The 53,190-nt window shown below is 70.9% G+C and carries 59 protein-coding genes and 2 pseudogenes (2 of these 61 cut by a window edge); 21 read left to right on the top strand and 40 right to left on the bottom strand.

Translation table 11 applies throughout. From position 1 onward, the window contains the following. Positions 1–167 carry the final stretch of a helix-turn-helix domain-containing protein gene (locus BM066_RS04455; protein ID WP_255367470.1) on the top strand. The gene continues 184 nt to the left of window position 1, outside the view, so only the last 167 of its 351 coding nucleotides appear in the window; its start codon lies beyond the left edge, outside the window; the stop codon is at positions 165–167. A gap of 144 nt (positions 168–311) precedes the next feature. On the opposite strand, the gene BM066_RS04450 is transcribed toward BM066_RS04455, so the two are convergent. Both BM066_RS04450 and BM066_RS04445 read right to left on the bottom strand, forming a co-directional pair. Further along, on the bottom strand, positions 312–1,073 hold the full coding sequence (locus tag BM066_RS04450; protein ID WP_089924555.1) for a competence/damage-inducible protein A: 762 nt from the start codon (positions 1,071–1,073) through the stop codon (positions 312–314). Positions 1,074–1,138: 65 nt separating this feature from the next. Next, positions 1,139–1,525, bottom strand: coding sequence for a hypothetical protein (locus BM066_RS04445; protein WP_089924552.1), 387 nt, complete (start codon positions 1,523–1,525; stop codon positions 1,139–1,141). A gap of 253 nt (positions 1,526–1,778) precedes the next feature. On the opposite strand from BM066_RS04445, the pseudogene BM066_RS04440 reads away from it, so the two are divergent. Then, positions 1,779–2,057, top strand: a pseudogene (locus tag BM066_RS04440) (DNA/RNA nuclease SfsA); the annotation flags it as partial. A gap of 33 nt (positions 2,058–2,090) precedes the next feature. Here BM066_RS04440 and BM066_RS04435 read toward each other — a convergent pair. Next, complete coding sequence (locus BM066_RS04435; RefSeq protein ID WP_143093647.1) at positions 2,091–2,711, bottom strand: DUF3885 domain-containing protein; 621 nt, start codon at positions 2,709–2,711, stop codon at positions 2,091–2,093. Between the two features lie 104 nt (positions 2,712–2,815). Between BM066_RS04435 and sfsA the strand changes: the two genes are divergently transcribed. The 7 genes from sfsA (at position 2,816) to BM066_RS04400 (ending at position 8,744) form a co-directional block, all read left to right on the top strand. Beyond that, on the top strand, positions 2,816–3,532 hold the full coding sequence (sfsA, locus tag BM066_RS04430) for a DNA/RNA nuclease SfsA (protein WP_089924639.1): 717 nt from the start codon (positions 2,816–2,818) through the stop codon (positions 3,530–3,532). 109 nt (positions 3,533–3,641) lie between these two features. Further along, positions 3,642–4,472, top strand: coding sequence for a type I methionyl aminopeptidase (gene map, locus BM066_RS04425; protein WP_089924546.1), 831 nt, complete (start codon positions 3,642–3,644; stop codon positions 4,470–4,472). Positions 4,473–4,528: 56 nt separating this feature from the next. Beyond that, the gene (radC, locus tag BM066_RS04420; RefSeq protein WP_089924544.1) at positions 4,529–5,293 is read left to right on the top strand and encodes a RadC family protein; all 765 of its coding nucleotides are present in this window, start codon (positions 4,529–4,531) and stop codon (positions 5,291–5,293) included. Positions 5,294–5,373: 80 nt separating this feature from the next. Beyond that, positions 5,374–5,898 (top strand): RcnB family protein, encoded by a 525-nt coding sequence (locus BM066_RS04415; protein ID WP_089924541.1) that lies wholly within the window; start codon positions 5,374–5,376, stop codon positions 5,896–5,898. Between the two features lie 208 nt (positions 5,899–6,106). Beyond that, positions 6,107–7,354: a dipeptidase gene (locus tag BM066_RS04410; RefSeq protein ID WP_089924538.1), complete on the top strand. Its 1,248-nt coding sequence runs from the start codon at positions 6,107–6,109 to the stop codon at positions 7,352–7,354. 49 nt (positions 7,355–7,403) lie between these two features. Next, positions 7,404–8,057: a lysozyme inhibitor LprI family protein gene (locus BM066_RS04405; RefSeq protein ID WP_089924536.1), complete on the top strand. Its 654-nt coding sequence runs from the start codon at positions 7,404–7,406 to the stop codon at positions 8,055–8,057. Between the two features lie 3 nt (positions 8,058–8,060). Next, positions 8,061–8,744 carry a lysozyme inhibitor LprI family protein gene (locus BM066_RS04400; RefSeq protein ID WP_089924534.1) on the top strand — a complete coding sequence of 228 codons (684 nt, stop codon included), beginning with the start codon at positions 8,061–8,063 and terminating at the stop codon, positions 8,742–8,744. 131 nt (positions 8,745–8,875) lie between these two features. Here BM066_RS04400 and msrQ read toward each other — a convergent pair whose 3' ends face one another. Both msrQ and msrP read right to left on the bottom strand, forming a co-directional pair. Then, on the bottom strand, positions 8,876–9,607 hold the full coding sequence (gene msrQ / locus BM066_RS04395; protein WP_089924531.1) for a protein-methionine-sulfoxide reductase heme-binding subunit MsrQ: 732 nt from the start codon (positions 9,605–9,607) through the stop codon (positions 8,876–8,878). After that, complete coding sequence (gene msrP, locus BM066_RS04390) at positions 9,607–10,527, bottom strand: protein-methionine-sulfoxide reductase catalytic subunit MsrP (protein ID WP_089924529.1); 921 nt, start codon at positions 10,525–10,527, stop codon at positions 9,607–9,609. Before msrP ends, msrQ begins: the two co-directional genes overlap by 1 nt. A gap of 252 nt (positions 10,528–10,779) precedes the next feature. Here msrP and BM066_RS04385 point away from each other — a divergent pair, with 252 nt between their 5' ends. After that, positions 10,780–11,151: a hypothetical protein gene (locus BM066_RS04385; protein WP_089924525.1), complete on the top strand. Its 372-nt coding sequence runs from the start codon at positions 10,780–10,782 to the stop codon at positions 11,149–11,151. A 51-nt stretch (positions 11,152–11,202) separates the two neighbouring features. Here BM066_RS04385 and BM066_RS04380 read toward each other — a convergent pair whose 3' ends face one another. Together BM066_RS04380 and BM066_RS04375 are read right to left on the bottom strand one after the other, a co-directional pair. Next, positions 11,203–14,079, bottom strand: coding sequence for a bifunctional [glutamine synthetase] adenylyltransferase/[glutamine synthetase]-adenylyl-L-tyrosine phosphorylase (locus tag BM066_RS04380; protein WP_177218374.1), 2,877 nt, complete (start codon positions 14,077–14,079; stop codon positions 11,203–11,205). Positions 14,080–14,238: 159 nt separating this feature from the next. After that, entirely contained in the window at positions 14,239–15,378 is a 1,140-nt protein-coding gene (locus tag BM066_RS04375; protein WP_089924520.1) for a threonine aldolase family protein, read from the bottom strand. A gap of 133 nt (positions 15,379–15,511) precedes the next feature. Between BM066_RS04375 and BM066_RS04370 the strand changes: the two genes are divergently transcribed. The 3 genes from BM066_RS04370 to BM066_RS04360 all read left to right on the top strand — a co-directional run bounded on the left by BM066_RS04370 (position 15,512) and on the right by BM066_RS04360 (position 17,422). After that, the gene (locus tag BM066_RS04370; protein WP_089924516.1) at positions 15,512–15,880 is read left to right on the top strand and encodes a BlaI/MecI/CopY family transcriptional regulator; all 369 of its coding nucleotides are present in this window, start codon (positions 15,512–15,514) and stop codon (positions 15,878–15,880) included. Further along, positions 15,870–16,769 carry a M56 family metallopeptidase gene (locus BM066_RS04365; RefSeq protein ID WP_089924514.1) on the top strand — a complete coding sequence of 300 codons (900 nt, stop codon included), beginning with the start codon at positions 15,870–15,872 and terminating at the stop codon, positions 16,767–16,769. The genes BM066_RS04370 and BM066_RS04365 overlap by 11 nt, the downstream gene beginning before the upstream one ends. Positions 16,770–16,957: 188 nt before the next feature. Next, entirely contained in the window at positions 16,958–17,422 is a 465-nt protein-coding gene (locus BM066_RS04360; protein WP_255367468.1) for a hypothetical protein, read from the top strand. 20 nt (positions 17,423–17,442) lie between these two features. Here BM066_RS04360 and BM066_RS04355 read toward each other — a convergent pair whose 3' ends face one another. From BM066_RS04355 to BM066_RS04305, 12 genes and pseudogenes are all read right to left on the bottom strand, one after another. After that, entirely contained in the window at positions 17,443–18,849 is a 1,407-nt protein-coding gene (locus BM066_RS04355; RefSeq protein ID WP_089924508.1) for a sensor histidine kinase, read from the bottom strand. 103 nt (positions 18,850–18,952) lie between these two features. Continuing rightward, on the bottom strand, positions 18,953–19,624 hold the full coding sequence (locus tag BM066_RS04350) for a response regulator transcription factor (protein ID WP_089924506.1): 672 nt from the start codon (positions 19,622–19,624) through the stop codon (positions 18,953–18,955). Between the two features lie 152 nt (positions 19,625–19,776). Next, complete coding sequence (locus BM066_RS04345) at positions 19,777–21,342, bottom strand: trypsin-like peptidase domain-containing protein (RefSeq protein WP_089924504.1); 1,566 nt, start codon at positions 21,340–21,342, stop codon at positions 19,777–19,779. Between the two features lie 145 nt (positions 21,343–21,487). Beyond that, a complete protein-coding gene (locus BM066_RS04340; protein WP_089924501.1) occupies positions 21,488–21,943 on the bottom strand; it encodes a cytochrome c-type biogenesis protein in 456 nt (151 codons plus the stop codon). A 146-nt stretch (positions 21,944–22,089) separates the two neighbouring features. Continuing rightward, positions 22,090–24,066 carry a heme lyase CcmF/NrfE family subunit gene (locus tag BM066_RS04335; RefSeq protein ID WP_089924499.1) on the bottom strand — a complete coding sequence of 659 codons (1,977 nt, stop codon included), beginning with the start codon at positions 24,064–24,066 and terminating at the stop codon, positions 22,090–22,092. A 10-nt stretch (positions 24,067–24,076) separates the two neighbouring features. Next, positions 24,077–24,187, bottom strand: a pseudogene (locus BM066_RS27315) (hypothetical protein); the annotation flags it as partial. Between the two features lie 27 nt (positions 24,188–24,214). Further along, a complete protein-coding gene (ccmE, locus tag BM066_RS04330) occupies positions 24,215–24,715 on the bottom strand; it encodes a cytochrome c maturation protein CcmE (RefSeq protein ID WP_018061859.1) in 501 nt (166 codons plus the stop codon). Then, on the bottom strand, positions 24,712–25,845 hold the full coding sequence (ccmI, locus tag BM066_RS04325) for a c-type cytochrome biogenesis protein CcmI (protein ID WP_018061860.1): 1,134 nt from the start codon (positions 25,843–25,845) through the stop codon (positions 24,712–24,714). The genes ccmE and ccmI overlap by 4 nt, the downstream gene beginning before the upstream one ends. Before the next feature lie 67 nt (positions 25,846–25,912). Beyond that, positions 25,913–27,253 carry a hypothetical protein gene (locus BM066_RS04320; protein WP_018061861.1) on the bottom strand — a complete coding sequence of 447 codons (1,341 nt, stop codon included), beginning with the start codon at positions 27,251–27,253 and terminating at the stop codon, positions 25,913–25,915. 355 nt (positions 27,254–27,608) lie between these two features. Then, the gene (locus BM066_RS04315; RefSeq protein WP_018061862.1) at positions 27,609–28,991 is read right to left on the bottom strand and encodes an ATP-binding protein; all 1,383 of its coding nucleotides are present in this window, start codon (positions 28,989–28,991) and stop codon (positions 27,609–27,611) included. A 22-nt stretch (positions 28,992–29,013) separates the two neighbouring features. Then, on the bottom strand, positions 29,014–29,691 hold the full coding sequence (locus BM066_RS04310) for a response regulator transcription factor (protein ID WP_018061863.1): 678 nt from the start codon (positions 29,689–29,691) through the stop codon (positions 29,014–29,016). Between the two features lie 38 nt (positions 29,692–29,729). After that, positions 29,730–30,047, bottom strand: a complete 318-nt coding sequence (locus tag BM066_RS04305; protein WP_018061864.1) for a PepSY domain-containing protein — start codon at positions 30,045–30,047, stop codon at positions 29,730–29,732. A gap of 274 nt (positions 30,048–30,321) precedes the next feature. Between BM066_RS04305 and BM066_RS04300 the strand changes: the two genes are divergently transcribed. Next, complete coding sequence (locus BM066_RS04300; protein WP_018061865.1) at positions 30,322–31,299, top strand: hypothetical protein; 978 nt, start codon at positions 30,322–30,324, stop codon at positions 31,297–31,299. Positions 31,300–31,344: 45 nt separating this feature from the next. Here BM066_RS04300 and BM066_RS04295 read toward each other — a convergent pair whose 3' ends face one another. From BM066_RS04295 to BM066_RS04270, 6 genes are all read right to left on the bottom strand, one after another. Then, positions 31,345–31,587 (bottom strand): AbrB/MazE/SpoVT family DNA-binding domain-containing protein, encoded by a 243-nt coding sequence (locus BM066_RS04295; RefSeq protein ID WP_018061866.1) that lies wholly within the window; start codon positions 31,585–31,587, stop codon positions 31,345–31,347. A gap of 236 nt (positions 31,588–31,823) precedes the next feature. Further along, positions 31,824–32,759, bottom strand: coding sequence for a DnaJ C-terminal domain-containing protein (locus BM066_RS04290; protein ID WP_018061867.1), 936 nt, complete (start codon positions 32,757–32,759; stop codon positions 31,824–31,826). 84 nt (positions 32,760–32,843) lie between these two features. After that, complete coding sequence (locus BM066_RS04285; protein WP_018061868.1) at positions 32,844–36,656, bottom strand: baseplate multidomain protein megatron; 3,813 nt, start codon at positions 36,654–36,656, stop codon at positions 32,844–32,846. 10 nt (positions 36,657–36,666) lie between these two features. Then, a complete protein-coding gene (locus tag BM066_RS04280) occupies positions 36,667–37,110 on the bottom strand; it encodes an NlpC/P60 family protein (protein ID WP_018061869.1) in 444 nt (147 codons plus the stop codon). A 110-nt stretch (positions 37,111–37,220) separates the two neighbouring features. Further along, positions 37,221–37,871 carry a baseplate hub domain-containing protein gene (locus BM066_RS04275; protein ID WP_018061870.1) on the bottom strand — a complete coding sequence of 217 codons (651 nt, stop codon included), beginning with the start codon at positions 37,869–37,871 and terminating at the stop codon, positions 37,221–37,223. Then, the gene (locus BM066_RS04270) at positions 37,871–38,503 is read right to left on the bottom strand and encodes a DUF2460 domain-containing protein (protein ID WP_018061871.1); all 633 of its coding nucleotides are present in this window, start codon (positions 38,501–38,503) and stop codon (positions 37,871–37,873) included. Before BM066_RS04270 ends, BM066_RS04275 begins: the two co-directional genes overlap by 1 nt. Before the next feature lie 66 nt (positions 38,504–38,569). Between BM066_RS04270 and BM066_RS04265 the strand changes: the two genes are divergently transcribed. From BM066_RS04265 to BM066_RS04255, 3 genes are all read left to right on the top strand, one after another. Continuing rightward, positions 38,570–39,133: a hypothetical protein gene (locus BM066_RS04265; protein ID WP_018061872.1), complete on the top strand. Its 564-nt coding sequence runs from the start codon at positions 38,570–38,572 to the stop codon at positions 39,131–39,133. 65 nt (positions 39,134–39,198) lie between these two features. Next, entirely contained in the window at positions 39,199–39,657 is a 459-nt protein-coding gene (locus BM066_RS04260) for a DUF805 domain-containing protein (protein WP_018061873.1), read from the top strand. A gap of 58 nt (positions 39,658–39,715) precedes the next feature. After that, positions 39,716–40,009, top strand: coding sequence for a GIY-YIG nuclease family protein (locus tag BM066_RS04255; protein WP_018061874.1), 294 nt, complete (start codon positions 39,716–39,718; stop codon positions 40,007–40,009). A gap of 143 nt (positions 40,010–40,152) precedes the next feature. Here the strand turns inward: BM066_RS04255 and BM066_RS04250 are convergent, their stop codons facing one another. The 7 genes from BM066_RS04250 to BM066_RS04220 all read right to left on the bottom strand — a co-directional run bounded on the left by BM066_RS04250 (position 40,153) and on the right by BM066_RS04220 (position 44,030). Further along, a complete protein-coding gene (locus BM066_RS04250) occupies positions 40,153–40,692 on the bottom strand; it encodes a hypothetical protein (RefSeq protein ID WP_018061875.1) in 540 nt (179 codons plus the stop codon). Between the two features lie 10 nt (positions 40,693–40,702). Further along, positions 40,703–40,888: a phage tail assembly chaperone gene (locus tag BM066_RS04245; RefSeq protein WP_018061876.1), complete on the bottom strand. Its 186-nt coding sequence runs from the start codon at positions 40,886–40,888 to the stop codon at positions 40,703–40,705. A gap of 10 nt (positions 40,889–40,898) precedes the next feature. Next, positions 40,899–41,195: a GTA-gp10 family protein gene (locus BM066_RS04240; RefSeq protein WP_018061877.1), complete on the bottom strand. Its 297-nt coding sequence runs from the start codon at positions 41,193–41,195 to the stop codon at positions 40,899–40,901. A gap of 167 nt (positions 41,196–41,362) precedes the next feature. Continuing rightward, positions 41,363–41,779 carry a phage major tail protein, TP901-1 family gene (locus BM066_RS04235; protein WP_018061878.1) on the bottom strand — a complete coding sequence of 139 codons (417 nt, stop codon included), beginning with the start codon at positions 41,777–41,779 and terminating at the stop codon, positions 41,363–41,365. A gap of 156 nt (positions 41,780–41,935) precedes the next feature. Then, positions 41,936–42,352, bottom strand: a complete 417-nt coding sequence (locus BM066_RS04230; protein ID WP_018061880.1) for a DUF3168 domain-containing protein — start codon at positions 42,350–42,352, stop codon at positions 41,936–41,938. Beyond that, positions 42,349–42,618: a head-tail connector protein gene (locus tag BM066_RS04225; RefSeq protein WP_018061881.1), complete on the bottom strand. Its 270-nt coding sequence runs from the start codon at positions 42,616–42,618 to the stop codon at positions 42,349–42,351. The genes BM066_RS04230 and BM066_RS04225 overlap by 4 nt, the downstream gene beginning before the upstream one ends. Positions 42,619–42,803: 185 nt before the next feature. Continuing rightward, entirely contained in the window at positions 42,804–44,030 is a 1,227-nt protein-coding gene (locus tag BM066_RS04220; RefSeq protein WP_018061882.1) for a phage major capsid protein, read from the bottom strand. 224 nt (positions 44,031–44,254) lie between these two features. Between BM066_RS04220 and BM066_RS04215 the strand changes: the two genes are divergently transcribed. Next, positions 44,255–44,497, top strand: coding sequence for a hypothetical protein (locus tag BM066_RS04215; protein ID WP_018061883.1), 243 nt, complete (start codon positions 44,255–44,257; stop codon positions 44,495–44,497). Between the two features lie 8 nt (positions 44,498–44,505). Here the strand turns inward: BM066_RS04215 and BM066_RS04210 are convergent, their stop codons facing one another. From BM066_RS04210 to BM066_RS04200, 3 genes are all read right to left on the bottom strand, one after another. Continuing rightward, positions 44,506–44,925: an HK97 family phage prohead protease gene (locus BM066_RS04210; protein ID WP_018061884.1), complete on the bottom strand. Its 420-nt coding sequence runs from the start codon at positions 44,923–44,925 to the stop codon at positions 44,506–44,508. 143 nt (positions 44,926–45,068) lie between these two features. Continuing rightward, a complete protein-coding gene (locus BM066_RS04205; RefSeq protein ID WP_018061885.1) occupies positions 45,069–45,311 on the bottom strand; it encodes a hypothetical protein in 243 nt (80 codons plus the stop codon). Between the two features lie 72 nt (positions 45,312–45,383). Continuing rightward, positions 45,384–46,574 carry a phage portal protein gene (locus tag BM066_RS04200; RefSeq protein ID WP_255367466.1) on the bottom strand — a complete coding sequence of 397 codons (1,191 nt, stop codon included), beginning with the start codon at positions 46,572–46,574 and terminating at the stop codon, positions 45,384–45,386. 150 nt (positions 46,575–46,724) lie between these two features. Here BM066_RS04200 and BM066_RS04195 point away from each other — a divergent pair, with 150 nt between their 5' ends. Then, positions 46,725–47,075 (top strand): endonuclease domain-containing protein, encoded by a 351-nt coding sequence (locus BM066_RS04195; RefSeq protein WP_026176524.1) that lies wholly within the window; start codon positions 46,725–46,727, stop codon positions 47,073–47,075. Between the two features lie 108 nt (positions 47,076–47,183). On the opposite strand, the gene BM066_RS04190 is transcribed toward BM066_RS04195, so the two are convergent. The 3 genes from BM066_RS04190 to BM066_RS04180 form a co-directional block, all read right to left on the bottom strand. Next, positions 47,184–48,437 carry a DNA-packaging protein gene (locus BM066_RS04190; protein WP_177218373.1) on the bottom strand — a complete coding sequence of 418 codons (1,254 nt, stop codon included), beginning with the start codon at positions 48,435–48,437 and terminating at the stop codon, positions 47,184–47,186. Further along, positions 48,319–48,774, bottom strand: coding sequence for a hypothetical protein (locus BM066_RS26850; RefSeq protein ID WP_177218372.1), 456 nt, complete (start codon positions 48,772–48,774; stop codon positions 48,319–48,321). Before BM066_RS26850 ends, BM066_RS04190 begins: the two co-directional genes overlap by 119 nt. Positions 48,775–49,094: 320 nt before the next feature. Further along, a complete protein-coding gene (locus tag BM066_RS04180) occupies positions 49,095–49,652 on the bottom strand; it encodes a sugar O-acetyltransferase (protein WP_018061678.1) in 558 nt (185 codons plus the stop codon). A gap of 366 nt (positions 49,653–50,018) precedes the next feature. Here BM066_RS04180 and BM066_RS04175 point away from each other — a divergent pair, with 366 nt between their 5' ends. Then, positions 50,019–50,246, top strand: coding sequence for a DUF4287 domain-containing protein (locus BM066_RS04175; protein WP_018061677.1), 228 nt, complete (start codon positions 50,019–50,021; stop codon positions 50,244–50,246). A gap of 156 nt (positions 50,247–50,402) precedes the next feature. Here BM066_RS04175 and BM066_RS04170 read toward each other — a convergent pair whose 3' ends face one another. Next, positions 50,403–50,741 (bottom strand): hypothetical protein, encoded by a 339-nt coding sequence (locus BM066_RS04170; RefSeq protein ID WP_018061676.1) that lies wholly within the window; start codon positions 50,739–50,741, stop codon positions 50,403–50,405. A 122-nt stretch (positions 50,742–50,863) separates the two neighbouring features. After that, the gene (locus BM066_RS04165; protein ID WP_018061675.1) at positions 50,864–51,349 is read right to left on the bottom strand and encodes a YcgN family cysteine cluster protein; all 486 of its coding nucleotides are present in this window, start codon (positions 51,347–51,349) and stop codon (positions 50,864–50,866) included. Between the two features lie 68 nt (positions 51,350–51,417). Between BM066_RS04165 and BM066_RS04160 the strand changes: the two genes are divergently transcribed. Then, a protein-coding gene (locus BM066_RS04160) for a multimodular transpeptidase-transglycosylase PbpC (RefSeq protein WP_018061674.1) crosses the window boundary here: on the top strand, positions 51,418–53,190 show its 5' portion. It continues 384 nt past the right edge of the window; only the first 1,773 of its 2,157 coding nucleotides appear in the window; the start codon lies at positions 51,418–51,420; its stop codon lies off the right edge, out of view.

Genomic DNA, 53,190 nt, shown 5'->3' with positions numbered 1-53,190 from the left:
AGGACGTGGTGGCCGAGCAGGACGTGGCCATGCTGACAGCGCTTTCGACGCCGGGCGCCATCGACCTGCTGCGCGCTTACGGCCAGGCCACGCCCAAAGGGCGCAAGGCGATCCTCAACGTCGCCAAGACCCTGGTCGAGCCGGACGACACGGCCGACGTGGCTTAGGCCCCGACCTTGTCATCCCGGAAGCCTCGCAGAGGCTGTCCGGGATCCAGGGGACTGGGCGAAGGCGGTGCGGCTGTCCGGGATCCCGGACAAGCGCTGCGCGCTTTCCGGGATGACAACGGAGGAGGACCGGGAGGTTTCTCCCTAAGCCGCCCCCGCCTCCATCTGCTCGATCCCCGTCACCCCGACCTCGGTCAGCGCCGCCACCAGCGCCTCCACCGCCGCGTCGACCTCGGCGGCGTCGCGGCCGCGGATCACCAGGCTGGCGCCGTAGACGTCGGGCGGGGCGAAGAACGGATAGCTGCCGATCGACAGGTCCGGATGGGCCTTGGCCACCGCTTCCAACGGCGCGGCGATCGTGCCCTCGCCGGTGCCGGTGACCCGGACGGTCTTGCTGATCACCACCGCCCCGGTGCGCAGGCGCGGGCCGACGTCGTCGAGCATGCCGCGCATGATCGCCGGCACCCCGGCCAGCACGAAGACGTTGCCGATCTGGAAGCCGGGCGGCCCCTGGACCGGGTTCTTCACCAGGGTCCCGCCCTCGGGAACATGGGCCATGCGCCGGCGGGCGGCGTTGGGCTCGCCCCAGCGCTCGCGCAGCATGGCCATGATCTCGGGATGCTCGGGCGCGGTCACCCCGAACGCCTTGGCCACCGAATCGGCGGTGATATCGTCGTGGGTGGGGCCGATGCCTCCGGTGGTGACCACGTAGTCGTACCGGGTCCGCAGGGCGTTGACCGCATCGACGATCTCCTGCTCGACGTCGGGCACCACCCGCGCCTCGCAGAGGTCGACGCCGTAGGTGGCCAGGTACTTGGCGATGGCGTTGAGGTTCACGTCCTGGGTGCGGCCCGACAGGATCTCGTCGCCGATGATCAGGACGGCGGCGGTGACACGATCGACCATGCGGTGACTCCTGGCGTTCGCTCCGACTTAAGCCGCCCTTGCGTCGCCCGCAACCGACAGCGCCACTACTGCTCATCCTCGGGACGCAGCGGCTTTCGAAGCCAGTCGAACGCCGAAAGGATCGCCTCGGCCTCTGGATCGAACTCCGGGCGGTAGTAGTGCATGTGCCCGTCCAGCGGCGGCAGGCCGCCCTCCTGAAAGCCGAGCGCCCTCAGCGTCGCCGCGAATTGGTCGATCGGACCGTAGGCGTGCAGGAAATTGTGCCGGTCCCAGGCGAGCAGCGCCCCCGTTTCCGGTGAGATGACCCAGAGATCGAACCGACCATCGCCCGTCAGGTAGGCCGCGTATCGATCGAGAAAGGCGCGCAACGCCGCGTGGTCGATCTGTTCGCTTTCGTACCGGCCGGGCTCGCCCTCGCCACGCGGGGTGTGCAGCACGTAGAGGACCAGCAAGGGCGCGGCGAGTTGCTAGGCCAAGGCGGCCAGCACGGCCGGATCGCCTCCCGGCACGCCGATCGTCAATCGGCTTCGTCCCGGTTCGCCCGGGGCCACGGTTTGTCGAATGAAGCGCGCGGGGTGGGAGTGCTCCACCACTTCCCCATCGACTTCGTGACCAAGCTTGTACATCACGCCCCCGAATAGTCGCGGCAGCGCTATCGCGGCGGAGAAACCGTGCATAGCTCAAAACGTGAGATGGACCCGCCTGATGCTTCTTCCCCAGCCCCTGACGCGCGGCGTGATCGTCCAGCGCTACAAGCGCTTCTTCGTCGACCTGGTGCTGGACGACGGGCGCGAGATCACCGCCCACTACCCCAACTCCGGCGCCATGCTGGGGGTGAACCTGCCGGGTCAGGGGGCGTGGGTGTCGTTCTCCGACGATCTCAAGCGCAAGCTGGCCTGGACGCTGCACCTGGTCGAGGCCGCGGGACCGGACGGCCAAATCTCGAAGGGAGGGGGCCTGGTCGGCGTCAACACCATGCTGCCACCTGTTACGCGCATTGGGTAACGCGTTGCATCCTCACTGGTCAGAGGCGGGTAGCCAGTCAGCCCATCGAGCCCGGGCCTGAACAACCTCAGCAGCGGTAGGTAGGAAGAGATCGGCGCCGCCGTCATAGGGTGCAAAGATCGCGCCCGTGCGATTGGACATCCAAAGCCAACTACTCTGAGCCGCATCCATGGCGATCTCTCTCAGTAGCGGGACAAACCGAAGATCGCCCCAACGAACAGGCGCGGCGTAGATCGCGAATACGCCATCATCCCCTTCCTCGCGGAAAGACATACCAGTAGGTCGCATGGCGTAGCGTTGGAGGCGCCTTTTCTGTCTGCGCTCTTGGCTCCGAAGCCAGCATTCGATGTCTGGCCCCGGCGGTTCAAAAATGCAGTCGTCGTCATCCTCGAAAACCGACGTTACCAGCCACGCGTCCTCCCGCCCCAAGGTGGCGTAGGCCATCATGTTGGCGCGTGTGATGACCCTACTCATCTCCGCTTTTGATTCTGGGTACCGCTTAGACTTGGGTAGCGAATGGAAGCGTTGCCAGTGCTCAAGCGCGGCATGGCGCATGAGGTGGGACACGGGCGCGTGACCACTGTGGAAATGATTCCAAGCCGCCTCGAAAGTACAAAAGCTCTGACTCTCCATTCCAGCGTTCCTAGCAGCAAAGCTGCGCCATGGTCATCAAAGGCTTCCATCTCGGCTTTCATCGCTCGATCGGGGCCGCCAAACCAGCGAGTGTCGCGCCCAAAATGAACTTCGCCTCCCCTCTCATCTCGGGCCGCCTAGTCCAACGCTACAAGCGGTTTCTGGCCGACATCGAACTTGATGACGGTTCGATCATCACCGCCCACTGCCCGAACTCCGGAGCCATGCTCGGGGTCAACATGCCGGGTTTGAAAGTGTGGCTGTCGAAGTCGCCGAACCCCAACCGAAAGCTCGCTTACACTTGGGAGCTTGTCGAAGTCCCCGACGGATCGGGCAGCTTCACGAAGGTCGGCATTGACACCCACCTGCCCAACAAGCTGGTGGCCGAGGCGCTGGTCGGCGGGAGGATCCCGGAACTGACCGGCTACGCCTCGATCCGGCCCGAGGTGAAGTACGCCGCCGCCAGCCGCGTCGACTTCCTGCTGACCGACCCCGACCGCCCGCCGTGTTGGCTGGAGGTCAAGAACGTCCACCTGTCGCGCACCCCGCCGCTGGCCGAGTTCCCCGACTGCAAGGCCGCTCGCTCGACCCGCCACCTGGAGGACCTGGCCGCCCAGGTGCGCGAGGGCCACCGGGCCGTGGCGCTGTTCGTGGTCCAGCGCGAGGACTGCGACCGTTTCCGCGCCTGCGCCGACCTCGACCCGGCCTTCGCCGCCGGCCTGGAGCGCGCGGCGGACGCGGGCGTGGAGGTGCTGGTCTATGCGTGCGCGATGAGCACCGGGGCCATACGAATCAGCCGACGCATCGCTTGGGATCGCTAGGCTCGCGCCAGCATTGAACTTCCGTGCTATCGTTGCGACATACGCCTCGAAGACACTTGTACGCCCGGCCGTCCGCCAAGATGCGCCGCCTGCTTGAGATAGAACCGCCATGACCCTCGAAGACACCGTCGAGATCGAAGCCGAGACCCGCACCGGCGCGATCAAGATCCACAAGCCCGCCGACTTCGAGGGCATGCGCAAGGCCGGCAAGTTGGCGGCCGAGTGCCTGGACATGCTGATCCCGCACGTGAAGCCCGGCGTGTCGTCCGACCACCTGGACACCCTGGCCCGCGAGTTCATCCTCGACCACGGCGCCCTGCCCGCCTGCCTGTTCTATCGCGGCTATCCCAAGACGGTCTGCATCTCGCGCAACCACGTGGTCTGCCACGGCATTCCCGGCGAGTGGAGCCTACGCGAAGGCGACATCGTCAATATCGACGTGACGGCTATCGTCGACGGCTGGCACGGCGACACCTCGCGGATGTACGGCGTCGGCGAGGTGGGCCCGCGCGCCCGCCGCCTGGTCGAGATCACCTACGAGGGCATGAAGCGTGGCCTGGACGCGGTGAAGCCGGGCGCGACCCTGGGCGACATCGGCCACGCCATCCAGTCCTATGTCGAGGCCCAGCGCTGCAGCGTGGTGCGCGACTTCTGCGGCCACGGCCTGGGCAAGGTGTTCCACGACGCGCCCAACATCCTGCACTTCGGCCGCCCCGGCCAGGGCGCGGTGCTGAAGCCGGGCATGTTCTTCACCGTCGAGCCGATGGTGAACCTGGGCAAGCCGGCGGTGAAGGTGCTGGGCGACGGCTGGACGGCCGTGACCCGCGACAAGTCGCTGTCGGCCCAGTGCGAGCACTCGATCGGCGTGACCGAGGACGGCTACGAGGTGTTCACCGCCTCGCCGGAGGGCCTGTTCCAGCCGGCGATCCAGGGCGGCTGAGACTCGACAACCCCCAATTGATCTGACCTAATTCGCTCTCGCAAGGCGGGGGCGCGATGGTCAGCGGCAGATCACTGAAGGCGACCCCGCCGGGCGTGGCCGACGCCGCCCCGGCCAATGGACCGGCCAGTGGGCCGGCCAAGGGTCCGGCCGCCCACCAGCTGGGCCATCGCGAGCGCCTGCGCGAGCGGGCCAAGGCCGGCGGCCTCGTCGCCCTGCCCGACTACGAACTGCTGGAGCTGTACCTGTTCCGCACCTTCGCGCGCGGCGACGTCAAGCCGATGGCCAAGGCGCTGCTGGCCCGGTTCGGCTCGTTCGGGGCGACGATCTCGGCCTCGATCGAGGAGCTGAAGACCGTGCCCGGGGTCGGCGAGAGCGCCGCGATCGACCTGAAGCTGCTGCACGAGGCCGCCCTGCGGGCCGGCCGCGACAAGATCGCCAAGCGGACCGTGATCTCGTCCTGGACGGCGCTGCTGGGCTATGTCCGCGTCGCCCTGGCCAACGAGCCGCGCGAGCAGTTCCGCGTCCTGTTCCTCGACAACAAGAACCAGCTGATCGCCGACGAGGTGATGAACCACGGCACGGTCGACCACGCCCCGGTCTATCCGCGCGAGGTGATGCGCCGGGCGCTGGAGCTGTCGAGCAGCAACATCATCCTGCTGCACAACCACCCCAGTGGAGACCCCACCCCGTCGCGGCCCGACATCGAGATGACCAAGCAGATCGTCGAGGCCGGCAAGGCGCTGAAGATCAACGTCCACGACCATCTGGTGGTCGGCCGCGACGGCGTGGCCAGCTTCAAGGCGTTGGGGCTGTTCTGAGCGCGCGGGACGGCCCCTTCCCGATTTCCGCATACAGCCTATAGTCGCGTTACAGCCGGGGGGCTTCCTGGAGGATCGCGATGAATCGACGTCTTCTCCTCGGCTCGGTCCTGGGACTTCTGATCCCGGGCGTCGGCCTAGCCCAGTCGAACGAACAGCACGGCAGGCCCGGCGGCCATCCGGGCGGCGGGCGTCCCGGCGCGGGCCCGCCGTCGAGGCCTTCGCCCGGCCCGCCGCCTCGGCCGACGCCAAAACCGCCGCCCAGGCCCCGTCCGCCACCGGGCGGCCATCGCCCGCCGCCGAGACCGCGCCCGCCGCCCCCGCTGGGTCCGCACCGCCCCGGCGCCGGACGCCCGCCCGGCTTCCGGCCGATCCGGGGCCCGCGCTGGCGCTATCCGCGCGGCTATCGCTATCGGCGCTGGACCGTCGGCCTGATCCTGCCGGCGCTGTTCCTGGCGCCGGGCTATTATTACGAGGACTACTGGCGCATGGGCCTGGAGGGTCCGCCGTGGGGCTATCGCTGGGTGCGCTACGGCCCCGACCTGCTGTTGGTCGACACCCGCACCGGGCGGATCGACGACGTCATCTACGGGGCGTTCTACTAGGAACAGGGGGCAGGTGCTCGTGCGGCGAACACTTGCCCCCTACTGGCCTTCGGCCGTCTTCCCCCATAGGGGGAAGAGCGCGAGGCTCCGCCCCCTCGCCGCGACAGACCGCGAAGCGGTCAGGTAGGGGCAAGTGCGACGCCTCCACCTTGACCCCGCCGCCCCGATCCCCGAGCGTGGCCGCGCCAAACGCCATGTCGGAGTCCAGATGTCCCGCCTGCTGACCGCCCTGCTCGGCTCCGCCGCCCTGCTCGCCGCCGCCGTCCCTCTCGCGAGCCGGGCGGCCGAAGCCGCGGTCTCCAAGGCCGACCGCGCCCTGCACGAGAAGGCCCTGACGCTCGACACCCACCTCGACACGCCCGAACACTTCGCCCGCCAGGGTTGGAGCATGGTCGAGCGGCACGAGGTCAGGGCCGACGGCACCCAGGTCGACCTGCCGCGCATGGACGCCGGCGGCCTGGATGGCGGGTTCTTCGTGATCTACACGGCCCAGGGCGCCCTGACCGCCGAAGGCTATCGCCAGGCCCGCGACTTCGCCCTGGAGCGCGCCACGCAGATCCGCGAGATGGTCGCGGCCCACGGTGATAAGTTCGAGCTGGCCTACACCGCCGACGACGCCGAGCGGATCAACAAGGCCGGCAAGAAGTTCGTCTTCCAGAGCATGGAGAACAGCTGGCCGATGGGTGAGGACCTCACCCTGATGGACACCTTCTATAAGACCGGCGTGCGGATGGCCGGGCCGGTGCACTTCAAGAACAACCAGTTCGCCGACAGCTCGACCGACAAGCCGATCTGGCACGGCTTCTCGCCGCTGGGCCTGCGTTGGCTGGCCGAGGCCAACCGGCTGGGCATATTGATCGACGTCAGCCACGCCTCCGACGACGTGGTCGACCAGGCCGTGCAGCTGTCGAAGGTCCCGATCATCGCCTCGCACTCGGGCGCCAAGGCGATCTACGACCATCCGCGTAATCTGGACGACGGCCGGCTGAAGAAGATCGCCGACGCCGGCGGGGTGATCTGCATCAACTCGGTCTATCTGAAGAACACCGCCGCCAGCCCCGAGCGCCTGGCCGCCCTGAAGGCCCTGGGAACCGCGCCCGACAGCGAGACGGCGACCGAGGCCGAAATGGTCGCCTATCTGAAGAAGCGCGCCGAGGTCGACGCGAAGTTCCCGCCGGTGCGCGCCAGCTTCGAGGACTTCATGGCCAGCCTCACCCACACCCTGAAGGTGGTCGGGCCCGAGCATGTGGGGATCGGCGCCGACTGGGACGGCGGCGGCGGGGTGATCGGCTTCGAGGACGTCGCCGACCTGCCCAAGGTCACCGCCCGGCTGAAGGCGGCCGGCTACACCGACGCCGACGTGGCGGCGATCTGGGGCGGCAACGTGCTGCGCATCGTCCGCCAGGCCCAGGACTACGCGGCCAAGGAAGCCGCCAAGGCCAAGCCTATCGGATAACGTCGTTCTCGGTTACCCTTGCCCGGGCCTCGATCCGGGAGGGTTCCGAATGGTTCGCATCGCCTGTTGGGCCGGCGTCGCCGCCCTGATCTTCCTCGCCGCGCCCGAGGCGACCTGGTCCGCCAGCTTCGACTGCGCCAAGGCCGGCGCGCCCACCGAGAAGGCGATCTGCAAGGACGCCGTGGTCTCCAAGCTGGACGAGCAGGTGGCCGCGGCGTTCAAGGCCGCCCAGGGCCTGTGGCCGGCGGGGAACTGGTCGACTTTCATCCGCAACGAGCAGCGGGGGTGGCTGAAGGATCGCAACGCCATCTGCAAGGCCGACATCGCCTGCCTGAGGCAGGACTATCAGCGCCGCCTGACCTTCCTGACCCATCCCAGCCTGAAGTGGATGGGCCGCTATGTGGCCGGACGCTGCCCGGACGACGGGGTCTATCTGGACGTCACGCCCGGCTACCCGGACGCCGGTATCGATGTCGAGCTCTACATCTGCCCCGATCCCAAGGGGAACATGCTGCTGCAGGCCAAGGGCGACGTCGACGCGTCGGGCAGGTTGAGCTTCGACGACGCCGGCTGCCCGCGCGTCCTGGCCTTCACGCCGGACGTGGCGACCCTGTCGGCGCCGAAGACCGAGCGTTGCGCGCTGGGGACGGATTCGCGGGTGTTCCGGCGCGATCCGGCCAAGTCGCCCTATCTTTTGGAGTAGGTGATGACCCGTCTCGCCGCGCTTTCGGCCCTGCTGCTGGCCGCCCTGGCCCCGTCGCTGGCCGCCGCCGCCAGCTTCGACTGCGCCAAGGCCCGGACCAAGGTCGAGAAGCTGATCTGCAAGGACCCGCAGCTGTCGCACCAGGACGAGGATCTGGCCAAGGCCTATGGCGAGGCGCTGAAGGCCTGGGACGGCCAGATCGCCGCCTATGTGAAGATGTCTCAGCGCGGTTGGATGGGCTCGCGCGCCTTGGAGACGCCGGGAATGAGCGGAGGCGGGATCCTTTGCGAGGACGACGGGACCGCCCTGTCCTGCCTGCGGACCATCCATGCCGATCGCATCGCGGTGCTGAGGAGCCCGGGCTTCCGGCTGAGCGGGATCTATGCGCGCGGCCAGGATTTCCTGCGCATCAAGGCCACGCCGACCGGCCTGGACTTCGCCTACCAGCTGACCGACGCGAACGCCTCCCAGGGCTTCACCGACGAGACCGCCAAGGTGAAGGTCGTCCCCGGCCAGACCGTCGTGGCCTTCCCGCTGACCGGGACGGGTCCCGACGCCTGCCGGCTGGACGCGGCGTTCAGCGCCGACCAGGTGGTGCTGACCCAGAAGGGCCCCTGCGGCGGCGCGAAGCTGGGCGGATGGTGGATGCGCGATCAGACGCGGGATCCGGAAGCGGAGATGTTTTGACGCTCTCTCACCGCTGTCATCCCGGAAGCGCGCAGCGCTGTCCGGGATCCAGGTGAACGCAACGCCTTCGCCCAGTCTCCTGGATCCCGGACAGCCTCTGCGAGGCTTCCGGGATGACAACCGTGGAGCGTTCAGGCCTTGGCGCGACGCCGCTCCCACGCGTCCCACACCCGCCAGCCCAGCAGCACCGCCAGGATCGCCGCATAGACCAGCGGCGGCCGGTGGTCGGCCTTGACCAGCAGGTAGTAGTGGACCACGCCCAGCGGCACGATCAGATAGATCAGCCAATGTAGCTTCTGCCAGGTGGCCCGCCCCAGGCGGACCACCCAGCCGTTGGTCGAGGTCACAGCCAGCGGGACCAGCAGTATGAAGCCGGCCATGCCCAGGGTGATGAACGGCCGCTTGACGATGTCCTTCCACAGTTGGCCCCAGTCGAAGAACAGGTCGACGCCGATATAGGTCAGCAGGTGCAGGCCGATATAGCTGAAGGCGAACAGGCCGATGGTGCGGCGGAAACGGACTAGGCGCGGCTTCTTCAGGATCCGCGCGGCCGGGGTGATCGCCAGGCCGACCAGCAGCAGGCGCAGGCCCCAGACGCCGATCTGGCGGATCACGGCCTCGATCGGATTGGTGCCCAGCTCGCCGCTGAACCCCCGCCAGGCCAGCCAGGCCAACGGCGCGAAACAGGCCAGCCAGACGGCGGCGTAGACCAGGTTGTCCCGGGTTTTCGAGGGGCGCTTGCGCCTGCCCCCTCCGTCGGCTTTGCCGACACCTCCCCCAGAGGGGGAGGATCTACGCCGAGCCAGATTCTCCCCCCTTGGGGGAGCTGGCGCGAAGCGACTGAGGGGGTCGCGCAGCGCCATCAGAAGTCCCGCTTCAGGTCCATGCCGCGATAGAGGTCGGCGACATACTGGCCGTAGCCGTTGAACGGCAGGGTCTCGCGACGGCGGAATTCGCCGATCCGGCGCTCGGTGGCCTGCGACCAGCGCGGATGGTCCACGGCCGGGTTGACGTTGGAATAGAAGCCGTACTCGCGGGGGGCCAGCAGGTTCCAGGCGGTCGCCGGCATGCGCTCGACCAGGCTGATCCGCACGATCGACTTGGCGCCCTTGAAGCCGTACTTCCACGGCACGACCAGCCGCAGCGGCGCGCCGTTCTGGTTGGGCAGGACGTCGCCGTAGAGGCCCACGGCCAGGATCGTCAGCGGGTGGACCGCCTCGTCGATGCGCAGGCCTTCGCGATAGGGCCACCGCAGGGTGTCCCAGCGCTGGCCGGGCATTTCGGACGGCCGCATCAGGGTCTCGAAGGCGACGAACTTGGCCTTGGAGGTCGGCTTGACCTGGGCCAGCAGGTCCTTGAGCGGGAAACCCACCCAGGGGATCACCATCGACCAGCCCTCGACGCAGCGCATGCGGTAGATGCGCTCCTCCAGCTTCTGGCCCTTGATCAGGTCGTCGATGGCGAAACTGGCCGGCTTTTCGCACTCGCCGTCGACGCGGACCGTCCAGGGACGGGTCTTCAGCGCGCCGGCGTTCTCGGACGGGTCGTCCTTGTTGACCCCGAATTCGTAGAAGTTGTTGTAACTGGTGATGTCCTTCTTCGGGGTCGGCGTCTCGGTGGTCGAGAAGCCCGGCTTGTAGGCCAGGCCTCGCGCGCCGGCCGTCCCGGCCGCCGCCAGCAGCCCCAGCCCCGCCGCCCCGCCGATGAACTCGCGCCGCCGCAGGTACAGGGCCTGGTCGGTGACGTCGTTGTCGGTCAGGTCGGGGGCGTGGCGGATCAGCATGGCGGGCTCCGGGGAGGCTACCCTGGAAGATACGTCCTGAACGGTCCAATGGTTACAGGCCAAAGGCGGTTCTCGCTCGGCGCCGTGCGCGATCGCCAAAAAGGCGAGATAAGCCGCCATACACTTTTAACTAGCATTTTGATCGATTTCGCGCATAGATCGCACTCGAGCGCCGCCGACCGTCGGCGACGTCGTCCTCCGTCGGTCCATGCCGGCCGGCGGACGATCCACTCGAGACACAGGGAGAGCGTCATGGGTTTCTATGGTCCTGAGCCTTTCGACACGGCCGAGGCGACCTACGTCTGGACCGGCCTGCGCGAACCGGGCTTCTTCAGCGTCAACGTCAAGGGCCACGCGCCCAACTTCACCAGCGGCATCCAGCTGGTCCGCGACCCCCATTTCGTCGGCGGCCTGGCGATCGACGTGATGGGTTGGACCGGTCCCCTGGGCCAGGGGACGACGCCCTACGCCGTCCACGGCGTGTTCGGCGGCTTCTACCTGCCCAAGATCCTGATCGTCGGGCAGAACAAGCGCCTGCTGATCGACGTGAAGGAGATCCCCTTCACCACCGACGAGGCCTATGTGAAGCACCTGACGGCCGCTCGAAAGCTGGAAACGGTCTAGCCGGACGCTTGGGGCGCGCTTCGTCGCACGAACGCGCGCCCCCTCCGGGTGTCAGGCCTTCACCACCGCCTCGAACGCCGCTCGCGCCTCGACCTTCGCCTTGGCCAGCTTGGTCTTCAGCGACCGGAACTCGCGCACGCCTCCGGCCCGGGCCAGCAGCGCCCGGAACGCCTTGGGCTCGGTGTCGGGGTGGTGGCCGTCCTCCAGCGCCACCTTCAGCAGCTGCGACAGGTCCTGCTCCAGCCGCCAGGCCGCCTCCAGGGCCGCCAGGGCCGCCGCGTCGCCAAGCCCCGCGCGCGCCAGGGCGGCCAGGGCCTCGCCGGTGTTCTGCGCCAGCGGCCCGCCGCCGGCCGCGTGAGCCAGCTGCAGGAACTGGGCGGCGAATTCGATGTCGACCAGGCCGCCGGGGGCGAGCTTCAGGTCCCAGTCGCCCTTGCCGGGCCGCTCGTCCTCCATCAGCTGGCGCATCTCCAGCACGTCGACGGCGGTCTTGCCCGGGTCGCGGGCCCGGCGCAGGGCGACGGCGATCGCCGCCTCGGCGCGGGTCTGGAAGGCGGGGGACGAGGCCCAGATCACTCGCGCGCGGGTAAGAGCCTGCAGCTCCCAGGTCTCGGCCTCGCGCTCGTAATAGTCCTCGAAGGCCGCGAAGCTGACCGCCACCGGCCCCTTGGTGCCCGAGGGCCGCAGCTTCAGGTCCACCTCGTACAGCGTGCCTTCGCCGGTCGGGGCCGACAGGGCCGAGGTCAGGCGCTGGGTGAAGCGGGCGTAGAAGCTGTCGGCGGCCCAGCCCTTGATCGCCGACATGGCGGCTGGATCGTCGGCCGCATAGAGCGTCATCAGGTCCAGGTCCGACTTGGCGGTCATCTCGCGCGAGCCGGCCTTGCCCAGGGCGACCACCGCCACCTGGCCCGGGAAGGCGCCGCCCAGCCGCTCGACCTCGGCCAGGGCGGCCGGGGCCAGGCCGCCGACGATCAGGTCGGCCAGGTCGGCGAAGGCGGCGCCGGCGTCGCGGGCCCCGGCCGTGCCGCTGATCACCCGCACGCCGATCCGGAAGCTCTGGTCGCGGAACAGCCGCCGCGCGGCGTCCATCGCCCCCTCGAAGTCGGCCGGGTCCCAGGGGGCGTCCCTGGGCATCTCGATGGGGCCGAAGAAGGCCGGGTCGAGCAGGGCGTCGAGGGCCGTGGGCCGCCGGGCCAGGGTGCTGGCCAGGCGCGGGGCGAAGGCCATGACCTCGACGATCAGCTCGAACAAACGCGGCTGGGCCAGGAACAGCGACTGGATCTGCACGCCGCTGCTGAGCCCCGCGAAGAAGTCGCCGAACCGGTTGAAGGCGTCGTCCGGCGCGCCGGTGGCGTTGGCGGCGTCCAGCAGGCGCGGGGCCAGGCGGGTGAACAGCTCGCGGCCCCTCTCGGTGCGGGTGGCGGCGATATGACCGTGGTGCCAGCCGCGGATGGTGGCGGCCACCCGTTCGGGATGGGAAAAGCCCATGCGCTTCAGGGTCGCCAGGGTCTCCGGATCGTCCTCGACGCCGGTGAACACCAGGCTGCCGAACCGCGAGGACAGCGCCTCCTCGCCCTTGAACAGCGCGCCATAGCGGCGGTTCACGCCCTTGAGCACCTGGCCGACCACCGCGTCGAAGCTGCGCAGGGCGCCATGCCCCCACAGGGCCGCCACCTTCCTGCGGTCGGCGTCGGACTCCGGAAGCTTGTGGGTCTGGTCGTCGGCGATCATCTGGGCCCGGTGCTCCAGGGCGCGCAGGTCGCGATAGGCCCTGGTCAGGTAGTCGCGGTCCTCGGGGGTGACATGCCCCGCGTCCGACAGGGCGGCCAGGGCGTCGAGGGTCCGAGGGCTGCGCAGGCCGGGATGGCGGCCGCCCAGGATCAGCTGCTGGGTCTGGACGAAGAACTCGATCTCGCGGATGCCGCCGCGCCCCAGCTTCAGGTCCGCCCCCTTGGCGGTCAGCCGGTCGTCCACCTTGTAGGCGTGGATCTGGCGCTTGATCGAGTGGATGTCGGCGATGGCCGCGAAGTCGAGGTTCTTGCGCCAGATGAACGGCTGCAGCTCGGCCAGGAACACCTCGCCGCGGGCCCGGTCGCCGGCCGCGATCCGCGCCTTGATGTGCGCCGCCCGCTCCCAGTTCTGGCCGACGCTCTCGTAGTAGTCGAGGGCCGCGTCGACCGGCATGGCCGGCGGGGTCGAGGACGGGTCCGGACGCAGGCGCAGATCGATGCGGAACACGTAGCCGTCGACCGTACGCTCGGCCAGCAGCCGGCCCAGGTGGTTGGCGATGCGCACCGCCACGCCCTGCGGCTCGACGCCCTCGGCGACCGGCAGGGCCTCGGGCGCGTAGAAGATCGAGAAGTCGATGTCGCTGGAATAGTTGAGCTCGAAGGCCCCGTGCTTGCCCATGGCGACGCAGAACAGGCCCGGGGCCGGGCCGTCCGGGCCCTCGCCCACGCGGGTCAGGGCCCCGCGCGCCACCTCCAGCCGCACGGCCTGGGCCAGGGACGCGTGCAGGGTCGCGTCGGCGAAGCGGGTCAGGGCGGCGGTCACCGCGTCCAGGTCCCAGACCCCGCCGAGGTCGCACAGGGCGGTCAGCAGGTGCAGGTCGGCCTTCAGCTCGCGCATCAGACGGCGGGCGGCCTCGAAGTCGGGCTCGGCGGCGACGGCCTCGGCGGCGGCCAGGATCTGGCCCAGCCGCGCCTCGGGGTCACCGTCCAGGATCGCGGGCAGGCGCTTGCCGTCGCGGCGCGCCAGGCCGGTCAGGTAGGGCGAGGCGGCGAAGATCGGCGCCAGGGCCGGCCAGGCGGCCTCGACCAGGGGCGCGGCCTCGCCGACCCGCCGGGTGATCGCCTCGTGCGCCCGCTCGGCGGCCTTGGGATCGACCACGGGGCCGCAGGGGGTGAGGCGTTCGAGCAGGCGAGTCATGGCGCGCACTGTGGCGTGACCCTCTTCCACCGTCATCCCCTGCCGTCGCCGTCACCCGTTTTGCGCGGGAAACCCGAGCCGGGGTTCGAAAGGGCGGTGGCCGGCCGGACCAGTCCCCCGGAACAAGTCGAGGGACGAAGGCTGTCGGGAATGGACCGCCTACCCCGCGAACAGCTTCACGTACTCTTCGACCGGCCGACGGGTGAGCGTGTCGTTGATGTAGATCGGCGCCACGCCGTTCTCGGCCCTGGCCATTCGCACGCCCGCCTGGCGCATGCGGTCGAACAACCCGTCGGCGCTCTTCGGCGCGAGGACCAGTTCGCGGATGTTCGAGGCGTTGGGCGCGGGTTTCAGGGTCGCGAGCCCCTGGGCCTTCAGCGCCGCGAACAGTTGGTCGGCGGCGGCGAAGGCGGCGCGGTGACGGGCCTCGAAATCGTCCAGCGCGGCCAGGGCCAGGATCGCGCAGGGCCAGCCCTGGTAGATCGTGCCGCCGAACCGGTGGCGCAGGTCGCGGACCTTGGCGATGTCGGCCTTGCCGCCGGCCAGCACCGCCCCGAACGGCGCATCCAGATACTTGTAGAGCGAGACATAGACCGTATCGAACAGCGCCGCCGCGCCGGCGATGTCGTAGCCGGGCGGGGCCAGCAGCAGACGCGCTCCGTCCAGGTGCAGTCTGATGTTCTTGCCTCTGGCGTAGGCGGCGATCTCGCGGATCAGGGCCGGGGCGACCATCTCGCCCTTCACCCGCCGCACCGGACTTTCCAGGACGATCGCCCCGACGCGCAACGGATAGGGACCGTTCTCGGCCTCGTCCACGGCGGCCTTGATCTCGGCCAGACCCGGCGCGGCGCGCCCGTCGGCCAGGGGCACGAGGTTCAGACCCGACAGCAGCTGGGTGGCGTCGCTTTCGTCGCGATAGAGGTGGCTCTCGCGCGGAACGATGACCCGCGAGGCGTCGCCTGCGAGGACGCGGGCGGCCAGGTGGTTGGCCAGGGTTCCTGTCGCCAGGAAGGCGCAGTCCTCCTTGCCCAGCAGCTTGGCGAACCGCGCCTCCAGGTCGGCGACCGCGCCGTTGGCCAGGTAGGAATCCCGCGGCTTGCCGCCGCGCTGGGCCAGCTCGACCAGGCGCCGGGCGGTGCGCTCTGGATCGGGCGGGGCGCTGTCGCCGACCAGCCAGACGCTGCGGGCGTCGACGGGCGGAAACGGCGGCGGAGCGGATTGGGCGGCCTGCTGGGCCCAGCTCATGGTCGGGGCGGCCGCGCCGACCAGAGACAATGTCAGGAAATGGCGGCGATCCATCGGAAATCCTCGGTGGCGACAGGACTCGCATAACATCGTCCGTCGCATCGGGAGCGTTAAAGCTTGCTCATGATCGCCGTCGCTTGACAGTCTATGTTACAGGCGTAATCGTTGGCGTCGGAGACCGAACGCCATGAACATCACCCAGGCCGAAAGCCGCATCATGGATGCGCTCTGGACGCGTCAGCCGTTGACGGTGGACGAGATCATGGCCGAGGTGGCCGAGGCCCAGGGCTGGGGCGAGGCGACGGTCAAGACGCTGATCAACCGCCTGCTGAAGCGCAAGGCGATCCGGTCGGATCGCATCGACGGCCGGGCGCGCTACGCCCCGCTCATCCAGCGCGCCGACTATGTGCAGGCCGAGAGCCAGAGCCTGCTCAACCGCCTTTTCGACGGCCAGCTGACGCCGCTGGTGGCGCACTTCGCCCAGCATCGCGCCCTGTCGACCGACGAGATCAAGCAACTGAAGACTCTGATCGAGGGTCTCGAACATGATGGCTGAACTGCTGGCCCTGACCCTGTTGCGCACCCAGGCGGCGGCCGCCGCCGCGGTGCTGCTGGTGCTGCTGCTGCGCGGCCCGATGCGGACGCTGTTCGGGGCGGGCCTGGCCTATCGCCTGTGGGCCCTGGTGCCGGTGGCGGCCATCGCCACGGTGTTCCCCAGCCTGTCGGAGACCTTGGGCTCGGGCGCGCCGCCGCCGCTGATGGGCGAGGAGCGCGCCGTGCTGGTGATGGCCGTCTGGCTGGCCGGCGGCGTCGCCCTAGCCACGGTGATCGTGCTGCAGGAGCGCGCCTTCCGGGCCCGGGCCGAGGCCGGCCGCGCCGGCCCGGCGGTGATGGGCGTCTTCTGGCCCCGCATCGTGCTGCCCGCCGACTTCTCGACCCGCTTCGACGAGCAGGCGCGCAAGATGGTCGACCTGCACGAGCGCGCCCACATCAAGCGCGGCGACCCGATCGCCAACCTGGCCATCGCCGGCGTCCAGGTCCTGGGCTGGTGCAATCCATTGATCCACCTGGGCGCCCTGTGCGCGCGGCTGGACCAGGAGATGGCCTGCGACGCCTCGGTGCTGAGCCTGCGCCCCAACCTGCGGCGCCCCTACGCCGAGGCCCTGCTGGAGGCGCACACCCGCCGAACCGGCTCGCCCCTGGCCTGCTTTTTCGCGGCCCATCCGCTGTTGCTGCGGGTCAAGCTGCTGGCCCGGCCCGAGCCCAGCTATCGCCGCCAGACCGCCGGCGCCGCCGCGATCGCCCTGATCGCGGTGGTCACCGCCCTGGGCGTCTGGACGGTCACCCCGCGCGGCCCCATGCCCAGCCAGGAGATCTCCTGGCCCGGCCGGTTCGTCGGCGACAGCCCCGTCGACGGCATCACCCTGCCCAAGCTGCATCACTGATCACGTCGGTCGCGGCCGTTTTGCGCCCTCGGCTTGACGGCTTGGATTACATCTGTAACTTTTCAGAACTACAGACGTAAGCCGAACGCGGCGACAGGCGGGGCGAGACTATGACCTTCGTTCTCAGGATGCCGGCGGCGCGCGGCCGGCGAAGCCGGCGCAGGTCCCTGGCGGTCAGGATCTTCGACTTGAGCATCATAGTCCTGGTCGCCTTCGCCGTGGGGCTGATGGTGATGTTCACGGTCCAGTACGAGCTGAAGGTCGAGCCCAAGGCTCCGGCCACGGGCGCGCGGCTCGTCCACGCCAGGTCGATGGCGCGGGTGCGCTGGGCCAGCGTCAAGCCGCGGCTGATCGCCCGCCTGGCCCAGCCGCACGCCCTGGAGCTGGGCAAGGTCTGGGCGCGGCGCGACGGTCGGGTCTGCGGCCTGGTCAACGGCTGGGGCAGCTTTGGCGGCCTAACCGGCATGACCCGCTTCTACGCCCAGGGCGACGAGCCGGTGTTCAAGCAGGACGGCCGCCCCGACTTCGAGGAGGAATGGTGGGCCTGCAAGCGCGACCGCTATGTGGTCATCCGCGAGGGGTCCGAGGAAACGGGGTTCTGCCCGACCAAGCTGGGGCGAGAACGGTGTTTTGACGTGGTGTACGGGCGGTAGAGGGGGCGTCCCGCTTCGCCCTACTCCACCCGCGGCAACACCAGCGCCACCCGCAGGCCCGGACCGAAGCCGCCGTACTCGCCGGGCCCTTCGGCCAGCTCCAGCCGCCCGCCGTGCGAGGCGGCCACCGCCTGGACCAGCGACAGGCCCAGGCCCGCCCCAGGCTCGCTGCGGCTGTTCTCCAGCCGCACGAAGCGCTGGACGACCCGGGCGCGGTCGGCCTCGGGCACGCCGGGACCGGTGTCGGTGACCGAGAACTCCAGCTCGCCCGACGAGGTGCGCCGGGCCCGCAGCATCACCGCCCCGCCCTCGGGCGTATATTTGATGGCGTTGTCGAGGATGTTGGCCAGGGCCTGGGCGATGAATTCGCGGTTGCCGCGCACGCCCAGGGCCGGGACGATCTCGGCCTTGAAGTCCAGGCCCTTGTCCTCGCAGCTGGCCTCGTAGAGCTCGGCCATGTCCGAGGCCAGTTCGCTGGCGTCGAACACGGCCTGGTTCGGCGCCTCGCCTGCCGCCTGCAGACGGGCGATGGCCAGCACCGCGTTGAAGGTCTTGAGCACGCCGTCGGCGTCGACCAGGGCGGTCTCCAGGGCCGCCACCGGATCGCCCTTGCCGTTCTCGGCGTCGATCAGGGCCACTTCCATCCGGGCCCGCAGTCGGGTCAGGGGCGAGCGCAGGTCGTGGGCGATGGCGTCGCCGGCGTGGCGCAGGCCGCCCATCAGCCGCTCGATACGGTCGAGCATGTCGTTGAGGCCCTCGGCCAGCTCGTCATATTCGTCGCGGGTGCCGCGCACCCGGGCCCGGGCGTGCAGGTCGCCGGCCCGCACCGCGTTCACCACGTCGACCAGGCCCTGCATGCTGCGCGAGACGTTGCGGCTGATCAGCACCCCGCCGGCCAGACCCAGGATGATGACTAGCGCCCCGGCCCCGCGCAGGGCCCGGACGATCTTCATCACATAGCCTTCCGACTCCTGGACGTCGGCCCCGACGAACAGGGCCTCGCCGCCGCTGAGCCGCTCCTGCACCCCGCGCGCCGCGCGCTTGACCTCGGCGCCGTCGATGTCGGTCTCGGTGAGCTTGAAGGTCTCCCAGGTCGGCCCCGGGCCTGTGAAACCATCGATCGGCGATTCCTCGATCGAGCCGGAGATCCGCTTGCCGTCCTTGTCGAGCAGCAGGTACAGGAACGGCCGCTCGCCAGTGGCGCGCTCGACGATGGTCTGGTTCAGGGCGTTGACCCCGCCCACCCGGTAGGCGGCCTCCAGGCTCTCCATCTCGCGGGTGATGTCGGCGTCGGCGCGACGGTTCACCTCGCCGGCGGTGGCGATGTAGATGTAGCCGAGGAACGCGCTCGCGGCCGCCGCGAACAGCGCCAGGAACAGCAGGGTCAGCCGGAACGGCGTGGATCGGATCAGGCGCGGCAGGCGCATGGGTCAGCGAAACTCTTCAGGCGGAGCCTTTCTCCGCTAAGCCGTAGATGACCGCCCGGGGCGGCGCGAGCAAGTGAACCTCTGTTCACCCGCCCGCCCCCGCCTACGGATCGAGGCGGTAGCCCGCCCCGCGCACGGTCTGCAGCATGGCCCGGTCGAAGCCCTTGTCGATCTTCGAGCGCAGGCGGGAGATGTGCACGTCGATGACGTTGGTCTGCGGGTCGAAATGGTATTCCCACACCTTCTCCAGCAGCATGGTGCGGGTCACCGACTGGCCGGCGTGGCGCATCATGAATTCCAGCAGCTGGAACTCGCGGGGCTGCAGGTCGATCTCCTTGCCCTGGCGATGGACCGTCCGGTTGATCAGGTTCATCTCCAGCTCGCCGACCTTCAGGGTCGTGGCCACGGCGCCGGTCTCGCGGCGGCGCGACAGGGCGTCGACCCGGGCGATCAGTTCGGCGAAGGCGTAGGGCTTGACCAGGTAGTCGTCGGCCCCGGCCCGCAGGCCGGTGACGCGATCGTTGATCTCGCCCAGGGCCGACAGGAACAGCACCGGCGTCTGGTCGCCCTCGCGGCGCAGGGTCTCGACCACCTCGACACCGTTCTTCTTGGGCATCATCCGGTCGACGATCATCACGTCGAACTTGCCCTTGCCCGCCTCGGTCAGGCCGGCCTCGCCGTCGGGCGCGTGGACGCAGTCGTAGCCGGCCTCGGTCAGGCCGTGGCGCATCGCCTGCGCCGCTTCGAGGTCGTCCTCGATGATCAGAATACGCATGCCCAATCCTCAGACCTTGCCCCAGATGCACGAAAGGGCGCCACCGTGCGAATCGATGACGCCCTCTATCGTGTTGTCATCACGTCCCGGCGATGGTGACGTGATCCGCGCGCGGGCGAAAGCCCCCGCGTATCGTCGTTACCCTGACGCCCCTACGGCGCGATCTTCAGCGGCACGATCGTGGGACGACCGGCGCGGACGATCCGCAGGTTGACGCTGGGACGCTGCAGCTTCTTGGCCGCTTCGACCGCCGACGACACCTGGGCGGCCGACGAGACCGGATCGCCGTTGACGCTGGTCAGGACGTCGCCCTTGCGCAGGCCCTTTTCGCCGGCGTCGGAATTGGCCTTCACGCCGTCGATCAGCACGCCCTTGACGGCCGGGTCGATGCTGTAGGTGCGGCGGGCCGCCTCGTCGATCGGGACCAGGGTCATGCCCAGGGCTTCCGACTTCTGGACCTGCGGCTTGGCCGGCGCGTCGGCGCCGCCCTCCTCGCCGTCGTCGTCGTTCAGCGACAGTTCCTTCTCGGTCGGACGCACGCCCGACTTGATCTCGATCATGCGGGGCTTGCCGCCGCGCAGGACCGACAGCTTCAGGGTGTCGCCCGGACGGCCCTTGGCCACTTCGCGGGTCAGCTCCGAGCTGTTCTTGATCTCCACGCCGTTGACGGCGGTGATCACGTCCTCGGGCATCAGGCCGCCCTTCTGGGCCGGACCGCCGGCCACCAGGTCGGCGACGATCGCGCCCTTGACGTCGCCCAGGCCCTGGGCGTCGGCCATTTCCTTGGTGAAGGGCTGGATCTGCGCGCCGATATAGCCGCGCACCACCTTGCCGCCGCTGATCAGCTGCTTGGCGGTGGCCTCGGCCACATCGGCGGGGATGGCGAAGCCGATGCCCACCGAGCCGCCGGTCGGCGAGAAGATCGCGGTGTTGACCCCGATCACCCGGCCGTAGATATCGAACGACGGGCCGCCCGAGTTGCCACGGTTGATCGGCGCGTCGATCTGGATGTAGTCGACGAAGGTCGACGAGCTGTCGCCCAGGTCGCGGTTATAGGCCGAGATGATGCCGGCCGTGGCGGTGCCGCCCAGGCCGAACGGGTTGCCGATGGTGATCACCCAGTCGCCGACCCGCGGCTTGGCCTGGTTCTCGAAGTTCACGAACGGGAACGCCGCGCCCTTGGCCTTGGGATCGACCACCTTGAGCACCGCCAGGTCGGTGCCCTCGTCGCGGCCGACGATGGTGGCCTTCAGCTCGCGGCCGTCCTTCAGCACGACATTGATGCCGTCGTCGTCGGCGTCGGCCACGACGTGGTTGTTGGTCACCAGATAGCCGTCGGCCGAGATGAAGAAGCCCGAGCCGGAGGACTGCTGCTTGGGACCCGGGGCCTCTTCGCCGTCCTCGCCCTTCTGGCCCTTGGGCACGATGTCGAAGCCTTCCAGGCCGGGGATGCGCAGGCGCGGAGCCGCGGCGGCCTTGGACGTCACGTCGATCTGCACCACGGCGGGCGAGACCTGTTCGAAGATGTCGGCGAACGACATCGGCGCGCCGGGCGGCGGCGCGAACATCGGGGCGGGAGCGCCCGAGGTGCGGATCACCTGGGCCGGCTCGGCCGCGCCCGCGGGGGCCATGCGCATGCCCACTCCGGCCAGCGCCGCGCAGGCCACGCCCGCGCCGGCCACCGCACCGACAAAGAAACCAGACTTCCTAGCAGCCATCGTACGTCTTTCCTCACCCACGGCGCGCGGCGCCGGGTCCTTGGCCTGAGAACCTAGTTGCGCTGGCGAAAGGCGCAATGGTCTTCGAAGAGATCATGCGTCCACGCTCAAGATGGTCTTGCGGCGTCTTCGCGGCGCAATCGTGTCATTCGTCCTTCAACAACACCTGAAGACGCGCCTCTTCCACCTGAGAAAGCGCCTGCGTATCTTCACCGTCCGCCGCAGACGCGGTTCGCCGGCGCAGCAGCAGCACCATCAGCACGCCGCCCAGGATCAGCGCAATCCCTGGCGTGGCCCAGAGCAGGGCGTTGCCGGCCGAGAACGGCGGCTTGAGCAGCACGAACTCGCCGTAGCGCTCGACCAAGAACGCGCGGATCTGCGGGTCGCTGCGTCCCTGCTTCACTTGGTCGCGCACGATGGAACGCAGATCGCCCGCCAGGGCGGCCTCGGAATCGTCGATCGACTCGTTCTGGCAGACCAGGCAGCGCACCTCGCGGAAGATCGCGCGGGCCCGGGCTTCCTGGACGGGATCGGGCAGGCGCTCGGCCGGATCGGCGGCGGCGCCGGCGAGGCATGCCGCCGCCGCAAGCGCCACAAGCATGCCCCGCCCCTTCTCCCCTTGCGGGAGAAGGTGTCGGCGCAGCCGACGGATGAGGGGTCGCACGACCAGATCGGAGAAACCCCTCATCCGACCCGCTACGCGAGCCGCCTTCTCCCGCAAGGGGAGAAGGACCGAGAACACCGGCCTCATGCCGCCTTCTCCGCCTTCCGCGCCACGCCGAACCGCAGGCGGCGGTCCGACAGCGAGACCAGGCCGCCGATGGCCATGACCAGCGGCCCCAGGAAGATCAGCCGCACCCACGGATTGACGAAGGCCCGCACCAGCCAGGCCGGCTGGCCGCCCTGCCCCGCCCGGCGCTCGCCCAGCACCACATAGAGATCGTCCAGCACCTTGGGGCAGATCGCCACCTCCGAGGTGGTCTGCTTGCCGGTCGGATAGAAGCGCCGCTCGGGCCGGGCCTCGCAGACCGGCGCCCCGGCCCTGGTGATCTTCACGATCCCGCGCTCGGCGATGTAGTTGCTGCCCTCCACCGTGCCGACGTCGGTCAGGGCCAGTTCGTAGGCGCCCAGCTTCAGTTGCCCGCCAAGGCTCAGGGCCTGGGCCGCCTCGACCCGCCAGGTGGTCTCGAACGACGCGCCCAGCACGAAGATCCCGAGGCCGGCATGGGCCAGGGTCGTGCCCCAGGCGCCGCGCGGCAGGCCCGTGAGCCGGCGGCGAACCTCGGCCCAGGGGGCGCGGAAGGCCTTGACCCGCTCGGCCAGCTCCAGCACCGCCCCGCCGATCAGCCAGAAGCCGACCACCAGCCCGGCGCTGGCCAGGGCGCTGCGCGGGGCGACGACGGCGAAGGCGACCAGGCCAAGGATCGCGGCCAGGGCCAGGGCCAGCCACAGACGGCGCACCACCAGCCGGGCGTCGCCGCGCTTCCAGGCCAGCAGCGGCCCGGCCGGCAGCACGGCCATGGCCAGCACCATCAGAGGAACAAAAGTTAGATTGAAGAACGGCGCGCCCACCGACACCGCCTCGCCGTCGGTCGCCTCGCGGATCAGCGGGAACAGGGTGCCCACCAGCACCACGGCCGTGGCCGTCGACAGGATGATGTTGTTCAGGACGATGGCGCTCTCGCGGCTGACCGGGGCGAACAGGCCGCCGCTGTTCAGGCTGGGCGCGCGCAGGGCGAACAGCACGAAGCCGGCTCCGGCCGTGATCCCCATGATGGTCAGCAGCAGAATCCCCCGCGTCGGGTCGACGGCGAAGGCGTGGACGCTGGTCAGCACGCCCGAGCGCACCAGGAAGGCGCCCAGCATCGAGAAGGTGAAGGCCGCCAGGCCCAGGAACACCGTCCAGCCCGGCAGGGCGCCGCGCTTTTCCAGCACCACGGCCGAATGCAGCAGGGCCGAGCCGATCAGCCAGGGCATGAAGCTGGCGTTCTCGACCGGGTCCCAGAACCACCAGCCGCCCCAGCCCAGCTCGTAATAGGCCCAGAAGGCGCCCAGGGTGATGCCGACGGTCAGGAAGCTCCAGGCCGCCAGGGTCCAGGGCCGCACCCAGCGCGCCCAGGCCGCGTCGACCCGGCCCTCGATCAGGGCGGCCATCGAGAACGAGAACACCACCGAAAAGCCGACATAGCCGCAGTAGAGGAACGGCGGGTGGAAGGCCAAGGCCGGGTCCTGCAGCAGCGGGTTCAGCGACGCGCCCTCGACCGGGACGTCGACCAGCCGCGCCAGCGGGTTGGAGGCGAAGACGGTGTAGGCCAGGAACAGGACGCCCAGCGCGCCTTGCGTCGCCACGGCGTAGGCCCGCAGGCGCGGCGGCAGGGCCTCGCCGAAGCTGGCCACGGCCGCGCCGTAGCCGGTCAGCACCAGGCACCACAGCAGCATCGAGCCCTCGTGGCTGCCCCAGGCGCCGGCCACCTTGTAGAGCATCGGCTTGGCGGTGTGGGAATTGGCCGCCACATTGGCCACCGAGAAGTCCGACACCACGAAGGCGTGGACCAGGGCCAGGAAGGCCAGGGCCGTGCACAGGAAGGCGCCGACCGCCGCCCCGCGCCCGGCCCCGGCCAGCAGCGACGAGCGCCGCGCGCCGCCGACCGCCGACAGAATCAGCTGCAGGGCCGACAGGACCAGGGCCAGGACCAGGGCGTAGGCGCCGAATTCGGTGATCATGAGAGACCTCTCCTTCTCCCCTTGCGGGAGAAGGTGGCCTGCGAAGCAGGTCGGATGAGGGGGCGCGCGGACGGGTCTGAGAGACCCCTCATCCGTCGCTGCGCGACACCTTCTCCCGCAAGGGGAGAAGGAAGGAGGCGAGCCGACCTCACGTCGTCGGCTTCCCGGGCTTGTAGCCCTGATACGACGGCGCCTGGCCGTCACCGCGCCACTCGCCCTGTTCCTTCAGGGCCTTGGCGACCTCGCGCGGCATGTAGCGCTCGTCGTGCTTGGCCAGCACCTGCTTGGCGACGAAGGCCCCGGACGCGTCGAAAGCCCCGGAGGCCACGACGCCCTGCCCTTCGCGGAACAGGTCCGGCAGGTCGCCCTTGTAGCGGACCAGGGCGGTGGAGCGCTGGTCGGCGACCACGAACTCGACCAGGCCGTCCGGATGCTTGACGACACTGCCGGCCTTGACCAGCCCGCCCAGCTGCACCTTGCGGCCGGCCGGCACATGGGCGGCGGCGGCCTGGGCTGGGGTGTAGAACAGCGAGATGGCGTCGCGCATGCCCCACAGGGCCAGGCCGACGGCCAGGGCCACCACCGGGGCGGCGACGGCCAGGACGGTCAGGCGGCGGCGCGCCTTACGGGATTTGGGCAGGAAACTCATGGCTGGGCCTTCTGGGCGGGAGTCCCTTGGGCGGGTGTTTGGGCGGCCTGGCGCAGGGCGGCCAGCACCTTGGGCTGATCCTTGTAGCGCGCCTGGGCCTTGGCCAGCGTCGCATCGCGGCGGCCGGCGTCGCCCAGCACGGCGTAGGCCCGCGTCAGCTTGATCCAGCCATCGGGATCGTCGGGATTGGCTTCGAGCTTGGCCGCCAGGCTGGCGACCATGCCCCGGATAAAGCCTTCGACATTGGAGCCCTCCGCCTCGGCCGGTTGGCCAGTCGGCGCGGCCTCGGCGCGCAAACCGCCGTCGGCCTGGACCTGGGCGATCTGGTGGCCGAAGCCCATGCGGCGCGGATCGTTCTGCGGCAGGTCGGCCAGCAGGGCCTTCCAGTCGGCCAGGCCGCCCTGGACGTCGCCGTCGGCGATCCGGGCCAGGCCCAGGTGGTAGCGGGCGCTGACGTTCTTCGGGTCGCGCTTCAGGGCCTCGGCGAAGGCCTTGCGGGCGTCGGTCCCGATCTCGCCCTGGCCGTCGGCCACGAAGGTCTCGCCCAGCCCGACCCACAGGTCGGCGCGGTCCGGGGCCAGGATCACGGCGCGGCGCAGGGCCTGGGACGCGCCGGTGGCGTCGCCGGCCGCCATCCGGGCCAGAGCCAGGTTCTTCAGCGGCTCGGGATCGGTCGGGCGCTGGACGGCGATCTGCTCCAGCACGGCGGCGATCTTGCGCGGCTCCAGCTGGGCGGGATCGGTGTTGCGCCATTCGGCCACGCGCTTGAGGAACGGCTGGTCGGCCAGGCCCGGCGCGCCGACCAGCCCGTAGAGCCCGACGGCCAGCAGCGGGGCGGCGGCGGCCAGGGCCAGGACCAGCGGCCGCAGCCTGGGATTGGCCGGCGGCCACGGCGCCTGGTGGTCGGCGGCGGCGAGCAGCCGGCGGCCGGCCTCGGCCCGCGCGCCCTTCAGCTCGGCGTCGGCCAGCAAGCCCCGCTCGGCCAGGTCGTCGATCTCGGACAGCTGCCGCCGATGCACGGCCAGGCTGGCGTCGTCGCTCACGCCCAGCGACGCCCGCGCGGCGCCGCGCAGCATCAGGGCGGCGACGACGGCCGACAATCCCGCCGCGGCGATCCAGAAAGCGATCATGAGCGCGTGTTAGCGGGGAAACGGGGCCGGCCGTTAGCGAAAAAATCGCTTAAGGGGCGCGGCGGCCCTAAGCCGCCGCCGCCATCGCCGCCGCGGCCCGGCGGCGGACAATCTCGGCGGTCTTCTCGTCGCGGCTGTAGGCGATGTAGCCGGCGGCCAGGTCGACATAGAGGCGCGCCAGGCCCTGGTCGCCGCCGTCGCCGGTGCGCACGATGTGCAGGATGTCCTCGATGTACTGGTCCAGGCGGCCGTTCAGCTTTTCCAGCACCTTGGCGCGGCTGGCGCCGTAGCCGCTCTGGGCGGCGCAGCCGCGGATCTCGGCGATGAACACCAGCACCGCCGTCAGCCGCCGGGTCTGGTCCGCGTCGGGCTCGGCCGTCAGCTGCGGCACGCCCTTGCCCTTCTTGCCGCCGAGGATCGAGATCGGCCGCAGCGGCAGGGCCGCCAGCAGCTCCTTCTCGGCCGCGTTCATCCGCGCCTCGACCGCCTGGGCGACGGCCTGCTTGTGCTTGGCGATGCGCCGGCCCCAGGGACCGTCCTTGGCCAGGTTCACCGACTGCTCGACCTCGGTGATCTGCTGGGCGGTCCTTTGGGCGGCGCCGGCGGCCCGGCGGCCCTCGGCCTCGCCCTTGGCCAGGTCGAAGCTCGAGATGAAGTCGATGTTCTTCTCGATGTCGGCCAGCACCCGCTCGCCGAACACCCCGACCTCCGACGAGGCCCAGAACTTGTCGTTCGGCCGGTCCATGACCGCCGAGATCACCCGCAGGATCCGCCAGTCGTCCGGCAGGTGGGCGGCCAGCATCTCGAACAGCAGCGGCCCCGCGTCCGGGCGGATGGCGCAGGCGTCCTTGTAGGCCAGCCGGGCCGAGGAGGCGCGCTCCTCGCTCATCTTGCTGACCCATTCCTGCAGCCTGGGCAAGGCGGCGCGGACGATGACCGACAGCTCCAGGCACGAGGCCAGCTCGTCGATGTCGCAGAGGGCGTCCAGCGCCTGGAAGCCCGCCTCGGTCTGGGCGCGCAGGCCCCGTGCGGCGATCTTGCACAGTTCGTTGAAGACGTCGGGCGGGCCCTGCTCCAGGTCCCACGGATTGCAGCGCGCCGCGGCCTCCTCGACCTTCTTCGGCGCCTGCTGCTTGAGGGCGGCCCACAGCAGGGTCAGGACGCGGGGCGGGAACGCGGTCTGCTCGGCGCCGCGGGCGGCGCACAGCGGGACGATCGGGGCCAGCACGCTGTTGCGGACATAGCGGGCGGCGACCTCGTCCTCGACCAGGCCGCGCACGGCCGCCAGCGCGCCCTGCCCGCCGGCCGGACCGGCCAGGGCCAGCTCGAGGCTGCGCAGCGCGGCGTCGGGCGCGGTTTCCACCAGCTTCCGGACCATCAGCAACTTGTTGGCGGCGATCGCTGCCATAACCCCCCACCGGACGGGCCCGCTCCGGGCCGCGTCAACCATGTCGCCAACGAGGTTAAGACTTTCCGAAACCATAAGTTTTCGCGGCGCGAACGACAGCGTCGAAAGGTCGCTGCCGGTGTTCGCCGGCGGCCGCGAAATGTTGGGTTGTGCGGATAGGTGGATTTACTCTCCTTCCCCGTGAAACGGGGGAGGTGGCGCGCCGCGAATACGCGGCGGGATGGAGGGGCCGTCGGAGAGGTTCGACGATCTGGTTGCGATATTCACGGAGGAGCGGAACGGCCTGGACGCCCCCTCCGTCACGTCGCCTATCGGCGCCGCGCCACCTCCCCCGCTGCGCGGGCGAGGAGAAGCGTCATCCCTCCGACCGCGGCAGCACCAGGGTCACCCTCAGGCCGCCCAGCGGCGAGGCGCCCAGGGTGACCGAGCCGCCGTAGGCGCGGGCCAGTTCGTCGACGATCGACAGGCCCAGGCCCGAGCCGGGCGTGTGCTCGTCCATCCGCTGGCCGCGCTTGAGGGCGTCGCTCCAGCGGTCGGGCGGCAGGCCGGGGCCGTCGTCGTCGACGGTCAGGGTCATCCGCTCGGGCGAGCTGGCCACGGCCTCGGCCCGCACCTTGCCCTTGCACCACTTGCCGGCGTTCTCCATCACGTTGCCGGCCAGCTCCATGAAGTCCTGGCGCTCGCCCTGGAAGCACAGGTCCTCGGGGCACCGCCAGTCGATCTCCACGCCCTTGTCCTGGAAGATCCGCTCCAGGGTCACGGCCAGTTCGTCCATGATCGGCTCGACCGGCGTGCGCTCGCCCGAGGTCTGGGAGCGGGCGGCGGCGCGCGCCCGGCGCAGGTGGTGGTCGACCTGCTCGCGCATGGTCTGGGCCTGGCGCTCGACCACCTCGGCCAGGGCGCCGGGCCGCTGGCCGGCCTCGGTCAGCATCACCGACAGCGGGGTCTTCAGGGCGTGGGCCAGGTTGCCGACGTGGGTGCGCTGGCGCTCGACCACCTCCTGGTTATGGGTCAGCAGGGCGTTCAGCTCGACGGCCAGCGGGGCCAGCTCCTCGGGATAGGTCCCTTCCAGCTTCTCGGCCTTGCCGCGCCGCACCGAGGCCACCTCGCGCCGCAGGCGGAACAGCGGCAGCAGGCCGACCCGCACCTGCACCACCACCGCGGCGATCAAGCCGACGCCCAGGATGACCAGGGCCAGGCTGGTGATGCGCCCGAAGCGGTCGGCGTCGGCGTCGATCGGCGAACGGTCTTCGGCGGCGATGAACACCACCGGCCGCGGATAGCCCGGCAGCCGGGCCAGCAGGGCGGCGGCCCGCAACGGCCGGTTCTGCGGGCCCTTCAAGTCGAAATAGAGCGTCTTGCCCGGCTCCGACATCAGCCGCTCGGACTGCTCGACGGGGATCGTCAGGTCACTGTCGAACAGCGAGCGCGAGCGCTCGACCACGTTCAGCCCGCCGCCCCCGGCCGGCTGGTCGAAGATCGTCCAGTAGCGGCCGGAATAGGCCCGGGTGGCGCGGATGTCGGTCAGGACTGGGGCCTTCAGCACCCCGTCCTCGACGGTCGAGCCGGCATAGAGGTCGTCGGTCAGCACGGCCAGCGACTGGTCGAACCGGCGGATCGCCGCGTCGCGGAACTGGGCGGTCAGGAAGACCCCCGCCAGGACCAGCACCACCAGGTTCCAGGCCGCGGCCAGCAGCACCAGCCGCCGGACCAGCGAACGCTTGCTGAGGTCCCACACGGCTAGGCGCTCCCGCGGGGGATCACTCGCTGGTCTCGCCTTCCAGCGGCGTCAGGCGGTAGCCCAGGCCCCGCACGGTCTCGATGCGGTCGCTGCCCAGCTTCTTGCGCAGCCGGCCGATGAACACCTCGATGGTGTTGCTGTCGCGGTCGAAGTCCTGGTCGTACAGGTGCTCGACCAGCTCGGTGCGGCCGATCACCCGGCCCTGGTGCATCATCATGTAGTGCAGCAGGCGGTATTCCAGCGAGGTCAGGCGCAGCGGCTCGCCGTTGACGCTGGCCCGGGCGGCGCGCGGGTCCAGGCGCAGGCCGCCGCACGACAGGGTCGGCGAGGCGTGGCCGGACGAGCGGCGCAGCAGGGCGCGCAGGCGGGCCAGCAGCTCCTCGGTGTGGAAGGGCTTGGTCAGGTAGTCGTCGGCGCCCGCGTCGAAGCCCGCGACCTTCTCGTTCCACGAGCCGCGCGCGGTCAGGATCAGCACCGGGGTGGCGACGTTGCCGCGCCGCCAGCGCTCCAGCACCGAGACGCCGTCCACCTTGGGCAGGCCCAGGTCCAGCACCACGGCGTCGTAGGGTTCGGTCTCGCCCAGGAACTGGGCCTCCTCGCCGTCGGCGGCGTGGTCGACGGCGTAGCCCGCGTCGCCCAGGGCCAGCTTCAGCTGGCGCGACAGGTCGGGATCGTCTTCGACAAGCAGGATGCGCATGGAGGGGCCTTCCGTCTCGTGACGCTGAACATAGGAACTTAGTCGGCGCTGAGGATCTGACCGGTCCGGGCGTCGACGATGAAGTCGATGCGGCGGCCGTCGGTCGTGGCCCAGCGGACGCGGTAGTTGGGGCCTTCCAGGCCGGCGTCGAGCACGCGGCCCGGCGTGCGGCGGCCGATCTGCTCGATCACCCGGCCCAGCGGCACCAGCTGGCCCGACTGCACGCCCCCACGCGCCTGGTCCTGCCGGGCGCGCCAGTCGGCGCCCAGCGAGTCCGGGCCGCGCTGGGCGGACGCTGCGCCCGGGAGAGCGGCGGCGGCCAGAACGGCGGCGAAGAGGAAATGGATCGGCTTCATGGACTCCGGTTTAGAGCGCTGCGGCTGAATAGAGGCTGAACACGGCCGTTATGGACGGGCAACGTCGTTATGTCACGGATTCGGCGAACGAAAGCCCAGCTTGGCGTCATCCGGCCGATCCCGGCGCGGAAACGCCGGAGACGGCGCTTGCGTCACGGGCTTGCCAGTCAAATAACGCGGTTCTAGCGTGCAATCCTCGCGTGCAAGGCGGTGGATTGCAGCCGAACGCCTCGACGCGACGTCGGGTCCTGGAAGGTCTTTTTGGGGAAAGCGCATGCGGCGGTCTGGACATCTGCGCGGCGCGGCCCTGGCTTGCGGCCTGGCCTTGGGCCTGGCGGGCCTGGCGGGCCTGGCCGCGACGGCCGCCGCCGACACGCCGCCGCCGTCCAGCATCACCCCGACTCCGGCCGACGGCGTGATCCAGGCCGTCGGGATCCAGCCCTCGAAGCTGGGGGCCAACGCCGCCCAGCTGACCTTCCTGCCGACCGGCGCTCCCGGCCCGGTGGTGCTGACCGTCGACCGGCCGGCCGACAAGCAGGCCCTGGGCCTGGGCGCCCGGCCCGGCGACCGGGTCTGGCTGACCGTGGACGATCCGTTGAATCCCCAGCGCGTGGTGCAGATCACCCGGGTGGCGCGGCCCGTGCCGGCCCTGCAGCGGACGATCGCCCTGGCCGCCGCCTTCGCGGTGATCGCCGCCTTCGCCAGCCTGGCCACCGCCGGCCGGCCCTGGCGGTTCCTGGTCGGCAACGACAACCGCATGAGCAATTCCCAGACCCAGATGGCGCTGTGGTTCGGCGTCGTGGCCATGGTCTACGGCGCCACCCTGATCCTGCGCGCCTGGTTCCTGGGCTGGGAGTTCATGGGCGGCATCTCGATGACCACCAACGTCCTGGCCATGACCGGGCTTTCGGGCCTGTCGTTCGGCGCCGCCAAGGTGGTGGCCGTGCAGAAGGACGCGAGCGCGGCCGCCGCCGCCGACGCGACCGCCGCCGCCCCGGCCGCCCGGCCCCGCTTCGCCGACCTGGTGCTCAACGACTTCGGCGCGGCCGACCTGGGCGACTTCCAGATGATCCTGATCAGCAGCGTGGCCACGGTGATCTTCGCCGCCGCCAGCTGGGAGTTCCTGACCGTGGTCGACATCGTCCGCACCACCCAGCTCCCCGACGTCGACACCGCCCTGCTGGGCAGCTTCGGCATCGGCCAGGGAGCCTATCTGATCAAGAAGGCGGCGCTGCCGAACGGGGTGGGGTGAGGGGCTCATCAAGTCAAGGTCACCCAGTTTCTGGCATAAGGGCCATCACCAAGTCTCCTGGTCGATAGCCTGACCGCAGCTCTCGTCATCGGGAAAGGTTTCGGGCCGCGTGTCCGCCACCAGTTCGTCCAAGGTATAGGTTGGACCGCAGACGGGTTCGATGACGATACGCCCATTCTCCTCGCGCAGATCGACCGCCTGATCGACGCTCAACGAGGCGGCGGCCATCACAGATGCGGGAATGCGCACAGCGGCGCTATTGCCCCATTTCTTGATCAGCAAGCGCATCGTGGCTCCTCGACGCCGCCGTAACATCACGCCCCGAACCCGCCGGGGGCTTCAGTCCCTACCAGTCCGCCAAAGCCGTGCAGTGTGAGGCCAACCTGACGGACCAGCGCGCCCGCCGGGTCGCCGCGGTGACCCAGTGCATCAAGCGCATCCTATCAGATCAGCCAACTGACGCTTTTGAAGCTTGCCTGGCCCAGCTTGCGCCGATGGCGACGCGCCCGAACTAGGTCGAGTCCCTACCGCCGCTTCGGCGCATACGGCCGCTTCTCCCGCCACGTCTCCGCGAACTTCTCCAGCTCCGCGTCCGGGCCTTCCGGCAGGGTCACCACCAGCCGCGCGAACAGGTCGCCGCGGTGGCCCTTGGCGTCGGCCAGGCCGCGGCCCTTCAGCCGCAGCTTGGCGCCGCTGTTGGAGCCCTTGGGGACGGTCAGGGTCACCGGGCCGTCGGGGGTGGGGGCCTCGACCTTGCCGCCCAGCACCGCGTCGGGAACGGTGATCGGCAGGTCCATGACCAGGGCGCCGTTCTCGGGCCGATAGATCGGGTGCGGCTTGATGGCCAGCTCGATCAGGGCGTCGCCCTGCCCGCCCCGGCCCGGGCTGCCTTGTCCTTTCAAGCGCAGCGTCTGGCCTTCCTGGGCGCCGGCCGGGATGGTCACGTCGATCGTGCGGCCGTCCGAGAAGGCCACGCGCTTCTTGCCGCCCTTGATCGACTCTTCCAGGTCGATGTCGAGCCGGGCGCGCACGTCCGCCCCCTTGGCCGCGAAGCCGCCGCCGAAGCCCGCCCCGGCCCCCGCGCCGCGATTGCGGCCCAGGATGTCGCCGAACAGGTCGTTGAGGTCGATCTCCGGACCCTCGCCGCCGCCGCTGCTGCGGAAACCGCCGCCGCGTCCGCCGAAGCCGGCCCCGAACGGCGAGCCGCCGGCGCCGAAGCCGCCGCGCATGGTCTCGCGGCCGTCTGCGTCGATCTCGCCGGCGTCGAACTTCTTGCGCTTGTCGGCGTCGCCCAGGATGTCGAAGGCGGCGCTGACCTGCTTGAACTTCTCCTCCGACTTCTTGTCGCCCTTGTTGGCGTCGGGGTGATGCTGCTTGGCGAGCTTGTGGAACGCCTTGCGGATTTCCGCCGCGCTCGCGGTGCGGGAAACGCCAAGCTCCAGATAGGGGTCGCGCGCCAAGGAGGCTCCTCACGTCAGTTCAAAAAGGCGAACGCCTCAATTAGGCCGTTCGGCGCGGCGCGCAAGCGTTATGTTGCATTATTATCACAGCAAGATCCGCGACACGGCGCCCCAGCCGAACAGGGCCGAGCCTTGGGCGACTCTGACAGCCAGGGCCCCGGTCGGTCCAGCGGGGAAATCGACGGCCCGTTGGGCGGCGGTGTAGGTGAAGCTCGGCGTCGCCGTTTCGGCCGCGCGGATCACGGTCTGGCCGTCCAGGATCTCGACGCGGTAAACCTCGCGCTCCTCGCCCAGCGGGACCTCGGCCTCCCAGCCGTCGCCGGCCAGGCGGGCGCGGCGGATCCAGGTGACGACGGTGTCGCCGCCCTGGGTCCGCGCCCGCAGGTGGGCTGGCGACCACGGCCGGGCCGACAGGCCGCGCCAAGTCTCGGCCGTCTGGCTCATCGACGGCCCCGAGGCCGGGCCGCCGGCCGGGGCGGCGCGCCATACCAAGGGCAGGCCGCGCTCGGCCGGGACCAGATCGGCGCGGACCAGGGCCTCGTCCAGCACCACCACCGCCGCCCCGGCCGGGGTCAGGGCGGCCATGGCCGGATCGCTGCCGGCCTGGCCGCGCAGCAGGCCCGACAGGACCCAGGCGTCGCCGCCGACCGGCTCGGCGGTCAGGAACTGGAGGATCTCCCATTCACCGGCCGCACCGCGCACGGCCAGGGCGTTGGCGCCGGCCAGAACCGTTGAACGGTCGCGGCTGACGGGCGCCGAGCCCTCCAGCCGCACGGTCAGGCGCGTGGCGCGGTCGAAGCGGTGCAGCGGCCCGGCCGGCAGGTCCGACAGCGTGACGCCCACCGTGGCCGGCGCGGCGGCCGTGGCCCGCGCGCGCAGGGCCTCGACGCCGACGCCGGCATGGATGTCGAAGGCCCGCCAGGGCGAGGCGGCCACCGCCAGCAGCGGCCGCTCGTCCATCTGGCCCGGCAGGTCCAAAACGTGCAGCACGGGCGGCCCCGGAACCTCGCGCGGCGCGGCGGGCGACCAATCCAGGTCGCCGTGGACCCGCACCGGATCGGCCGCCGGCGCCAGCTGGGCGCGGGGATGCTCGTCCAGGTCGATCCGCGTCACCCGCCAGGTCGCGCCGTCAAGCGCCAGCCGGTCGCCAGGCTCCAACCGCAGGGCGGCCAGGGGCGACAGGTGGACGGTCGCCTCGCGCGGGTCGGCGGCGGCCAGCAGCCGCTCGGCCACGCCCCGGGCGTCGGCGGCGGCCAGCACCAGCGGCGCGTCGAGGTCGGCGCTCCCCTCCCCGCCGTCGCGGCGGACGATCACCGAACCGGTCTGGTAGTCGCGGGCGGCGTCGATGAAGCGCAGGCGCAGGGCCTGGACCGGGGCGGCCAGGGTGCGGGCGGTGCTCAGCGGGGCGGGCCGATCCTCCGGCCAGGCCAGGTCGTCGTCGCCGAGGGTCAGGACCGCCGCGCCCGAGCGGCCGGCCAGGGCGACGCCGTCCTGGCGCTCGACGGGGTCCAGGGCGAAGGCCTCCAGCAGCGGGGCCAGGGCGTCGCGCAGCCGCATTGGCCGGTCGACCACGTAGCCGACGACCGAGCCGCCGGCCTCGCCCGGGTCGATCGCCGCGCCGGCCCGCTGGGCCAGGGCTGCAATCAGCTCCGGGAGGGGAGCGATCCCGGCCCGGCCGTTCAGCCAGTGCCCCAGGGTCCAGTTGGGCCCGTCGGCCCAGATGGCGCTCCGGGCCGGGAAGTCGGGGAATGGCCGGGCGTCCCAGCACCAGGCCGCCGCGCCCGCGATCATCGGCCCGCCATAGACCGGCGAGACCGGATTGGCGGCCGGGTCGGCCAGGTGGGCCAGCACCGCCTCCAGCGCCCGCCGCTGGCCGACCTCGTCGCGGGTCCCGTCCGAGAACGGCGGCAGGGCGCTCTCGGCGCTCTTCTGATCGACGAACAGGTTCGGGGCGTTGGCGCCCTTGTCGACCGCGCCGCAGCCGAACTCGACCAGCCGCAGCGGCTTGGACCGCGGGACCCAGGCGGTCGGCGTCGCGGCGCGCACGCCGCCGGGACGGTTGAAATGCGGCTTGCTCCACCACGACAGCAGGTCCTTGGGCCGGAACACCCAGGGCTCGCCATGGGCGCCGTCGGCGATCGGGGTGCGGACCTGGGCCGCCCGCGCCGCGTCGGAGGCGTAGAACCAGTCGTAGCCCTCGCCGCCCGCGAGGTTGGCGCGCAGGTAATCCACGTCGTGCGGCCCGCCCGCCCCCGCGTCCAGGTGGTCGTCGCCGTCGCGCCAGTCGGCCATCGGCGGGTAGAAGTCTATGCCGACGAAATCGATGTTGGCGTCGCTCCACAGCGGATCGAGGTGGAAGTGGACGTCGCCGGAGCCGTCGGCCGGCTGGTGGCCGAAATATTCGCTCCAGTCGGCGGCGTAGCCCAGCTTCGTCGCCGGCCCCAGCAGGCCGCGGACCTCCCCGGCCAGGCTCTTCAGCGCACTCACGGCCGGATAGGACGAGGCCCCGTCGCGCACCGTGGTCAGGCCGCTCAGCTCCGAGCCCAGGATGAAGCCGTCCACCCCGCCCGCCAGCTGGGCCAGCTTGGCGTAGTGCAGCAGCATCCGCCTCAGGCCCCAGTCGCCGGCCGGACCGCTGTAGGTCGGCAAGCCGTCCGCCGCCCCGAACTGGCCCGCCGTGGCCGCGCCGAAGAAGCCGGCGACCTGGGCCCCGGCGGCGGCGGTCCTGTCCGGCGAGCCCGGCCGGCCGGCGGCGGGGTGGCAGGTGATCCGGCCACGCCAGGGATAGGCGCCCTGCGCCGCGCCGCCGTACGGATCGGGCAGGCCGTTGCCGGCCAGCACGTCCATCAGCACGAACGGATAGAGGGTCACCTTCAGGCCGCGCCGCTTCAGCTCGGCGATGGCCTGCAGCACGGCCCGGTCGGCCGGCGTGCCGCCATAGGCCGGGCCGCCCCCGTTCCGCGAGACCACGGCGGCGTCGGCGCGGTCGACGCCGTTCACCCGCCAGTCGAACGGGATCGTCGTCTTGGCCGCCTGCTCGACCTTGGGCCGGATCGAACACGACCCGCAGCGCAGGTCGTCGCCGAACCAGGCGACCACCAGGGTCACCTCGTCCACGTTGGGCAGCTGGGCCTGCAGCTGGTCCAGCGACACCACCAGGTCGGGACGTCCCTCGGTATTGTTCAAGGTCTCGGCCGTGGTCCGGGTCAGGCCGTCGCGGCGCATCACCAGGTCGGTGGCGTAGACGAACTCGCCCGCGCCGGGGATCAGGCAGACGCCCTTCAGGCGTTCCTCCAGGCCCGCCGGCGCGCCGGCGGCGCGCGGCCGATGGAACACCTCGAACGACAGCTGCGGCGGCCGGTTGCCGTAGGCCCCCAGCGGCAGATCCTCGAACACTACATAGGCAGTGCCGCGATAGGCCGGCGCCTCGCCCTCCACGGCGGCGATCAGGGCGTCCGGGACCTGGTCCTCGGCCCCGGTGTGGACGCGCATGACCACCCCGGCCATGTCCATCGGCTTGCCGTCGGCCCAGACCCGGCCGATCCCGTCGATCGGCCCCTCGCAGACGGCGACGGCGAACGACAGGCTGTAGGCGGCGCTGGTCGTGCGGCTCCCCTTGCCGCCGCCGCCGGACCGGCCGTCGATCCAGCGCTCCTTGAACCGCGCCGCCCAGATCACCTGGCCGGCCACGCGAGCCCGGCCGAACACCGCCGCCATCGGCGCGCCCTCGGCGGCGCCCGACAGCCGCAGCTCGGGGATGCGCGGCCCGACCCGGCGGGCCGGGGTCAGGGCGTCGATCGCCGCGCTGTCGATCGCCGCCCCGACCGCCAGGCCGATCGCGCCGCCGACGGGTCCCGCCACGGCCGTGCCGACGGCGGAGAGAATGACCTGGGCCATGAGGTGTCCTTCAGGGTTCGGGAAAGCGAAAGGCGCCGACCAGCCGCGCGCGCCACCAGCGGCCCAGCCAGCTCTCGACGCAGGCGCGGCCCCAGTAGGCGTGGATCATCCGCTCGTCCGCCGAGCGGATCGCGCAGTGCCGGGCCGGCGCGTCCGGGGCCATGCGGAACAGCAGCACGTCGCCCGGACGGGTTGCGGCCGAGTCCAGCGAGATCAGCCGGCGGTCCAGCGCCTCGCGCAGCAGCTCGCGCCCGCCCAGCTCGGCCCAGTCCGGGCGGTAGGGCGGCGGGGTTTCCGGCTCGGCGCCGTGCAGGGCCCGCCAGACGCCGCGCACCAGGCCCAGGCAGTCGCAGCCGACCCCGCGCAGCGAGGCCTGGTGCTGGTAGGGCGTGCCCAGCCACAGGCGCGCTTCGTGCAGGGCGCGCTGGCGGGTTGAGTCGGAGGCGGCGATCACTTGCCCCCTACGGATCGCTTCGCGATCGTCTTCCCCCAGAGGGGGAAGAGCGCTCCGCCCCCTCGCCGCGACAGACCGCGAAGCGGTCAGGCGGGGGCAAGTGCGGTCCCTCACCGCCGCCCGCCGTCATTGCGCTCGCCCTCGCCGGGGTACAGCGTGAGAAAATCCTCGCCCGGCGCGGTCGGAAAGCCCCGGAAGTTCAGGCCGTTGCCGAACCTCTCTCGGCAGGTGATCCAGCGCTTGTCGCAGGTCGCGCCCGGGAAGGCCGCGACGTCGACCCCGCAGCGGGCGTCGCCGAACGCTGCGTCGCATGACCGGCCGAAGGTGCGGCCGGCCACGCGGTCCAGCGCCGCCAGCGGTCCCTCCAGGGCCAGGGTGAAGGCCCCGCCCTCGGCCTTGGCCGCCGCCACGCGGGCCGACCACAGCCGCACGCTCAGGCCGGGCGCCGACCAGTCGACGAGCCGGCACTCCACCCGCGCCCCGTCATAGAGCCCGGCCGCCAGGTCGGCCTCCGACAGCGCCGCGTCGTCGAAGCCGCCGACCGCTGCGGCCTGGCCCGGCGACAGGCCGGCCGCCGTCTCGGCCGCCCCGGCGGTCCAGCCGCTGGCCGCCTTGCACGAGACGCCCTCGACCACGAGGTCGCGGTCATGGTCGGTGAAGCCCAGCACCGCGCCATCGGCCCGGGTCAGAATCCAGGCGTGGCACAGGCCGGCCGCCCCGCTCTCCAGGCGGTCGGCCAGGTCGGGAGGAACCGCGCGCATCAGACCCGCACCTCGACCAGCGCCACGGCCCCGACCCGGGCGGCGTTGAAGCTTTCCAGGGTCACGTCGATGCGGTCGCCGTCGAAGCGCACCGGCACGTCGAACTCGAAGCCGGCGGTGACCGCCGCCCCGGCCGCCGGGGCGGTCGCCAGGGTCACCAGGCCCGTGGCCGGGTCGACCGCGAAGGCCCCGGCCGCCAGGGCGAGACCGGCCACCGCCACCTTGACCGTGCCGGCCACCGGCTTGGCGATCGGCCGGACCACCGCCGTCGGGCCGGTCCCATAGGTCTTGACCAGGGCGAAGGTCTTGCGGACCCCGTCGCCGGTCCCGATCGCCTGGTCGGTGGCGGCCGGGGCCTGGGACGGCGCGCACGACCGGCAATCGGCCGGGTCGCGGAACCGGAAGCCGTGCAGCCGCCCGCGCCGCGCCTCGAAGAAGGCGACCAGCTCGGCCGCGTCGTCCAGCGGGCGCACGGCCGTGCCGATCAGGTAGCGCCGCCGCCCCTGGCTCCAAGGGCTGGACCGCCGCTCGAAGCCGGAGGCCAGGGTCGTCACCTGGGTCCGCCGCTCGACCCCGCCGGTGCAGCCGAAGGCCAGGCGCGCGGGCAGGCGCGTCTCGTGGAACGCGGTCATGGCGCCGCTCCTTGCATGTGAGTGAATATTCACTTATAGAACGCGAAAGCCCGGAGAAACCCGCCGATGCGCGTCCTGTCCCTGCTGTTCGATCCCCGCGGCGCCATCGACCGGCGCGCGTTCTGGTCCGGCCTGCTGCAGCTGACGGCCATCAGCATGACGGTCTATGTCGGGCTGATCCGGTTCGGCCCCGACGTGGCGCCAGCCGCCCTTCCCGTGATCGGCGAAGCGTTCGCCGTCGGCGGCGTCGCCAGCCACGCCTACGGCGCCGTCGCGCCCGACGTTCCGCTGGTCGCGTCGATCCTGATCGTCGCCGCGCGCTTCTACGCCACGGCCTGCCTGCTGCTGAAACGGTCGCGCGACGCCGGCTGGGGCGCCGGCCCGCCGGTCGCCTTCGGCCTGGCCGGTCTGCTGATCCACGGGGCGATGGGCCTGTGGGCCTATGCGCTGTTCGGCGACGGCATGGCGGTGATCGTGCCGATCTTCGCCGACATGGCGGCCGCCGCGCTGTTCGGGGCCATCTTCCTGGCCTCGACCGGCGCCCGCCCCTCCGCCTCGGAAAGACCGCGTGACGGCCGGGCCGAGACGACGCCGCGACGCCGGCGACCGGAGGTTAAACCCGCGTCATGACCTGCAATTCACTTAAGTCGCGCGTGTCCCGGCCCTAATCTCAGCCTCGAGATTGGGAGCTGGAAATGGACTGGAAATCACTGTTCTTCTCGGCCGAGGGCCGTATCGGCCGCCAGGTGTTCTGGATCGGCTGGCTGATGCTGCTGGGCGCCCACGTGGTGGCCGGCTGGATCCCGCTGATCGGCCAGGTGATCGCGCTGGCCGCGATCTTCGCCTGGGTCTGCCTGTGCACCAAGCGCCTGCACGACATGGGCCGCAGCGGCTGGTGGCAACTCGTGCCGATCGTGCTGGGACCGGTGCTGATCGTCGGCTCGGCCCTGTCGATCGGCTTCAGCGCGATCCTGGGCGACATCACCAACACCGACACCGACTGGGCCGCCCTGGCCGGGGTCGGCGGCCTGCTGGTCAGCGTCGCCATCGCCTTCGCCGCGGTGGCCGCCTTCACCCTGTGGGTGGGGATCGCCGAAGGCCAGCCGGGCGAGAACCGCTATGGCGAACCGCCGCTGACGCCGATGGTGGTGTAGGGACAAAAACGCGAGTTTTTCAGCTTTCCCCACCGTCCAGGCGGTGGGGAAATGCCGCATGGCTTTCTACTGCTACATCGTCGCCAGCCAACGAAACGGCACGCTCTACATCGGCTCCACCGATGATCTGCCCCGCAGACTCGAAGAGCATCGACAGTATCTCCGCGACGGCTTCACGGCGAAGTACGGCTGCACGATCCTGGTCTGGTACGAGGTGTTCGAGACCCGCGAAGACGCGTTTCGCCGCGAACGACGGATCAAGGAATGGCGACGGTCCTGGAAGCTGATGTTGATCGAGGCCGACAATCCGACTTGGCGGGATCTGTCGGCCGATCTGAACCTCAACGCCTGACTATAATTCCGCTCATCCCGGCGAATGCCGGGACCCAGATGGAATGGCTTTGAGGCGGGTTCCTCAAGCTCAGAGCTCGTCCAACCCGACACACCGCTGTGGGATCTGGGTCCCGGCATTCGCCGGGATGAGCGGTTCAATAATCATAGCTTTCTCGCCCCCAGGCTCACCGCCCGCGCCAGGGCCTGGGCCAGCTGGGCGTCGGAGCGGGCCAGGCCGGCCGCGTCGCCGCCCTGGACGTTGATGGTGACATTGACCCCGCCGCCCCCCAGGGGCTCGACCGCGCCAGCGGTCGCGGGGCGAAACAGTTCGGGGCCGCGCTCGCCGACCAGATAGGCGCCGCCGGCCGCGACCGGGCCGCCGTCGGCTCTTGCTCCGGAAAATTTGGCGCCGGAAAAGGCCGAACCCACGACGCCGGCCAGGGCCTTGACCAGGCCGCCCCCGCCGCCCGCCCCGCTCGACACCGCGTCCAGCACCGCCCGCGCCAGCTCGGCCAGGCTGACCTTGCCGTCGGCGGCCGCGTGGGCCAGCGAGCGGGCCAGGCCCGTCCCGGCCTTGGCGAAGGCCTCGTCGATGGCCCGGGCCGCCTGCTCGGCCGGGGCGCGCAGGGCGCCCAGGGCGGCGGCGGCCTCGACGGCGCGGGCGGGGACGGCGTCGAGGCCGTCCGGCTGGAAGTCGCTCATGGGGTCTCCCCTAAGACGTCGGGTTGTCGGGAAAGCGGGCGATCAGGGCGTCCAGCGCCGCACGGTTCAGCGCCGGGGCGGCCGGGACCTCGGCCAGGACCCGCCACTCGGCCAGGGACAGCCGCCAGAAGTCGCGCGGCGGGACGCCCAGCTCCAGGACCGCCCGGCGCAGGGCGGCGCGCCAATGGGGCTTCATCGGCGGGGCGTCATGCGCAGGCGGCCAGGGCGGCGGCCACGGCCGCGACCGCTTCCGGGATCGACACCGGCCGGGCGTCCAGGACCGCCGGATCCTCGCCGCCGCCCTCGAGCAGAGCGGCCAGGACGACCAGCAGCTCGCTCGCCGACAGCCGGCCGAAGCGTTCCGGCAACGCGTTCCAGTCGTCCAGGCCGAGCGCCGCCTCGATCCGGGCCAGGGCGCCCAGGGTCAGGCACAGGCGGCGGGGCGCGCCGGCCAACGGCGCGACGACCTCGCCGCGGGCGGGGTTGGGGATGGGCATGGGCATGGGTGAACACCTTTTCAAACACCCCAATCTCCGCTCATCCCGGCGAATGCCGGGACCCAGATCCCAAAGCTGTGTGGATGATTGGAAGGGCTCGGCGCTCCTGGCGTCAGCCACACCGTTAGTCCATCTGGGTCCCGGCATTCGCCGGGATGAGCGGATCTTGAAGGCTAAATCGCCAGGAACGTCACCGCCCCGGCCGAGGCCAGGGACAGGGCGAAGGCGGCCTCGCCGTCGTGGTCGCCGGCGTATTCGAGGGCCGCCACCAGGAACGGGCCTTCCAGCTGCACGAAGTCAGGGATCACCAGCCGCCAGGTGCGGGCGGTCTGGGCGAAGAAGCTGTCGCGCACCGCCGCGTCGGAGGCCGCGTCGCGGAACACGCCGCTGCCCGACACCGCGACCGAGCGCACGCCCGACCCGGCCAGCAGCTCGCGCCAGCGGCCGGCGCTGTCGCCGTCGGTGGCGTCGATGGCCTGGGCGTTGAGGCTGATCGTGCGGGCCCGCAGGCCGGCCACGGTGGTGAAGACCTGCGGCGACCCGCCGTCGCCGATCTTCAGGAGGATGTCTTTGCCGGCTTGGGCGGCCATGGGGATCTCCGGGTTTCGTGATTGCGACGAACACTTGCCCCCTACGGACCGCTTCGCGGTCGTCTTCCCCCAGAGGGGGAAGAGCCGCTCGGCGGAGGCTCCGCCCCCCATGGGGGCGGACAGACCGCGAAGCGGTCAGGTGGGGGCAAGTCTGGACTAGGCGCTCTCCGTCACCGCCCGCACCCGCAGCACGCCCAGCGACAGCTCGCGGTCGGCGGCGCGGAAGACGTCGGCATAGGTGACGCGCAGGGTGACGAGGCGCCGGCCGACTACCGCCAGCGGCGCGTTGTGCACAGCCGCGCGGACGGCCGAGGTGACGGCCCGCGCCTCCTCGGGCCCGCCGAACTTGCTGGCGCAGGTGAGGGTCAGCAGGTGCTCCAGCCCGTCCGCCTCCGGGCCGAACGGCCGGCTCTCCTGGCGGCCCAGACTGACGCAGGGATAGACCGGATGGCGCGGCGGGTCGGCGTGGACGCGGGCGGCGACCAGGGCGGAGACGGCGGGCGCGGCCTTCAGGGCCTCGACCAGGGCGGCGGCGATGGCCGCGTCGGCGCCCAGATTGCCGGGGCCGCTCACAGCCGGGCCTCCCGATAGGGGGCCAGCCAGGTCTCGACCAGGCCGAGCGGCGGCTCGCCGTCGTCGCGGTGCTCGTAGGCGTGGGCGACCAGGACCAGCACGGCCAGCCGCAGCGGCGCGGGGCTGGCCGGCGTCAGGGCCAGGCCGACAGCGGCGGCGACCCGCGCCTCGGCGGCGTCGATCAGCAGGCCGACCAGGGCGTCCTCCGTGGCGTCGGCCACGCGCAGGAAGCCCTTGGCCTCGGCCAGGGTGATGGAGAGGGGCATGGTGGAAATCCCGTTCCTTCTCCCCTTGTGGGAGAAGGTGTCGGCGCAGCCGACGGATGAGGGGACGCGCGGCGGTCGGCGGCGCGTCTTTCGGCGGTGGAACGAAGCAGACCGGACAGGTCTTTCGACCCCTCATCCGACCTGCTTCGCAGGCCACCTTCTCCCACAAGGGGAGAAGGAAAACCTTAGCTCGCCGCGAACTTCAGCAGCTTGATCGCGTCGAAGTTCTGCACCCCGCCGCCGACCCGCTTGGTGGTGTAGAACAGCACGTGCGGCTTGGCCGAATAGGGGTCGCGCAGCACGCGGACGCCGGCCCGGTCGACGATCAGGTAGCCCTTCTCGAAGTCGCCGAACGCGATGGCCAGGGCGTTGGCCGCCACGTCGGGCATGGCCTCGATCTCGGTGACCGGATAGCCCAGCAGGCTGGCCGACTGGCCCGGCTGCAGGGCCGCGTTCCAGATGTAGTTGCCCTGGGCGTCCTTGAACTTGCGCACGGCGCTGACCGTGCGGCGGTTCATCACGAAGCGACCGTTCTGGCGGTACTGGGTCTTGGCCGCGTAGATCAGGTCGATCAGCCTGTCGGTCGGGTTGGACGCCGGCCAGGCGCCGGCTGCGCCGGTGGCCAGGTAGCCGAGCTGGCCCCAGGTCGCCGAGGCGTCGGCCGCCGCCGTGTAGGCCAGCAGGCCCTTGGGCTTGTTGACCCCGTCGCCGGCGATGAAGGCGCTGGTCTCCTGGGCGGCGAAGGCGTCCTGCACTTCTTCCGCCAGCCACTCGTCGATGTTGACATAGGCGTCGTCGAGCAGGGCCTGGGTGGCGGCCGGGCTGGCGTAGAGCTCGCCGGCCGGGAAGTCGATCACGTCCAGGGTCGGGGCCGCGGTCTCCGGACGCGCCGCGGTCTCGGCCACCCAGCTGGCGGCGAGGCCGGCGGTCGACACCGGCTTGCGGAAGGTCCCGGCGCCGATGGTGCGCACCTGGCAGATGTCGCGCATCGGCGAGGACGCCTGCAGGCGGCGCAGGATCTGCCGCTCCAGCTCGGCCGGGGCCACATAGCCGCCGGCCGTGGCCACGCCCTCCGACAGGCCCTTGGCCTCCAGCAGCAGGGCGGGGGCCTCGCCGGTCTTGATGTAGCGGTCGAAGGCGGCCTTGCGCTCGTCGACATGCGCCAGCGGCGCATCACCGCCAATGGAAGGCCTGCGCGCCTCGGCCAGCACGCGGTCCAGCCGCGCTTGGGCCTGGGAGACGGCGTCGTCGATGCGGGCGACCTTCTCCTCCAGCAGCACGTCGGCGCGCTTGGTCTCCAGCGCGGCCAGGCGCTGGTCGTTGGCGGCCTTGAAGCCCTCGAACGCCGCCAGCACCTCGTGCAGCGCCGCGCGGGCCTCGGGCGAGGCCGCGGCCTGTTTGGTTTCCTTCATGGGAGTCTCCGGATAGGCCCCTCCCCCTCGATGGGGGAGGGGTTGGGGTGGGGGTGAACGCGGCGCGCCCGACCCAATGACGGGCGGGGGTCTTGGCGCGGAACCGCCGTCGTCACCCCCAAACCCGGCCCTTCCCCCATCAAGGGGGAAGGGAGATTCAAACGACTTTTCCGCGCGGATTGCGTCGGTGCAGGCTGGCGAATAGGCTTTTCGCCGGAGCCAACATGTCCCTCGCCGTCGACCCGCAAATCCTGAAACGCTGTCCCGCCGATATCGACGAGGCGATCGTGTTCCTGCACGCCGAGGGCGTGTCGATGATCGCCTCCATGCGCGTGTTATGCGACCGACGCGGCCTAGACCTCGGCGAGGCCAAGCGACGGGTCAGCGCCAATCCGGTCTGGGCGGATGTCATCGAAGCCACCGATCGCGCGATCGACCAGTACCTGGACGAAACCGAAAACTCCTGAGCCCCGGTTCAGCCGACGCGCTTCAGCCGCGCGCCCGGCAGCATCGGGAAGGTCACGATCGACACCTCCCACAGCTCGACCTCGGTCAACACCCGCAGGCGGCCGGTCTCGTCGGGCCGGGCCTTCACGGCGCGGAAGCCGATGGAGAGGCCGTCCAGCGCGCCGGCCTCGACCAGGGCGGCGACCAGGCGGCCCCGCGGCGTGGTCCGCAGGACGCGGCCCCGGACGTAGAGGCCGGTCGCGTCCTCGGCGATCTCGTCCCAGACGCCCACCGGCTCGGCGTCGTCGTGCTGATGCAGCATCTTGACGCCGGCCGGGCCGGTGCGGGCCAGGCTGGCGGCGAAGGCGCCCGAGGCGGCGACGTCGTCGTTGAGGTCGCGGGTCCAGAAGAGGGAGGCGTGGCCCTCGATGGGCAGGTCGTCGGTCATGAGGGGCTCCTGTGCGGTGACCACTTGCCCCCTACGGACCGCTTCGCGGTCGTCTTCCCCCAGAGGGGGAAGAGCGCTCTAGGCTCCGCCCCCTATGGGGGCGGACAGGCGGCGCAGCCGCCAGGTGGGGGCAAGTCCGTGCGCTACTGCTGATCCAGCTTGCTCTCGATCCGGGCCAGCGCGGCCCGCGTGGCCTCGGCTTGGGTCTCCAGCCTCGCCAGGCGCTCGGCGACCGGAGCCTGGGCGTCGAGGCGCTGGCGCAGGTCGTCGATCCGCGCGCTGGCCCGGCCGGCCCACATCAGGGCGGTCGCGGCCTGCAGGGCCACGGCGACCAGCAGGCCGACCGAAACCTGGCGGTCGAGCCGCCAGCGGTTTGATGTCGTCATGGATTTCTCCGGGGACTTGCCCCCTATGGGGCGGACAGGCGGCTCAGCCGCCAGATGCGGGCAAGTGGCGGATCAGCCCTCCAGCCCCGCCAGCCGCCGCCGCTCGGCGTCGGTGAGGAAGCTGGCCCCTTCCAGTCGGGCCCACAGGGCGTCGCGTTCGGCCGACAGGGCCGGCACGGCGTCCAGGTCGCAGGCGATGCGGGCGCCGGGGAAGCGGGGCGCCAGCCAGGCCGACAGGGCCCGCGCCGCCCGCTCGGCCAGGGGCACGACCGTGTGCCGCCAGAACGCGCCGTTGGCCTCGCGGTAGTTGGCGTAGGTGGCGTCGCCCGGCACGCCCAACAGCTGGGGCGGCACGCCGAACGCCAGGGCGATCTCGCGGGCGGCGGCGTGCTTGCCGGCGATGAAGTCCATGTCGGCCGGGCTCAGCGACATCGGCCGCCAGTCGAGGCCGCCTTCCAGCAGCAGCGGCCGGCCGGCGTTGGCGGTCCCGGCGTGGGCGTCGCTGAGCTCGGCCTTCAGCCGTTCGAACTGCTCGGCCGAGAGCCGGTCGCCGGCCTCGCGGTTGGCGTAGACCAGGGCCCCGGACGGCCGGGCGCTGTTGTCGAGCAGGGCCTTGTTCCAGGCCCCCGAGGCGTTGTGCACGTCGATGGCGAAGGCCGCCGCCTCCAGCGGCGAGAAGCCGTAGTGGTCGTCGGTCGGGTTGAACAGCCGCAGGTGCAGCACCGGCAGCCAGCCGGCGGCGTCGCGGCCGATCCGCGCCGTGCGGCCGGCGACCTGGTAGTCGTAGGCCAGCGGCCAGCCGCGCGGGCCGGGCACGACGGTCATCCGGTCGGGCCGCAGGGCGTAGAGCTCGGTCGGGGCGTCGTCTCCGCCCTTGTCCTGGGCAGCCTCCAGGTAGCCGTTGCCGGCGACCTGGAGGTGGCCGAAGAACGCCTCCATCAGGTCGGCCCCGCCCTGTTCGGGATTGGGGGCCTGAAGCAGCCGGCGCAACGGATGGTCGTCGGCCCGCCGGCCGTCGACGAACACCGCCAGCGGCACGGCCGCGGCGGCCTCGGCGATCATCCGCACGCAGCGATAGGCGATCGGGTTCTTGCCGAAGCCCTCCGAGGCCAGGGCGGCGTAGTCGCGCGGCGTCCAGCGCGGCCGCCCGGCCGTGGTGACGGCGATCAGGCGCGCCGCCCGGGAGTCCTTGGCCTCCGGCGGGCGGCGGGGTTTGAACAGGGGCATGGGGCGCCTCGCTGGTTGAGAACGAATGATGAACATGTTAGGGTTGTGAGGGAGTAGGAAGACCCCCTCAGTCGCTTCGCGACGGCTCCCCCAGAGGGGAAGCAGCTTGCGCGGCGTAGATCCTCCCCCTCTGGGGGAGGTGGCCCGAAGGGCCGGAGGGGGCCTGCGGCGGTAGGAAAACGATCGATGGACGCACCGCGCCGCACGCGAAGCTTCGCCAAGCAGCTGCGACGTGAAATGTCCCTGCCGGAGGTGCTGTTGTGGCTTGGCCTGAAGGCCCGCCGGCTCGAGGGCCTGCATTTCCGCAAGCAGCATCCGATCGGACCCTACGTGCTCGACTTCTACTGCGACGAGGCCAAGCTGGCCGTCGAGGTGGATGGCGGCGGCCATGACCTTGGCGACCGACCTCGCCTCGACGCCGTGCGGGACGACTGGATGGCCCAGCGCGGCATTCGCACCCTGAGGCTGCCCGCCGTGGACGTCCTGGCCTGTGTCGACGGGGCGCTTCGGACGATCCTTTCGGAAGCGCGGCGCTGACCCCCTCCGGCCCTCCGGGCCACCTCCCCCAGAGGGGGAGGATCTAGTCCGAGCAGATGCTCCTTCTCTGGGGGGGGGCGCGGAGCGACTTAGGGGGTCTCTTTGACCTCACAACACGCTCAACCGCGGCCTTCTCCCCACCCCCAGCATCAGCTCGCTGACCGCCCAGACCAGGGCGTCGGCGCGGTCCGGGCTGTGGTCCAGGTCGCCCGAGCCCAGGGCCATCAGCTCCTCCTCCAGGGCCGGGAAGGCGCCGCAGTGGACCACGCGGCCCTGCTCGTACAGCGCCGCCACCGGCTCGGCCCGGGCCCGCTTGCCGAGCGAGGCCTTGACCAGCTTGACCGCGCAGGGCGGGCCGGCCTGGGCCAGGACGGCGCGAACCATGTCGCCGCCCTGGTTGGCCTCGGCCACCAGGGCGTCGGCGTTCCAGCGCGCGGCGGCCTCGACCGCCCGGCGGGCCCAGCCGTGGGGCGACAGGCCCCGCGCGGTCCGGTCCTCGAGCACGAAAGCTCTGCCCTCAAAACGTCCGCAGACCACCAGGCCGCAGGCGTCGCCGCCCGCCGTGGCCGGCGGGTCGACGGCCACGACCACGCGCTGGAAGCGGGCCGGCGGCGCGCCCCGGCAGCGGGCCAGGTCCTCGGCCCGGAACAGGCCGCCCTCGCCCTCGACGATCAGGCCGTCCAGCTCCTGGGCGGCCAGGCGGGTGCCGCCGTAGAGGCCCTGCAGGGTCGACAGGAAGGCCGGGGCCAGGTGGTCGGCGTTGGCGCTTGTCGGGACCCGGGTGTTCACCGTGCCCGGTTCGACGATCAGGCCGCGCAGGGCGCGGATCGGCCGGGGCGTGGTGGTGACCACCAGGCGCGGGTCGGTTCCCAGGCGCAGGCCGAAGCGCAGCATGGCCAGGGTCTCGGCCGGCTTGGGCCAGGCGCAGAACTCGTCGGCCCAGGCGGCGTGGAACTGCGGCCCGCGCAGGGCGTCGGGATCCTCGGCCGAGAAGGCCTGGGCGACGGCGCCGTTGCTAAACTCCAGGCGGCGGCGGCTGGCCTGCCATTTCGGACGGGCGCCGACCGGATACAGGCTCTTGAGGCCGGACGGCCCCTCGATCATCACCTCGCGCACGTCGTGGAACGTGGGACCGACCAGGGCGAGGTTCCCGCCTCGCTGGGCCTGATCCTTGATCCAGGACGCCCCCGCGAAGGTCTTGCCGGCTCCACGACCGCCCAGGAACAGCCAGGTGGTCCAGGGGTCAGGCGGGGGAAGCTGGTGCTCCGCCCTCGGCTTCCACGCCGCTCGGCAGCGCTCGATCCGCTGGAGCGACGCTGCGCCCAGCCATTTGCTTAGATTCTCGGGCGGCTCGAGCAACATCCAATCGGCGTCGGATGTCGGCGTGAATTTCAGCCATCCGCTCGGGGGTTCGACCAGAGTCGTCATCCATTTCCGTCTCCAGCTTGGCGTCGATGTCGTTCTCGTTGGCGGCGAGGGCCTCCGACGCCGCAGCGGCCTTGGCCTCGTTGGCCAGGCCCTTGCGGCTCATCACCAGGGCGCCGCTGAGGCGGCGGCTGGCCAGGGCGGCGCCGGCGACCAGCCCATTGAGTTCGGCCTTGGAGGACTCGGCCTCGCCGCCCTTGATCCGCCGGACGTTGGCGACATGGACCTCGACCAATTCAAGATCGGCGTCTCGCATCTTCTGTTCGGGGCTCATCTCGCTTCTCCCGGCCATGACACAAAGATACGGGAGCAGCGGGCGCCGCTGATAACTTAGGTCGAGAAAGTTTAGGGCGTTGATTTTGCTGGTGTTGAGTCGCCATGCGCCGAGGATGGACGGGGCTGTATCCCCGTCAGGGGGCGCCTGACGTCGCCCTCTCCCAGTGGGAGAGGGAGGGGCCCGCCGCGAAGCGGTGGGAGGGTGAGGGGTTACGCCCTCACCGTTTTTCACACGGGGCGCTCCGCCGGCGCGCCGTCTGGCCCGGAACCCCCTCGCCCCAACCCTCTCCCCATGGGAGAGGGAGTCCCCCGCCCCCCTCACTCCGCGATCGAGCGGATCACCCGGGCCGGGTTGCCGCCGACCAGGGTGTCGGGCGGGACGTCGCGGGTGACCACCGAGCCCGCCGCGACGACAGAGTTCTCGCCGACGGTCACGCCGCCGATGATCGTCGCGCCGGCCGCGATCCAGACGTTGCGCCCGATGACGATGGGCCTGGCGACGACGCCGTCGCGCCGGCGGGAGGGTTCGACCGGGTGGCCGGAGGTGATCAGGCTGACGTTCGGACCGATCATCACGTCGTCGCCGATGTCGATCCCGCCCAGGTCGTAGAAGGTGCAGTTCTGATTGACGAAGACGTTGCGCCCGACCCGGATATGGACCCCGCTCTCGGTGTAGAACGGCGGGATCAGCGCGAAGGTCTCGTCCACCGCCCGGCCCGTCAGCTCGCCGAACAGGGCGCGGATCTGAGGCCCGTCTTCGTAAGTCAGGCGGTTGAGGGCGGCGGTGACGGCCATGGCGCGCTTGACGTTGGCGACCATGGTCGCGGATTCCGGCGTCCGCCTGAGGATCATCCGCGTGCGATCGTCATAGGCCATGCGGTCTTCCTTCGGGCGGGTGGACGAAGGACAGCCGTGCCGGGATTCGGCGAGGGCCGCCACGGGGCGGACGGGGCTGGACGCCCGGCGGACGCAGAGGCGATCGCATATGGATTGGCCGCCAAAAGAGCTGTCATCCCGGACAAGCCCGGCGACGCCGGGCGCAGATCCGGGACCGCCGCAAGCGCCTGTGTTCACGCCCCGGTCCCGGATCTTCGCGCTGCGCGCTCGTCCGGGATGACAACGGTTTTGGCCATACGCGATAGCCCCCGCGGCGGGGACTGGGCGAAAAAACCGCCGGCCCCTGTCGGCGCCAACCGTCGCGGAACGTCCTCAGGTCAACAACCCCCGAACACCGAGGCCCCCATGTCCTTCCAAGCCTATCTCGACACCATCCAGGCCAAGACCGGCCTCGACGCCCAGGCGGTGAAGGCCGCGGCCGACGCGGCCGGACTGTCGGACGGCGGCCAGCTCAAGCCCGGGGTCAAGGCCGGTCAGGTCGTGGACTGGGGCAAGGGGACGCTGGGCCTGGGTCACGGCCACGCCATGGCGATCTACGCCCTGCTGTCGGGCAAACGGAAACCGGGCGACTGACCCGACCCGCCCCGAGCGGCGGGAACGCGCCCGGCGCCGCCCATCCCTGCAGATCGCGACGTCTTGGCGATCTCACCTCTGACAGATCGCGCTCTAGATCTTTGTTTTAGCGCATTTTCTTCATGCGAACCGGTGTCCGCTTCGCTCGAAAATGCTCTAGGAACGTCGAATATAGACGCCAATGACGGCCGGGCGTGACTGCACGCAGCCGTCAATGACCAGCATGACGTCCTGATTGGTCGAATAGGCGGTGAGCAGGATCGAGTCCAGCAACTGGGCGCCAGGCAGGGTCGAGTCGACGATGTAGCCGTCGGTCATGGCGCAGGCCGCCGGGTTGCTGAAGGCTCCGCTGGTTTGCACCCTTAGGGTCGTCGTCGTCCATCCGCCGCCCAGGAAGGTCAGCTTGGCCCAGGGAACCTCGACGGGCGTCGCCGTGGCCGCGCCCGCCACCAGAGAAAAGGCGAGGCCGAGCATGGCGGGAAGGGCGGGCTTCATGGAAGTCTCCAAGGGGTTTCGGAATATGGCCAAGCTCATGGCTATTCCGAACCACGAGACTTCTCAACCTAAAAGGGAGGAAATTGTTCGATCTATTCGCCCCGCGCCGGACCGCCCCGCCCTCACTCCTCCGGGTCGTAGATCTGGTCGCCCTTGTCGGCCATCAGGTCGACGGCCACGAAGTCCAGGGCGTCCTCCGGGTCGTCGAAGCACAGCTCCGACACCGTCTGGTCGCGCACCGAGATCCCGGCCTTGTGGGTGCTGTCGGGGTCGCCGGTGACCAGCGGATGCCAGTCGGGCAGGGTCTTGCCCTCGTGCAGCCGGCGATAGGCGCAGGACGGCGGCATCCATTCCAGGGTCTCGATGTTGTGCGGCGTCAGCTTGATGCAGTCGGGCACGGTCTTGCGGCGGTTGGGATAGTCCTTGCAGCTGCAGCGGTGCTCGTCGAACAGCTGGCAATGCACCCGGGTGGGGATGATCTCGCCGGTGTCTTCGTCTTCGAAGCGAACCAGGCAGCAAAGGCCGCAGCCGTCGCATAGACTCTCCCACTCGGGGACGGTCATCTGGTTTAGGGACTTCGTCTCCCAGAAAGGTTTGCGCGCCATCATCGCGGCGTCCTAAACCCAAATCGCCCCGAAACCAAACGGGGAGACCAGAACGGGACCGTGGGGCCGACTTGAACGACTGGACGCTGCCGCCCTATCGCTTCGACGACGAACCGCCGCGCCCGCCGGCCCAGCGGCCGCCGGACTCCGCCGCCGCGCCGCCGCCGCCCCCGCCGCCGCCGCCCCGCGAACCGCCTCGCGAGCCCCCGCCGGAGGAGCCCTTCCGCGCGGACCTGAAGCACGCCCGGGCCAAGGCCAAGGCCCGCAAGGCCCGCTGGATCTGGATCCCGCTGCTGGCCGTGCTGGCCCTGGGCCTGGCGGGCGCCGGGGCCGGGGCCGGCTATGTCTGGTGGAAATACCTGCGCGACACCCCGACCCTGCCGTCGCGCGAGGCGCTGTTCGCGGTCAACCGCGCGCCGGGCATCCGGTTCGAGGACCGCAACGGCCAGGTGATCGCCAGCCGCGGCCCGCGCTACGGCCAGCGCATCACCCTGGCCGGCGTGCCCAACTACGTGCCGCTGGCCTTCCTGGCCGCCGAGGACAAGCGCTTCTACCGGCACGGGGCCATCGACCCCTACGGCATCGTCCGCGCGGCCTACGTCAACCACCGGGCCGGCCGCACCGTGCAGGGCGCCTCGACCCTGTCCCAGCAGCTGGCCAAGGGCCTGTTCCTGACGCCCGACCGCACGGTCCGGCGCAAGCTGCAGGAAATGCTGATGGCCCATCGCCTGGAGCAGGTCCTGACCAAGGACGAGGTGCTGGAACTCTATCTGAACCGGGTGTTCTTCGGGGCCAACACCTTCGGGGTCGACGGCGCCAGCCGCACCTATTTCGGCAAGTCGGCCAGCCAGCTGACCCTGTCGGAGGCGGCGCTGCTGGCCAGCCTGCCCAAGGCCCCCTCGCGCCTGGCCCTGACCCGCGACATGAGCGCCGCCCTGGCCCGCTCGCGCCTGGTCCTGGCCAACATGCGCAAGGAGGGCTGGATCACCGCCGAGCAGGAGAGCCGGGCCCTGGACGACACCCCGCGCCTGTCGCCGCTGGCCGTGGCCGACGAGGGCGACTACGGCTGGGTGCTGGACTACGCCACCGCCGAGGCCGTGCGCATCGCCGGCCAGAACGCGCCCGACCTGGTGGTGCGCCTGACCATCGACCCGCGCCTGCAGCACGTGGGCGTCGAGACCGTCCGCCAGGCCATCCAGATCGGCGGCGAAAGCGCCGGGGCCCGCCAGGCGGCCCTGCTGTCGCTGTCGGCCGACGGGGCCGTGCGGGCCATAGTGGGCGGGACCGACTATATCGAGAGCCCGTTCAACCGCGCCGTCCAGGCCCGCCGCCAGCCGGGTTCGACCTTCAAGCCGTTCGTCTACGCCGCCGCCCTGGAGAAGGGCGTGCTGCCCACCGACATCCGCGTCGACGGGCCGGTGCAGTTCGGCGATTGGAAGCCCGAGAACTACGCCGGCGGCTATCGCGGCCCGATGACCGTGCAGGACGCCCTGGTCAATTCGATCAACACCATCGCGGTCAAGCTGGGCCAGGAGGCCGGCGGGCCGGCGATCGGCGACCTGGCCCGGCGGTTCGGGTTCACCACCCTGCCCTCCAACCCCGACCTGTCGGTGGCGCTGGGGGCCTATGAGGTGAACCTGCTGCAGCTGACCTCGGGCTTCCAGGTGTTCCAGCAGGGCGGCGTGCGCCTGCAGCCCTATGTGATCGAGAGCATCACCACCCAGGACGGGACGCCGATCTTCACCCACGCGGTCCCCGGCTCGGCGCCCAGCGTCTACGACGTCAGCAAGGCCAGCATGATGGTCAAGATGATGAAGAAGGTGGTCGAGGTCGGCACCGCCAAG

This window comes from Caulobacter sp. UNC279MFTsu5.1 (assembly GCF_900114015.1).
In the GTDB taxonomy this organism is placed as follows: domain Bacteria; phylum Pseudomonadota; class Alphaproteobacteria; order Caulobacterales; family Caulobacteraceae; genus Caulobacter.
This window is presented reverse-complemented; position numbering and strand designations above follow the sequence as displayed.

Bases quoted from the DNA above. Each gene is read 5' to 3' on its own strand.
- BM066_RS04450 (WP_089924555.1), bottom strand. From the start codon at position 1,073: ATGGTCGATCGTGTCACCGCCGCCGTCCTGATCATCGGCGACGAGATC.
- BM066_RS04435 (WP_143093647.1), bottom strand. From the start codon at position 2,711: ATGGAGAGTCAGAGCTTTTGTACTTTCGAGGCGGCTTGGAATCATTTC.
- sfsA (WP_089924639.1), top strand. From the start codon at position 2,816: ATGAACTTCGCCTCCCCTCTCATCTCGGGCCGCCTAGTCCAACGCTAC.
- map (WP_089924546.1), top strand. From the start codon at position 3,642: ATGACCCTCGAAGACACCGTCGAGATCGAAGCCGAGACCCGCACCGGC.
- radC (WP_089924544.1), top strand. From the start codon at position 4,529: ATGGTCAGCGGCAGATCACTGAAGGCGACCCCGCCGGGCGTGGCCGAC.
- BM066_RS04415 (WP_089924541.1), top strand. From the start codon at position 5,374: ATGAATCGACGTCTTCTCCTCGGCTCGGTCCTGGGACTTCTGATCCCG.
- BM066_RS04410 (WP_089924538.1), top strand. From the start codon at position 6,107: ATGTCCCGCCTGCTGACCGCCCTGCTCGGCTCCGCCGCCCTGCTCGCC.
- BM066_RS04405 (WP_089924536.1), top strand. From the start codon at position 7,404: ATGGTTCGCATCGCCTGTTGGGCCGGCGTCGCCGCCCTGATCTTCCTC.
- BM066_RS04400 (WP_089924534.1), top strand. From the start codon at position 8,061: ATGACCCGTCTCGCCGCGCTTTCGGCCCTGCTGCTGGCCGCCCTGGCC.
- msrQ (WP_089924531.1), bottom strand. From the start codon at position 9,607: ATGGCGCTGCGCGACCCCCTCAGTCGCTTCGCGCCAGCTCCCCCAAGG.
- msrP (WP_089924529.1), bottom strand. From the start codon at position 10,527: ATGCTGATCCGCCACGCCCCCGACCTGACCGACAACGACGTCACCGAC.
- BM066_RS04385 (WP_089924525.1), top strand. From the start codon at position 10,780: ATGGGTTTCTATGGTCCTGAGCCTTTCGACACGGCCGAGGCGACCTAC.
- BM066_RS04380 (WP_177218374.1), bottom strand. From the start codon at position 14,079: ATGACTCGCCTGCTCGAACGCCTCACCCCCTGCGGCCCCGTGGTCGAT.
- BM066_RS04375 (WP_089924520.1), bottom strand. From the start codon at position 15,378: ATGGATCGCCGCCATTTCCTGACATTGTCTCTGGTCGGCGCGGCCGCC.
- BM066_RS04370 (WP_089924516.1), top strand. From the start codon at position 15,512: ATGAACATCACCCAGGCCGAAAGCCGCATCATGGATGCGCTCTGGACG.
- BM066_RS04365 (WP_089924514.1), top strand. From the start codon at position 15,870: ATGATGGCTGAACTGCTGGCCCTGACCCTGTTGCGCACCCAGGCGGCG.
- BM066_RS04355 (WP_089924508.1), bottom strand. From the start codon at position 18,849: ATGCGCCTGCCGCGCCTGATCCGATCCACGCCGTTCCGGCTGACCCTG.
- BM066_RS04350 (WP_089924506.1), bottom strand. From the start codon at position 19,624: ATGCGTATTCTGATCATCGAGGACGACCTCGAAGCGGCGCAGGCGATG.
- BM066_RS04345 (WP_089924504.1), bottom strand. From the start codon at position 21,342: ATGGCTGCTAGGAAGTCTGGTTTCTTTGTCGGTGCGGTGGCCGGCGCG.
- BM066_RS04340 (WP_089924501.1), bottom strand. From the start codon at position 21,943: ATGCTTGTGGCGCTTGCGGCGGCGGCATGCCTCGCCGGCGCCGCCGCC.
- BM066_RS04335 (WP_089924499.1), bottom strand. From the start codon at position 24,066: ATGATCACCGAATTCGGCGCCTACGCCCTGGTCCTGGCCCTGGTCCTG.
- ccmE (WP_018061859.1), bottom strand. From the start codon at position 24,715: ATGAGTTTCCTGCCCAAATCCCGTAAGGCGCGCCGCCGCCTGACCGTC.
- ccmI (WP_018061860.1), bottom strand. From the start codon at position 25,845: ATGATCGCTTTCTGGATCGCCGCGGCGGGATTGTCGGCCGTCGTCGCC.
- BM066_RS04320 (WP_018061861.1), bottom strand. From the start codon at position 27,253: ATGGCAGCGATCGCCGCCAACAAGTTGCTGATGGTCCGGAAGCTGGTG.
- BM066_RS04310 (WP_018061863.1), bottom strand. From the start codon at position 29,691: ATGCGCATCCTGCTTGTCGAAGACGATCCCGACCTGTCGCGCCAGCTG.
- BM066_RS04305 (WP_018061864.1), bottom strand. From the start codon at position 30,047: ATGAAGCCGATCCATTTCCTCTTCGCCGCCGTTCTGGCCGCCGCCGCT.
- BM066_RS04300 (WP_018061865.1), top strand. From the start codon at position 30,322: ATGCGGCGGTCTGGACATCTGCGCGGCGCGGCCCTGGCTTGCGGCCTG.
- BM066_RS04295 (WP_018061866.1), bottom strand. From the start codon at position 31,587: ATGCGCTTGCTGATCAAGAAATGGGGCAATAGCGCCGCTGTGCGCATT.
- BM066_RS04285 (WP_018061868.1), bottom strand. From the start codon at position 36,656: ATGGCCCAGGTCATTCTCTCCGCCGTCGGCACGGCCGTGGCGGGACCC.
- BM066_RS04275 (WP_018061870.1), bottom strand. From the start codon at position 37,871: ATGCGCGCGGTTCCTCCCGACCTGGCCGACCGCCTGGAGAGCGGGGCG.
- BM066_RS04270 (WP_018061871.1), bottom strand. From the start codon at position 38,503: ATGACCGCGTTCCACGAGACGCGCCTGCCCGCGCGCCTGGCCTTCGGC.
- BM066_RS04265 (WP_018061872.1), top strand. From the start codon at position 38,570: ATGCGCGTCCTGTCCCTGCTGTTCGATCCCCGCGGCGCCATCGACCGG.
- BM066_RS04260 (WP_018061873.1), top strand. From the start codon at position 39,199: ATGGACTGGAAATCACTGTTCTTCTCGGCCGAGGGCCGTATCGGCCGC.
- BM066_RS04255 (WP_018061874.1), top strand. From the start codon at position 39,716: ATGGCTTTCTACTGCTACATCGTCGCCAGCCAACGAAACGGCACGCTC.
- BM066_RS04250 (WP_018061875.1), bottom strand. From the start codon at position 40,692: ATGAGCGACTTCCAGCCGGACGGCCTCGACGCCGTCCCCGCCCGCGCC.
- BM066_RS04245 (WP_018061876.1), bottom strand. From the start codon at position 40,888: ATGAAGCCCCATTGGCGCGCCGCCCTGCGCCGGGCGGTCCTGGAGCTG.
- BM066_RS04240 (WP_018061877.1), bottom strand. From the start codon at position 41,195: ATGCCCATGCCCATCCCCAACCCCGCCCGCGGCGAGGTCGTCGCGCCG.
- BM066_RS04235 (WP_018061878.1), bottom strand. From the start codon at position 41,779: ATGGCCGCCCAAGCCGGCAAAGACATCCTCCTGAAGATCGGCGACGGC.
- BM066_RS04225 (WP_018061881.1), bottom strand. From the start codon at position 42,618: ATGCCCCTCTCCATCACCCTGGCCGAGGCCAAGGGCTTCCTGCGCGTG.
- BM066_RS04220 (WP_018061882.1), bottom strand. From the start codon at position 44,030: ATGAAGGAAACCAAACAGGCCGCGGCCTCGCCCGAGGCCCGCGCGGCG.
- BM066_RS04215 (WP_018061883.1), top strand. From the start codon at position 44,255: ATGTCCCTCGCCGTCGACCCGCAAATCCTGAAACGCTGTCCCGCCGAT.
- BM066_RS04210 (WP_018061884.1), bottom strand. From the start codon at position 44,925: ATGACCGACGACCTGCCCATCGAGGGCCACGCCTCCCTCTTCTGGACC.
- BM066_RS04205 (WP_018061885.1), bottom strand. From the start codon at position 45,311: ATGACGACATCAAACCGCTGGCGGCTCGACCGCCAGGTTTCGGTCGGC.
- BM066_RS04200 (WP_255367466.1), bottom strand. From the start codon at position 46,574: ATGTTCATCATTCGTTCTCAACCAGCGAGGCGCCCCATGCCCCTGTTC.
- BM066_RS04195 (WP_026176524.1), top strand. From the start codon at position 46,725: ATGGACGCACCGCGCCGCACGCGAAGCTTCGCCAAGCAGCTGCGACGT.
- BM066_RS04190 (WP_177218373.1), bottom strand. From the start codon at position 48,437: ATGTTGCTCGAGCCGCCCGAGAATCTAAGCAAATGGCTGGGCGCAGCG.
- BM066_RS26850 (WP_177218372.1), bottom strand. From the start codon at position 48,774: ATGAGCCCCGAACAGAAGATGCGAGACGCCGATCTTGAATTGGTCGAG.
- BM066_RS04180 (WP_018061678.1), bottom strand. From the start codon at position 49,652: ATGGCCTATGACGATCGCACGCGGATGATCCTCAGGCGGACGCCGGAA.
- BM066_RS04175 (WP_018061677.1), top strand. From the start codon at position 50,019: ATGTCCTTCCAAGCCTATCTCGACACCATCCAGGCCAAGACCGGCCTC.
- BM066_RS04170 (WP_018061676.1), bottom strand. From the start codon at position 50,741: ATGAAGCCCGCCCTTCCCGCCATGCTCGGCCTCGCCTTTTCTCTGGTG.
- BM066_RS04165 (WP_018061675.1), bottom strand. From the start codon at position 51,349: ATGATGGCGCGCAAACCTTTCTGGGAGACGAAGTCCCTAAACCAGATG.